A 43,173-nucleotide genomic window follows, 5' to 3' on the forward strand; every position below is an offset into this window, starting at 1 on the left:
GGTTGGCCTCATTGCCTTTGGTGGCCTGTATTACTACAGCAGCCAAGTCGAAGAGCAGTACGGCGAGCCCGCGCGCAGTTATTTAGACACGGCACTTAGCAGTATTTCGAGCTGGCAGCCCGCAGCGCTGCGCGCCCAGCTCAGCCGTGAAACACTGGCGCAAGTCAATGATAAGCAACTGGCTGCACTCAGCGCGCAATACCAGCATTTAGGGCAATATCAGCGCATGGACGAACTGCGCTTTTCTCGCCTGAGTGGCGCCCTATCTCTCTTTGCAGACTCGCCGCGACTCAGTTACAGCAGCAAGCTTTATTTCGAAAACGGCAGCGCGATCATGACCGCAACACTGACCCTGCAAGATCAACGCTTCAAACTGTATAACTTCAATTTGGCTACGCCCTGACACGGCAAAAGCGCTAGCTTTCGATCAGCGACCGCGCCAGTACCGCCCTGGCAGCAGCAGAAATAGCCTCCGGCCGGTGATCCTCATTCACATGCACCAGGGTGGCATCGCCCTCTGCCACCAGCTGCTCACCATCGTCACTAAATAGCGCTTGCCGCAAACTAAAGCTACTGTTCCCCACTCGCGTAACCCAGGCGCGCGCCCGCAGCGATCGGCCGTGCCGCCACTCCTGCCGGTAATTCAAAGCGATGGCCGCAATCACAAGCCGAAAGCCGCCCAGGGCTAGCATTTCCTCGGAGCGCAGCCAGTGCACTCGCGCCTCTTCAAGATAAGAGAAGTACTGCACGTGATTGATATGCCCCAGGCTGTCTTGATCGGCCCAGCGAGGTGCTATCTCGACATCAAATAACGGCGGTTGTGTGTAGATAGTCATGAGGGGCGATACACCTTGATGTTGTCATAACCCTGCTCAAGCAGGTGTGCAGCATGCAGACGACTCATCACCCCCTTGTCGCAATACAGCTGGTAGACCGTGTCGCGATCGAGCTCAACGCAGCGCTTATGCAATTCATAAAAGGGCATGCACGCCACGCGATTGCGCTCCAACCTGAGCGGCTTGCGGTCAACTTCATCGGGATGGCGCACATCCAGCACCACGGCTTCAGCCAAGGGAATCGGCAGCACCTCGACCTCGGTATGGCTGACTTCTTCATCTGCCAATTTGTCGATGTTGATATATCTGGCACTGGCAACCGCGCGCTCAAGCACTGAAAAATCGAACTTCTCTTCCTCCGCAGCAATCCGCTCCGGGCGCGCACGCGTGGTGGGTTTCACAGAAATCACACCGCAGTATTCAGGCATATTCGCGGCAAATTGCTCGGTGCCAATTCTGGACGCGGTATTGATAATGTCCAGCTTGTCGGTGGTGATCAGCGGGCGCAATACCAGGGTATCGGTTACCTGATCGATCACAGAGAGGTTGGTTAGCGTCTGACTACTCACCTGAGACACCGCTTCTCCGGTCACCAGCGCTGGCGCCTCCAGCTCGGCCGCCACCTGTTCGGCAGCGCGCAACATCATGCGCTTGAGAATCACCCCCATCTGTGAGTTCTCAACATTCTTCAAAATTTCGGCGACAACATCTTCAAATGGCACACTGATAAATTTTACTCGATGCGAAGCACCGAACTTCTGCCAGAGATACAGCGCGACTTCTTTCACCCCCACCTCGTGCTCACGGCCACCGAGATTGAAAAAGCAAAAATGCGTGCGCATGCCCCGCTTCATTGTCATGTAACTGGACACCGTGGAATCAAAGCCACCGGAAATCAGGCTGACGACGGAGTCGACGGTGCCAATGGGGTAGCCCCCCAAGCCTTCGTGTCGCTGCTTAACGACAAAGAACTGATTCTTGCGCACTTCAACGCGCACGACTTCATCCGGGTCCTTGAGCCTCACCCCCCCAGTTTCTGAATACTGGTTCAGGCCGCCACCGACGTAGCGCTCCACCTCATTGGAGTTGAAGTCGTGATCACCCGTGCGCTTACAGCGCACTGCGAAGGTTTTGCCACGCAAGCTATCACCAACAGCATCCCGGACCTTTTCATAGATATCGTGCACATCTACCAAGGGGTACTCCGCCACCTCGATGACATGAGCAATGCCCGGGGTATTGCTCAATACCGCCAATATCGCCGCAATATCGGCGTCGGCACGACACTGGGTTTCAATAGTGATACGGTCCCATTCACGAACGATATGGAGTTCAGGGTCAATCGGGATCAGCAGCTTGCGCAGGTTATCGCGCAACTGCTTGATGAACTTTTTGCGAACAGGCTTGCTCTTGATGATAATTTCAGGGAAGAGCTTTACGATGAACTTCATTGTGGCACCACGGAGATAGCTGGGCGGGCATTATAGCGGTTCACTTAAAACGCTTCAGCTCCGCAGAAACCCCGACTACGCACCAAGATGAAACACCAAAGCACTATATTGGTGCGCATTTTTTGGCAAAACGCACAGTTTTCAGGCAAAGTGGGTTTTTCGCTCGGATTTTGAACAAAAAACCAGCACAAAAATATGGCACGCATATTGCTCTATAAATTTCGAACAGAAACAGCGGCGCCACGGCCCGCAGCGCATATGCGTGTTTACTTTCGGTTCTATGCAGATGCCGCTATGCGGCACGCGGCAATGAACCTATAATCGCCACTGCTTTCGGCCACGCCGAATCGACTACAAGACTCTATATTGGAGGATGTTAAGAATGTCAGAGAACACTCTGAAGTTAATCGCCGATAATGACGTGAAGTGGGCGGACCTGCGCTTCACCGACACTAAAGGTAAAGAACAACACGTCACCATGCCGGTGAGCGAAATCGACGCGGGCTTCTTCGAAGAAGGCAAAATGTTCGACGGCTCATCGATCTCAGGCTGGAAAGGCATTAACGAGTCAGACATGATCCTCATGCCAGACGACGAGGCCTCTGTTCTCGACCCCTTCACCGACGAGCCCACTATCATCATTCGCTGCGGCATTGTTGAGCCTTCTACTATGCAGGGCTACAACCGTGACCCACGCTCTATCGCTCAGCGCGCCGAAGACTACATGCGCTCTGCCGGCATCGCCGACAGCGCTCTGTTTGGCCCCGAGCCCGAGTTCTTCGTGTTTGACGACGTGAAGTGGAAAGTGGCAATGGAAGGCGCGAGCTACGCGATTTCTTCTGACGAAGCCGCCTGGGTTTCTGGCAACAGCTTCGAAGAAGGCAACACCGGTCACCGTCCTGGCGTTAAAGGCGGTTACTTCCCCGTACCACCCGTCGACAGCCTGCACGACCTGCGCGCAGCAATGTGTAACGCAATGACCGACATGGGTCTGGAAGTTGAAGTACACCACCACGAAGTAGGTACTGCTGGTCAGTGTGAAATCGGTGTTGGCCCTAACTCTGCTGTGAAAAAAGCTGACGAAGTACAGGTACTTAAGTACTGCGTACACAACGTCGCTCACGCCTACGGCAAGACCGCTACTTTCATGCCCAAGCCAGTTGTCGGCGACAACGGTAGCGGTATGCACGTGCACATGTCACTGAGCAAAGACGGCCAAAACCTGTTTACTGGCGACGCTTACGGCGGCCTGTCTGAAACAGCACTGTACTACATTGGTGGTATCATCAAGCACGCTCGCGCGATCAACGCCTTTGCCAACGCGTCTACTAACTCGTACAAGCGCCTGGTTCCCGGCTTTGAAGCACCGGTTATGCTGGCTTACTCAGCACGTAACCGCTCAGCGTCTATCCGTATTCCATTCATCACTAACCCGAAAGCACGCCGCGTAGAAGTTCGCTTCCCAGATCCCTCTGCGAACCCCTACCTGGCATTCGCGGCCCTGCTGATGGCTGGCCTTGACGGTATCCAGAACAAGATCCACCCTGGCGATGCGGCAGACAAAGATCTGTACGACCTGCCTGCAGAAGAAGCGGCTGAAATCCCGACTGTTGCGTCTAGCCTTGAGCAAGCGCTGCAAGCACTGGATGCAGACCGCGCCTTCTTGACCGCTGGCGGCGTATTCGACGACGACATGATCGATGCTTACATCCAGCTGAAGTCTGAGGAAATCGAGCGCCTGAACATGACAACTCACCCTGTTGAGTTCGACATGTACTACAGCGTTTAATACGCCTTGTGCGAAAAAGCCCGCTTCGGCGGGCTTTTTTTTGCCTGTCATTTTTTAAACCTTGCCGCGCCTATCAACTCGTCGCACACTACAGAAAAGTGATAGCGAGGGCTTTTTATGTATCGTCTGCTGAGCCTTATTTGCGTAGCGAGCGTACTCTGCAGCCCACTGCATGCAGAAATCTATCGTCATACCGACGAACAGGGTCGCACCGTTTACAGTGACTCTCCCCGCGACGGCGGCAGCCCGGTCGATCTACCCCCGGTAAACACCACGCCGGCTGTGTCGCCGCCACCACCGACCAAGCTGGACCGCCATGCCACCCCCGTACCGGCCTCAATCAAGGTACAAATCATCCAGCCGCGCGACGGCCAGGTATTCCCCAATGGCCGCATTCCCACCACCGTTAATGTAAAGCTCCAGCGCCCCCTGCGCGGCGACGAAAGCCTGCGCATCGCCGTCAATGGCAAAACCCTTAGCCGGGGAAGCGCCACCTCTGCACGCATTGAGCGCCTGAACCGCGGCCGGCACCAAATCAGCGCAGAAGTCCTCGGCCCAAACGGGGAAAAGCTGAGTCGAGACACTGTTTCAGTCGTGGCCCACTGGCCAAACAACTGACCCTCCAGCCAAGCTATACACCAAGCACCATATTGGTGCACACTAAGACAATAGCGGCGGCCTTGCGCGCCATCGCGGGGCCAGCCCCAGCGACGCACCACCGCGCCACGCCATATACAACGCCCAATTGGCGCTCACTCAATAACAACGCCCCCATTCCGGGGCACTGGCCTAATTATTGCTTTGCAATGAACCATAATGAAGACAGTGGCGAGCCCATGCCCCCAGCGAATTTGCACCACCACATACTCGACAACCTGAAAACGGCGATCCTACTGGTCGAGCCCAACCTCACCGTGAGTTATATCAACCCGGCGGCAGAGTCACTGCTGGCGGTGTCCGACCAGCGCATCCACGGCGAGGCCATCACCCACCTTTTTCACGAAGACGAAGACACCGTTGTGAAACTGTTGGACGCCATCAACAACCGCGAGGCGTTCACTAAACGGGAAACAGTATTAACCCTGCGCTCCGGCGACGAAATCACGGTGGACTACGCGGTAACGCCGATTGTGGAACACCCGCGAACGTCTCTTATCATCGAGCTGCAGCCGCTGGATCGACTACTTCGCATCAGTCGCGAAGAAGGCCTGCTATCTTCCCAGCAAAACAGCAAAGCGCTGCTGCGCGGCATCGCCCACGAAGTGAAAAATCCGCTTGGCGGCTTGCGCGGTGCGGCACAGCTGTTGGCACGCGAACTCGACGACCCGCGCCTGCACGATTACACCAACATCATTATCGAAGAGGCCGACCGCCTGCGAAACCTGGTCGACAATATGCTGGGGCCCAATAAGATGCCCAACCAGCTGCCCACCAATATCCATGAAGTGCTGGAGCGCGTGCGCCAGCTAGTGGAAGTTGAGGGAGGCGACGAGTTAAGCATCATCCGCGATTACGACCCCAGCATCCCGGACATCATTGGCGATCGCGAGCAATTAATTCAGGCGGTACTCAACATCGTCCGCAACGCCCTTCAGGCGCTGAAACAATCCCCTCCTGAAGGCGGCGCACAAATTACCCTGCGCAGCAGAACGCTGCGCCAATTTACCATTGGCTCTCACCGCCACCGACTGGTGTGCCGCGTGGACATTATCGATAACGGTCCGGGCATACCCGAAGACCTGGCTCCGTCGATATTCCTGCCAATGATCAGCGGCCGCGCCGACGGCTCTGGGCTTGGGCTGTCGATCTCACAGTCCATTCTCAACCATCACCAAGGCCTTATTGAATGCCACAGCGAACCCGGTCGCACGGAGTTTTCGCTGTTTATACCCGTGGAGCAAAACCGATGAGCTATAGCAACACCGTATGGATTGCCGACGACGACAAATCGATTCGCTGGGTACTCGAAAAAGCCCTCAACCAGGCCGGCATTGAAACCCGCAGCTTCGAAAATGGCGATGCCCTGCTTGCTCAGCTGGAGTCGGGGGTGCCCGACGCGGTGATCAGCGACATCCGCATGCCGGGTATCGATGGCCTAAAACTGCTGTCGCGCATCAGCGACATCCACCCCGGTTTGCCGGTGATTATTACCACCGCCCATTCAGATTTGGATAGCGCCGTTGCCTCCTATCAAGGCGGCGCCTTTGAATATCTGCCCAAACCCTTTGACGTCGACGAGGTATTGGCAACAACCCAGCGCGCCCTGCAACACGCCAATAAAAACCGCCCGGCACTGCCCGAGGAAGTGCCGCTGGAGAGCACCGAAATTATCGGCGAAGCACCCGCGATGCAGGAGGTGTTTCGCGCCATTGGCCGCTTGTCCCAGTCCAATATCACGGTACTGATTAACGGCGAATCCGGTACCGGTAAAGAGCTTGTCGCCCAGGCCCTCCACCGCCACAGCCCGAGGGCCAGCAAACCTTTTATCGCGCTGAATATGGCTGCGATCCCCAAGGACCTGATGGAATCGGAACTCTTTGGCCACGAAAAAGGGGCCTTCACCGGTGCCACTGCCCAGCGTCGCGGACGCTTTGAGCAGGCCGATGGCGGTACGCTTTTTCTGGACGAAATAGGCGATATGCCCGCCGAAACCCAAACCCGCCTGTTGCGGGTACTCGCCGACAGTGAGTTCTACCGCGTGGGGGGGCATACCCCGGTGAAAGTCGATGTTCGCATTATCGCGGCCACCCACCAAAATCTTGAAAAGCTGGTGCAAGACAACAGCTTTCGCGAGGATTTATTTCATCGCCTAAACGTTATCCGCATCCACCTCCCCAAACTTGCCGAGCGCCGGGAAGACATTCCCAAACTGATGCAGCACTTCTTTACCATTGCCGGCAATGAACTCAATGTCGAGCCCAAGCGCCTGCTGCCCGACACCGAGGAATACCTCAGCCAACTCGATTGGCCCGGCAACGTTCGGCAATTGGAGAACACCTGCCGCTGGCTAACGGTGATGGCATCGGGACGGGAGATTCACCTTAATGACCTGCCCCCCGAATTGCTGGAGCACAGCGACAGCGAAGCGGCCCCCGCGGCAAACTGGCAGGAGAATTTACGCCGCTGGGCCGACCAAGAATTACTACTGGGCAGGGATAAGCTGCTGGATCGCGCGGTACCGGAGTTTGAGCGAATCATGATCGAAACGGCGCTCAAGCACACCCACGGCCGACGTCGCGATGCCGCCAACTTACTCGGCTGGGGGCGCAACACCCTCACCCGCAAAATCAAAGAACTGGATATGGGTGGCGATGAAGACGAGTAGTCCTGGCTAGCGCAATACCGCTACCGAAGCGCGCCGGCAAACCCCTGCTGGCGCCATGCTTCATAGCTGACCAGAGCCACCGTATTTGACAAATTTAAGCTGCGCGCGCCCTCCATCATGGGCACCCGCAGGCAGTGATCCGGACCGAGTTCATCGCGAATCTCAGCGGGCAAGCCCGCTGTTTCAGAACCGAACAGCAACACATCGCCGGGCTGGAATGCCACCTCGGCATAGTTGCGCTGCCCCTTGGTCGTCAGCGCAAAAATGCGTTGCCCCGCCACCGCCTCGCAAAACGCGGCATAGTCGGCGTGGCGGCTAACCCGCGCCATGTCGCTGTAATCCAATCCCGCACGCCGCAGTTTTTTCTCTTCCAAGTCAAAGCCCATGGGCTCGATCAAATGCAGATGGCAGCCGTTGTTCGCCACCAAGCGAATGATATTGCCGGTATTCGGCGCGATCTTGGGTTCGTGCAAAGCAATATGGAACATGGCGCATTCACCACAGCAGCAGGAAAGAAACAGGCCGAGACAGACATCCCGGCCTCGCCGCGCAGGGAGCGCAGCTGATATGCCGAGAGTTTAGTGAGTGGTCTCTTCAGCGGCAGCTTTTTCATCCGCCTGCGCTTTGGCCTGGCGGTAAAGCGCCTCAAAATTCACCGGCTGCAGTGCCAGCGCCGGGAAACCGCCTTTTACTGCCAGTGCGTCAACAGACTCACGCACATAGGGGAACAGCATATTCGGACAGGCTATGCCCAGCAGCTGGCGCAGCGCCTCACCTTCAATGCCCTCTGCGACAAACAGGCCCGCCTGCTGCACTTCAACCAAAAACGCGGTCTCGTCGTCTTCCAGCTTGGCAGTCACTGTCACCGTCAGCGTCACTTCATAGCTGTTTTCACCCACGGGCTGGCTGCGCGTGTTTAGATCCACGTGCATTTTCGGCTTCCAGCTTTTGGTGAACACCACAGGGCTGGACGGCGACTCAAAGGAAGCATCTTTTATGTAAATGCGCTGCAATGCGAACTTGGGCGTATTGTCTTGTGCTTGGGCGTTTTCTTGTTCAGCCATTGTCGGGTCTCGACTCCTGATAGGTAAATTTTCGTTATTTAACTGGCTGCCAACAGGCGATCCAGCTTGCCGCCACGCTCCAGCGCAAACAGCTCGTCACAACCGCCAACATGGGTTTCACCCACCCATATCTGCGGCACTGTGCGCTGCCCCGTACGGGACAACAATTCTTGGCGCAAGTCGCTGCGGCCGTCTACCGGCACTTCGTCGTATGCAACCTGTTTGTGCTCAAGCAAGTGCTTGGCGCGCACACAGAAAGGGCAAAAGCGAGTGGTATAGATAGTGACCTTCGCCATAAGCCCTTAGCCTTTCACCAGCGGCATCTGCAGTGCCTGCCATTCGCTAACACCACCTTTTAAACGGTGCACATTGCTGTAGCCCAGTGCCGCCAGCTTTTTACCCGCCGCACTGGAGTGCTGACCCAATTTGCAGATCAACACCAAGGGCTGCTCCTTGTCACCCGCGACGCGGTCAATCTCCTTGTCCAACTTGGCAAAGGGCAGGCTCACCGCATCTAAAATGTGGCCCTTGTTGTACTCTGCCTTGTCGCGCAGGTCGATCATCAAGGCCTTTTCTTGATTAACGAGGTTCACCACCTGCTGTGGCGTCAACGCGCGACCTGCTCGGCGTGACTCGTGAAAGCTCAATAGCATAAGGCACGACAGCAGAGCAGCTACCAGCAGCCACTGTTCAGCGATAAATAAAATCAGTTTTTCCATGAATTCTCTCGAATCACTCGTGTGAACATCGTCAAAAAAGCCGTAGGCCGGCGCGCGAAAAGGCCAGAGTATACACCGCTAAACGGGAATTCTCACCACGCCAAGCGTGGCCGCCTCCCAAAGGAAAAGTTACAATGCCTTATTTCGTTTTCACCGCGCTACACGCGAGCGGCGATGAGACCTCAACGACTTAAGAATGGATTTTCTACGCATGGCTGACCCACAGGTAAAACAACCCGTCGTTCTGATTATTCTGGATGGCTTCGGCTACCGGGAAGCACCGCAGGACAACGCCATTTACCACGCCAATACGCCCAATTGGGACGCACTGTGGAAAAACCAGCCGCACACCCTGATCTCAGGCTCCGGGCTGGATGTTGGTTTGCCAGACGGCCAAATGGGCAATTCGGAAGTCGGCCACATGAGCCTGGGGGCGGGCCGCATCATCTACCAAAATATTACCCGCATTGACAAAGAAATTGCCGATGGCAGTTTCTTCGACAACGACGTTTACAAAGCCAATATCGACAAAGCGGTCGCCGCTGATAAAGCCGTGCACATTTTCGGCCTGCTATCCCCGGGCGGCGTCCACAGCCACGAAAACCATATACTGGCAATGATCGATATGGCCGCTCAGCGCGGCGCCAAAAAAGTGTATGTACACGCCTTTCTCGACGGCCGCGACACACCGCCACGCAGCGCCCAGGCCTCGCTGGAAAAAGTCGACGCCAAATTTGCCGAACTCGGCTGTGGCAGGCTGGCGTCAATGATCGGCCGCTACTACGCCATGGATCGCGACAACCGCTGGGACCGCGTTGAAAAAGCCTATCGCCTGCTGACCGAAGCAGAGGCCGAGCACCGCTACAGCACTAGCCAAGACGCCCTGAGCGCCGCCTATGCTCGCGACGAAAACGATGAATTTGTCGCCGCCAGCGTTATTCAAGCCGAGGGCCAGGACAGCGCCGCCATTGCCGATGGCGATACCGTCATCTTTATGAACTTCCGTGCCGACCGCGCTCGTGAAATTACTCGCGCATTTGTGGAAAACGATTTCGATGGCTTTGAGCGCCGTGTTCGCCCGGCGCTTGCCGGCTTTGTCATGACCACCGAATACGCCGACAGCATCGACGCGCCCGTGGCTTACCCGCCGGAGAATATCCAAAACAGCCTCGGCGAACTGCTGGAGAAACACGGCAAGACACAGCTGCGTATCGCCGAAACTGAAAAATATGCCCACGTTACGTTTTTCTTCAGTGGCGGCCGCGAAGCACTCTATCAGGGTGAGGAGCGCAAGCTAATCAACTCCCCCGACGTTGCCACCTACGACTTAAAGCCGGAGATGAGCGCCCCGGAAGTCACTGAAGAGCTGGTCGCGGCCATACGCAGCGGCAGCTACGACGCGATTATCTGCAACTATGCCAACGGCGATATGGTGGGCCATACCGGCGTTTTCGACGCCGCCGTAAAAGCCGTGGAAGCACTGGACGACTGCATTAAACAGGTTACCGATGCCGTTCGTGAGGTCGGTGGCCACTGCTTGATTACCGCGGACCACGGCAACTGTGAGCAAATGCTCGACTACGACGCCGACCAACCACACACTCAGCACACCACCGAGTTGGTGCCGCTGGTGTACGTGGGCGACGACACCGCAACCCTGACAGCCGAAGGCGGGCGCCTCGCTGATATCGCACCGACGATGGTCGCGCTGCTGGGCATTGCTCAGCCGGAAGAAATGACCGGCAAGAACCTGATCAGCCACTGAGGAATTGCGAATTAGCAGCAAACTGGCACATCTAGGGATGCCGTTCATCGTCCTGCTGTTCGCTGGCCTGCTGGCCAGTGCCAGCCTTGCTGAGGATGAAGCCGCCACCCGCCAACAGCTGAAAGACCTCAGCCAGCAGCTTCATTCGCTGAAAAAACAGCTTGGCAGTACCCAGAAAGAACGCAGTCGTGCCGCGCGGGAGCTTCGCGAGGTTGAGGTCGAGATCGGCAAAATCGCGGCTAAACTGCACAGCACTCGCGCAGAGCGCGACCGCCGCCAGAGCAAATTGACCGCCCTTCAGGGCGAACAACAAACCCTGCGCCAGCGCCAAAGCCAGCAAAAAGCACTGATTGCAGAGCAAATTCGCAGTGCGTACACCTTGGGGCAAGAGCGGCAGATCAAAATGCTGCTCAATCAGGAAGACCCTCAATCGCTCAGTCGGCTGATCACCTACTACGACTATTTCAATGCCGCCCGCAGCCAACAGCTCGACAGCTATCGCGAAACACTCACTGCCCTCAACGCGCTGATCCCCGAGATCAGCGCGCAAACCGAGGCACTTAGCGCCACAGAACGCCAGCTGGCCCAGCAGCGCCAGCAACTGGAAGTTCAGCAGCAACGCCGCCAGCGCAGTGTCGCGAAACTCGACCAGGAGCTGAAACAGCAACAGAGCAGCATTGGCTCGCTGGACAAGCAACGCAAGAGCCTGGAGAGCATCCTCTCGGCAATTGAGCGCGAAATTACCGATATCGCCATTCCATCGAGCTACCGCCCCTTCAAACAAATGCGCGGTGCCATGCCCTGGCCTGTTGCCGGTAAGCGGCTGAATCGTTACGGCGCGCCGCGCCAAGGCAGCGCGGTACGGTGGCAGGGAGTGCAAATTGCCGGTGAAGAGGGCAGCCCGGTGCGCACCATCCACAATGGCCGCGTTGTCTACGCCGACTGGCTGCGTGGGGCCGGCCTACTGATTATTGTCGACCACGGCAATGATTATATGAGCCTCTATGCTCACAACCAGAGTCTGCTCCGCCAGGAAGGCGACTGGGTGCGCGGTGGCGAGGCGATTGCCACGCTCGGCAACAGTGGCGGTCAGCGGCGCAGCGGACTGTATTTTGAGATTCGCCACAAGGGCCGCCCTACTGACCCCGCCCGCTGGTGCCGCTGAACGCGGCAGCCCACATTTAGAGGTAGCGACAAATCCCGACAAAGCTGGCTACAATGGGTGCTTTGTTTCTGTCGGCGGGCGCAGGACGCCCCGCCGCATGTTGTATCGGGAAGCTGATAATGCTGCGTCATCTTAGTCGAGCCGCCGTGCTCAACCTTGCTCTGCTCTCTCCCTTTTGTCTGGCCGAGGCACCCGCCTCGCCACACAGCGCGCAAGGCGAGTTGCCCCTTCAGGCGCTGCGAAATTTTGCCGACGTTTTCAACCAAATTCGCCGTAGCTATGTCGAAGAGGTGGACGACGAAACGCTATTGGAAAATGCCATTCGCGGCATGCTCAGCGGCCTGGACCCGCACTCCGACTACCTGGACTCCGACTCCTTCGATAACCTTCAAACCCACACCACCGGCGAGTTCGGCGGCCTGGGTATCGAAGTGGGTATGGAAAATGGCTTTGTCAAAGTTGTTAGCCCCATCGATAACACGCCAGCACAACGGGCGGGTATTCAGCCCGGCGATCTGATTATCCAGATCGACCAACAGCCCATCAAAGGCCTTAGCCTGCAAGAGGCCATCGAACTGATGCGCGGCCCCAAGGGCAGCCCCATCACCCTCACTATTCTGCGCGAAGGGGTAAAAGCGCCGATAGAACTGGAACTGAAGCGCGACATTATCACCGTCGCCAGTGTGCGCGGCCGCATGCTCCAGCCCGGCTATGGCTATCTGCGTATTTCGCAGTTCCAAAGCCGCACCGGCGAAGACCTGCGCAGCGAGTTGGCAAAACTTAAGGCCAACCGCAGTGGCTTGCGCGGAGTGGTACTCGACCTTCGCAACAACCCCGGTGGCCTGCTGCAGGCTTCGGTACAAGTGGTCGACACCTTTTTAAACGACGGGCTTATTGTCTACACCGAAGGGCGCCTACCCAACGCCTTTAGTCGCTATATGGCCAGCGACACCAACAACGCCGACGACACCCCTCTGGTGGTGTTGATAAACGGCGGCTCGGCCTCCGCCTCAGAAATTGTTGCCGGCGCACTGCAAGACCACCGCCGCGCGATTATTCTGGGCACCCAGAGCTTTGGCAAAGGCTCGGTCCAAACCGTGCTGCCACTGGCTGAGGACAGCGCCATAAAACTGACAACTGCCCGCTACTACACCCCCAGCGGCCGCTCGATACAAGCGCAGGGCATCGTGCCGGACATTATTGTCGAGCGTGCTCGCATTGAATCTCTGGGTGCAGAAAAAATGGTTACCGAAGCTGACCTGGCGGGGCACCTGGGCAACGAGAGCGGAAAAGAAAACAATGGCAGCAACCGCATTGTCGACAGTGCTGCCAACGAACTTGCTGCCACTGATAACCAGCTTTACGAGGCACTCAACCTGCTAAAAGGCCTGCATATTATGTCGGCCAATAGTCAGCGTTTGGCCAGGCAAAAACTGGAGGCGCCAAACGCTCAGTGAGCGCTTTCCGCTTCAACACGCAGGGACTCTGCCAGGGCCTTAATCACGCCCTGGCCAAGAGGCAGCAAAAAAATATCGCCGTCGCTGACGCCGTCCACCGACACTCCTAGTACATAGCGCTCACTCACGATGTACTCACGCAGCGCATTGTAGTTAACAGAGGTGTGCCAGAAGCGCTCTCCCTGACCATTCACCCCCTCGACTTCCAGCGACAGCTTTGGCGACACCCTCACCACCAGCCCTTCCACAATCCCGATGCCGGCTCGGGTAATATCACTGGAGGGATAGGACAAATAGCCGCGCAAATTCATATAGGCTCGGCCGGCGTCCACAGGGTACTCAAAGCGGATGGCCGACAGCTCATTGTGATCACCGTACACCATTACCATTTCCGACTCCCCAGCCTGCACCACGGGCACACCTGACACCTCACGCACGCCATCAACAATCAGGCGCTCAAAGCGGCGCAACTGCGCATCCAGCTGAGCACTGGCGGCCGGGTCGAGAGCGCGCTCCACAGCTTGAAAAACGCGCTGCCAAGAGTTGATGCGCCGCTGATCCTTGCCCTCTGGCTCCGTCAATGCGCTGAGCGATTCAAAGTCTACCGTCAGGCTACGTATCTGCACGTCACCCTGATAGTTGTGGGTCAAAGGCTGATTGGCACAGGCGGCCAGCAGCACTATAGAAATAGCGAGTATCGCTCGCAGCATGATGGATTCCTCAAAGCTCGCACCCGCCGGATGGCGCGCACATTGCCGCAGATAATAGCGCAATACTCGAAGTTGGGAAGTAGCCGCAGCGCCGCGAGTCGCAAACTAACAGCAGCGCTCTCCCAGCACGGGCGCATTTGCCCGCGCGGATGCGTTATGCTGCGATTTTCCTTCTCGGATATTTAGGATAATGATTCGCTGCGAGCTGCACGATTACATAGAAATTGCCTGCACCTTTCGCTACCCCGTGCGCTTAACCATGCGAACCGGAGAGGTACTAGACGGTGTGGCGGTAGACACCAGGCGCGACGCACAGGGCGAGGAGTGTATCGCCATCCGCGTGGATGGCGCTGAATGCTTGGTGGTACTGGATAAACTGGCGAGCATGAAAGCGGGCGTACAAAACCCGCATTTCGACACAGTTTCCTTTGACTAAGCGGCCCTCATTGCACTCAGCAAGACCGTGAAACAAAGGCCTGGGGGCCTTGGCAATGCCTTACAGCCGAACCTCAACACCTTTGTCGGCCATATACGCCTTGGCTTCGGGCACTGTGTGCTCGCCAAAGTGGAAGATGCTGGCCGCCAACACCGCGTCGGCTTTACCGGCGGTTACCCCTTCGACCAGGTGGTCCAGGGTACCGACACCACCCGAGGCAATAACAGGCACCGAAACCGCGTCGGCCACCGCGCTGGTGAGCGCCAGGTCGTAACCGGCCTTGGTGCCGTCGCCATCCATACTGGTCAGCAAGATTTCGCCAGCGCCCAGCTCAACCATTTTTGCCGCCCACTCCACCGCATTGATGCCGGTAGGCTTGCGGCCACCGTGGGTAAATATCTCCCAGCGCGGGCTGCCATCGGCCTCATCGTCGACGCGCTTGGCATCGATCGCCACCACAATACACTGCGAGCCAAAACGCTCGGCGGCGTCACGCACAAAGTCGGGGTTGTGAATAGCTGCAGAGTTGATCGCCACCTTATCCGCCCCCGCATTCAACATGGTGCGAATGTCTTTGATCTCGCGAATACCGCCGCCCACGGTGAGGGGGATAAACACCTCGGCAGCAATCTGCTCAACCGTGTGCACGGTCGTCTCACGTCCCTCGTGGGTGGCCGTGATGTCGAGAAAGGTGATTTCGTCGGCGCCCTGTTCGTTGTAGCGCTTGGCGACCTCAACCGGGTCGCCCGCGTCGCGAATACCGACAAAGTTCACGCCTTTTACCACGCGTCCTTTATCAACGTCCAAACAGGGAATAATGCGTTTTGCCAGAGCCATTGCTGTGCTTACCTTGTTGTTAAGGGGCTTATTCGCCGTCGCAGTAGCGCTGCGCTTCTGCCAGATCCAGCTCGCCTTCATAAATCGCGCGACCGGTAATCGCACCGAGAATCCCGGCATCGGCCACGGCCTTCAGCGCGCGAATATCATCCATATTCGTCACCCCGCCAGAGGCAATAACTTTCAGACCAGAGGCCTGGGCCATGGCAACCGTGGCATCGATATTCACGCCCTGCATCATGCCGTCGCGGGCAATATCGGTATAAACGATGGACGACACACCGTCTTGCTCGTAGCGCTTGGCCAGCTCTGTTGCCTGAATATCAGACACTTCCGCCCAGCCGTCGGTGGCCACCAGGCCATTTTTCGCATCCAGACCAACAATTACCGCACCGGGGAAGGCTTTGCAGGCCTCGGTAACGAAGGCGGGCTCTTTCACCGCCTTGGTACCAATAATCACGTAGTTCACACCGGCATCCAGGTATTGCTCAATGGTATCGAGCGAGCGGATGCCACCGCCAATTTGTATTGGCAGATCCGGGTAGGCCTTGGCGATCGCCATCACCGCCTCGCCATTTACAGGCTTGCCGTCAAACGCGCCATTCAGGTCAACCAAATGCAGGCGGCGAGCGCCCTGCTCTACCCAGCGGGCAGCCATTTCTACCGGATCGCTGCCATAAACGGTGGCGTCGCCCATTTCACCTTGGCGAAGGCGCACGCACTGGCCGTCTTTCAAATCAATTGCGGGAATCATTAACATAATTACAAAACCTGATAACGCTTAGGATACGGGCCGGAAGGTCGGTTGCCCGCCATCCCAGCGCAGAAAATTACTGAGCAGACGCAGACCGGTCTCGCCGCTCTTTTCCGGGTGAAACTGCACGGCAAACACATTCTCGCAACTCATTGCGGCATGTATCTCTACCCCGTAGTGAGCCGTGGCGGCAACAAATTCAGGCGCGTCGATATAGTAGCTGTGCACAAAGTAGAAACGGCTATTATCGGCAATACCTTCCCACAGCGGGTGGTCGATGGTTTGGCTAACCGTGTTCCAGCCCATGTGCGGCACTTTCAGGCGCTCGCCGTTTGCCTCGCGCAGGTCTTTACCGAAAAACTTTACCTGGCCCGGTAGCACGTCCAGGCACTCGACGCCGCCGTTCTCCTCACTGCTTTCCATCAGCGCCTGCATACCCACGCAAATACCCAGCAGGGGTTTAGTGGCCGCCACTTCCTGAACAATTTCATCCAGACCGCGGTTTTTCAGCTCGGCCATGCAGTCGCGAATCGCGCCCACACCGGGAAAAATCACCCGGTCGGCGGCAAAGATGGTATCCGGGCAATCGGTAACCTGTACCTCAACGTCGTCGCCACCGACCTTGTGCAGTGCACTGGCCACCGAGTGCAAATTACCCATGCCGTAGTCGATAACGGCAACGGTTGATTTAGTCATATCGCAGAAATCCTAGAGACACCCTTTAGTCGACGGGGTAATGCCCGCCATACGCTCATCCACCGACAAGGCCATACGCAGGGCACGACCGAAGGCTTTAAACACCGTCTCGGCCTGGTGGTGAGTATTGGTGCCGCGCAAATTATCGATATGCAGGGTGACCTTGGCGTGGTTGATAAAGCCGTGGAAGAACTCTGAGAACAGGTCTACATCGAAACCACCCACGCTGGCACGGGTATAGGGCACGTGGTATTCCAAGCCGGGACGCCCAGAGAAGTCGATAACGACACGCGACAGGGCTTCATCCAGCGGCACATAGGCGTGGCCGTAACGGGTGATGCCTTTTTTATCGCCCACCGCCTCGGCAAAGGCCTGGCCCATGGTAATACCGATATCTTCCACGGTGTGGTGGTCGTCGATATGTAAATCGCCCTTGGCCTGCACAGCCAGGTCAATCATGCCGTGGCGGGCAATCTGATCCATCATGTGATCGAGAAAGGGAACTCCGGTCTCAAAGCTGGACTGGCCGGTGCCATCCAGATTTACACTGACCGTGATTTGGGTTTCCAGGGTGTTGCGGCTGATACTCGCCTTGCGCTCTGTCATCGACGTCTCTACTGAAGATTGCGTACAATACGCCATTATAAAAAATCCCGACCCGTATTACAGCCAGCAGAGTGCGGATAAATGCCCGTATATTCAGAATACATTCGCGATCCTGCCCCAGAGGACCGTGTAGACCTAGAACGTCTCTATGCCGACGACGCCGAAAAACTGATCAGCGCCGCGCAAAGTGAGCAACTCTTGCTGATTGGTGGACGCTTTAATGACCGCCTGATTGCCGCGATGACCTTAACCCCGATCCACAATGGCGACTACCAGTTGGCCAGGCTCACCGTTCGCGATATCACCCGTCGACGCGGTGCAGCGCGCCAGCTATTGATCCAGGCGATGAAAGCATTGCCTGAGGACCTGCTCAGTATGTCGGCCGACATCTCCAGCGCGCCGGAACTCAGCCCGCTGCTGACCGAGCTGGGGTTTCAAAATCAAGGATCGACGTGGCAGTGGCAGCGCCCCAGCGGTGAGTGACAGCGACTTCAGCCGCCGCCTGCTGAACTGGTTCGACCAGCACGGCCGCAAAGACCTGCCCTGGCAGCAAGACATCAACCCTTATCGGGTGTGGGTGTCTGAAATTATGCTCCAGCAAACCCAGGTCACCACGGTCATCCCCTACTATCAGCGCTTTATGGCCCGCTTCCCCAGCGCAGAGGCGCTGGCGCAGGCAAATATCGACGATGTTCTCGCCCTCTGGACGGGGCTGGGCTACTACGCCCGGGCCCGTAACCTGCACAAAGCGGCGCAAACCATTGTGAACGAGCACAACGGCGAGTTCCCGCAAACACCGGAGACTATCGCGTCACTGCCGGGTATTGGTCGCTCCACGGCTGCCGCAATATTCAGCATTGCCTGCGGCGGCAGCGCCGCCATTCTCGATGGCAACGTCAAACGCGTGCTCAGCCGCCACAGCGCCATCGATGGTTGGCCGGGCAAGCGCGAGATTGAACAACAGCTTTGGCAGCTCGCCGAGGCTTACACCCCACAACAACGGGCCGCCGACTACACCCAGGCCATCATGGACCTCGGCGCCACCCTTTGCCGGCGCAGCAAACCCGAGTGTGATCGCTGCCCCGTCAGTGACGATTGCAAGGCCAAGGCCATGGGCCGCCAGAGTGATTACCCCGGTAAAAAGCCACGCAAAGCCCTGCCGGTAAAAACCACCCATATGCTGTTGATTGAAAACCCTCAAGGGGAGATCCTGCTGGAAAAGCGCCCCAGCAGCGGCATTTGGGGCGGCCTGTGGAGCCTGCCGGAGCTGGACAGCGACGGTGATATCGACGACTACCTCGACGCGACGGTTGGCCACAGTGGCGTTGCCGAAGCACTGAGCCCCATGCGCCACACCTTTAGTCACTACCACCTGGACATTCAACCGCAGCACATCCGCCTGCAGCGAGAGCCGACGCGGATCATGGAAGGCACTCGCCAGCTTTGGTATAAGGGTGGGCAACAACAGCTCGGCCTCGCGGCGCCCGTCAAAAAACTGCTCGACAGCCTGCTGCAAAACGACTTATTTACGGAATCCCAGCCATGACACGCACCGTTTTCTGCAAGAAATACCAACAAGAACTCGAAGGACTGGCAAAGCCGCCCTACCCCGGCGCGAAAGGTCAGGAAATTTACGAAACCGTTTCCAAAAAAGCCTGGGAAGAGTGGCAGGCCCACCAAACCATGCTCATCAACGAGAAACAGCTGAGCATGATGGACCCCAGCTCGCGAAAATTCCTCCAGGCGGAAATGGAAAAATTCTTTGCCGGCGAAGACTTTGAGCAAGCCGAGGGCTACGTGCCGCCCAGCGAGTAAGCGCTACATTCAGCCCGCCGCCCCGCGACGCCCATCGAGCAGTGCCATCACCGTCGCGGTATAGGCGGGCTCATGGCCCAGTGCGCGACAGCGCTCCACCACCGCGCCGCAAATCGCCGCCACCTCAAGTGGTCGCTGCTTTTCAGCATCCACTAACATCGAGGTTTTAATCGCATTAAACTGGCTGATCACCTCGAACATGTCATCGAGGTCAGTCGCGGTCAGCGCGACGTGATCCGCTGCCGCTGCCACGACAACCTCATTCATCATTCCCAAAACAATGCGCTTGTAGTCCGGCTGGTGGGTTAGCGTGCGCGTGTCCAAGCCGGTCAGGGCCGACAGCGGATTGACGCCATTGTTGATAATTAACTTTCGCCACAGCGAGTACTGAATATCACCGCTTATCTCGGCGGGGATATTCACAGCATCGAACACCCGCTTCATCTTTTTCAGCAGGGCAAGGCGGCGTTCCGTTGCCCCCTTTGCGCTGGGCCAGCAGCCCATCACCACACGCGCCTCACCCTCAGCCTGAATAACACCCGGCGAAACGATGTGGCCGCCAATTTTTATCGCCAACCCACCCAGCGTTCGCTCGTTACCCAGGTGGCGGGCGATGATCGGCTCATTGTCGACGCCATTTTGCAAAGACAGCACCGGCACCTCTGCCGCGCTCAGCCAGTGGTTCAGCGTCGTCATTACCGATGCGGTTGCTCCGGCTTTAACCGCAAGCACCACAACATCAAAATCGTCGGCAGCATAGCCTTCAACAAGCGACTGCTGGTCGACCGCCACCACGGGCGGGTGTAGCTCTCCCCACTCCCAGCGCACAATCAACCCCGCCCGCTGAATGGCCTGCAGGTGCTCGCCGCGTGCGCTCACCGTGACGTCTTCGCCTGCCTCGGCAAGGCGGGCCGCATAGTAGCCACCAATGCCGCCTGCCCCGATAATCAACCAACGCATTGCTTCGCCCTCGTCACTTTAGGCCCAGGCGCAACCGCTCAGGACCGCGCGCCCCGACTCAGAGCGACTGTCAAATATTCGGGAAGGCGCCTGACTTCCGGCCAACCCAACCGCCGCGCAAATCAGTGCCCGAGACTCGGCAACCCCCGCCGCACTGCGAACACTCTCACTCTGCAATTGCCTTATCGCTGCCAGCATTTCTTGCTGACTTGCGGGGCTGGCTCTGCCGGCCTGGCGGTCAAAACACATCACTGCCAAGCCAGGTGCCAGGCCCTCAGCAAGCTGTGCACCGAACTGCTGATAATCAACCGCTGGATAATCTGTCGGCACGTGCAGCTCCATCACCGACACCGAGCGATGCGGTAGCAACAAGCCCGCCAGCAACGTTAAGCGCGAGGACACATGCCGCTGAACATCCACCTTCAAAACGGCAGCGCACTTCGCCTTTAACTTCGAGGCGTAAGCGGCGCTAGCCACGCTGTGGCAAATTCGCAGCGCGCGCCGCTCGGGACTGCGGCTAATCACCAGCAAGGCATCGATATCCGGCAGCGCAGCAAACCACTGGCTCACCGGCGAGCAGGCGGTAATCCTTAGCAGCGCCTCCATGCTGGACGAGAGGTAGATAACTGGCACTCTTTGCATCGCCAACGCCCCTTTACCTCTGATAGCCGCGAGCTGATTCAGCGCCCCAGCTTTTTCGCCGACTGCCCCGCAATACCAAAGTGCTGCTTTGGCATCTCAGTGATCAATACTCTGATGCGCTCCATCGGCGCATCCAATGACCGCGACATCGCCTCGGTGACTTCGCGAATCAACGTTTCCTTTTGTTCGTCGCTACGGCCTTCAATAATATAAAGTTGTGCTATCGGCATGGTGGCCTCCTTTATTCAAAACGCGCCGAAACAGAGCCAAGCCCCTGGTAACGCACACAGATATTGTCTCCCGCCTCAACCGCGATCGCAGCGGTAATACCACCGGTCATAATGAAGGTGCCGGCGGGAATGTGCTCGCCGCGCTCCGCCAGCAGGTTGGCCAACATCGCCACGCTCGAAGCGGGGTGACCAAGCACCGCTGCGCCAGCGCCCACTTCAACGATTTCACCGTTTTTCTCAACGACAACGCCCAGTGTTTTCAGGTCCACATCAGAGACATCAGCCATCTGCCCGCCGGTAATAAAACGGGTCGAGGACGCGTTGTCGGCAACCACGCTAATGAGGTCAAATTTGAAATTCTCATAGCGCGAATCGATCACTTCCACAGCGGGAATCACAAAGTCGGTAGCGGCCAACACATCGCCAATATGGCAACCGGGGCCTTTGAGTGGCGCCTTGGTTACAAAGGCAATTTCCGCTTCAATCTTGGGGTGAACCAGTTCTTTGGTATTTACCACGCCGCCGTCGGCGACGCTAAAGTAGTCGGCAAGAAAGCCGTAAATCGGCGTTTCCACACCCATCTGCGCCATTTTTGCCCAGGAGGTTAGGCCCATTTTCAAACCGACGATTTTATTGCCCCGCGCCTCTTTGCGGCGGCGGATTTCCCACTGCACGTCATAGGCATCCTCGAAGCTCATATCCGGGTACTGATTCGTCACCTTGGTAATATCGTGAGCTTGGAGTTCAGCATTTTCGATATGCTCAGCAAGCGCCAATACTTGGTCGTTAGTTAGTGTTTTTGTCATCGCTTATCCCTCTTGTGCGGCGAGCAAGTCCAGCGCCACATCCACAATCATGTCTTCTTGACCACCCACCATCCGGCGACGGCCCAGCTCTACTAAAATATCCACGGTTTTCAGGCCGTATTTCTTCGCCGCCACTTCTGAGTGACGCAGGAAGCTCGAGTAAACCCCCGCATAACCCAGTGCCAGCGTTTCGCGGTCGACCCGCACCGGGCGGTCCTGCAGGGGCCGCACAATATCGTCGGCCGCATCCATCAGCGCATACACATCTGTGCCGTGCTGCCAGCCCATCTTGTCGAAGGCGGCAATGCATACCTCCAGTGGCGCATTACCCGCACCCGCGCCCATACCGGCCAGCGAGGCATCAACCCGGTCGCAGCCCTCTTCCACGGCGACGATAGAATTCGCTACCCCCAAGGCCAGATTGTGGTGGGCGTGAATACCGGTTTGTGTGTCGGACTTGAGCACGTCCTTCAGGGCACGGAAGCGATCGCGGATGTCGTTCATATTCATCGCACCGCCCGAATCCACCACGTACAGGCAAGTGGCACCGTAGTCTTCCATCAGCTTGGCCTGCTCCGCCAAGCCCTGCGGCGTTTGCATATGACTCATCATGAGAAAGCCAACTGTGTCCATGCCCAGCTTGCGGGCGTGTTCAATGTGCTGGCGGGAAACGTCCGCTTCGGTGCAGTGGGTCGCGACCCGCACAATGCGGGCGCCGGCATTGTAGGCAGCGTCGAGATCGTGAACCGTGCCGATGCCGGGCAGTAGCAAGGTGGCGATTTGCGCGTGCTCAATTACTTCAGCGACCGCTTCAATCCACTCCAGGTCGGTGTGGGCACCAAAGCCGTAGTTAAAACTCGAGCCCTGCAAACCATCGCCGTGGGCCACTTCGATACTGTCTACCTTTGCCCGGTCTAACGCCCTGGCAATGTCCTGTACATTTTTGATCGAGTATTGGTGGCGAATGGCATGGCTGCCGTCTCGCAGGGTCACGTCGGAGATATACAGCTTTTTGTCTGAGTTACTTGTCATTGAATTCTTCCCCTAGTTAACCAGCGACTCGGCAATGCGCTCGGCGGTGCCCAGTGCGGCAGAGGTCATGATGTCGAGATTTCCCGCATAGGCGGGCAGATAGTGCGCGGCGCCCTCCACTTCGAGAAAGATCGAGGTTTTAAGCCCGCTGAAATGCCCGAGGCCGGGAACATTCATCGGCTGGTCGTCGGGAATATCGTCGAACTGCACTTTTTGCTTGAGGCGGTAACCGGGCACATAGCTGTTCACCGCAGCAACCATCGCCTCCACCGACGCCTCGACCTCGGCCTTGTCGGCGCTCTCTGACAGCACATAGACCGTGTCGCGCATCAGTAGCGGCGGCTCGGCGGGGTTAAGAATGATGATCGCCTTACCCTTGCTTGCATTGCCGACCACTTCGATGGCGCGCGATGTGGTTTCCGTAAATTCGTCGATATTGGCGCGCGTTCCCGGCCCGGCAGATTTACTGGAAATGGAGGCCACAATCTCGGCGTAGTGCACCTTCGCCACCTTCGATACCGCCGCCACCATGGGGATTGTTGCCTGGCCACCACAGGTGACCATGTTCACATTGCCCTCTCCCAGGTGCTGCTCCAGATTCACCACCGGCACGCAGTAGGGCCCGATCGCTGCGGGCGTGAGGTCGACAATTTTCAGGCCTTCCTTGTGGCCGCGCAGAAATACTTCATTGTGCATATGGGCCTTGGCGGAGGTCGCATCAAACACGATGTCGATATCGGCAAACTCCGGCATCTTCACCAGTCCGTCCACCCCCTCGTGGGTGGTGGCCACCCCCATGCGGGCGGCGCGGGCCAAACCGTCGGAAGCGGGATCGATGCCGACCATCGCGCCCATTTCCAGGTATTGCCCTTTGCGCAGTACTTTAATCATTAAGTCCGTGCCGATATTGCCCGAGCCAATAATCGCCACTTTGAGTTTCTTGCTCATATTTTTCCCCAACGAGTTAGCGTTATGGCTTAGACAAAGCGCACCGAAGCACTGCCAATGCCGCCGATGTCGACGCGCAAACTGTCGCCTGCCTGAACCGGCTCCAATGGCACTAACGAGCCCGACAAAATCACCTCGCCAGCCTTCAGCGAAATACCGAATTCGCCCAGGGTATTGGCGAGCCACGCGACGCAATTTACCGGTGAGCCCAAGGCGGCTGCCCCGGCGCCGGTACTGATAATGGCGCCGTTCTTTTCCACGACCATGCCACAGGTCACCAGATCGACCTTGCGCGGAGAAACCGCTTCTTCGCCCAACACGAACAGACCGCAAGACGCGTTGTCAGCCACGGTGTCTTGTATGGCGATATTCCAGTCTTTAATTCGCGAGTCGACGATTTCAAAACAGGGCATCACACACTCGGTCGCCGCCAACACATCGGCGTTGGTGACACTGGGGCCCATCAGATCTTTTTTCAGAATGAAGGCGATCTCGCCCTCCGCCCGCGGCGCTATCAAGCGCTCGCTAATTGGCATAACCTCGCCGCTGTTAAACACCATGTCGTCGGTCAAATAACCAAAGTCCGGTTGATGGACGTTCAACATGCTCTGCACCGCTTTACTGGTTACCCCTATTTTCTTGCCAATAACCCGCGCACCCGCTGCCTGGCGACGCTCCAGCATCCGCAGAGAGATGTGATAGGCATCATCAATGCTGATGTCTTCGCCACGCGCGGTAAGTGGTGATACCGCTTGTCGCGCTATCATCGCTTCGTAGAGTTCATCACCTAAAAGTTGAATTTTTGACGGCTCCATTAAGCCCCTCCTGTTGCCGCGTTACCGGCCTCATCTAGAAAATCATTGACCAGCCGCGCAAAGCGGCCAGCGTGTTCAATTTGTGTCCAGTGACCGCAGCGACCAAAAACATGGAGCTGCGCTCTGTCGATTAGCTCAGCCAGGCGTTGCGATGCCCGCAAGGGAATCACCTCGTCTTCGCGGCCGTGGATAATTAAGGTCTCGTGGGGTAAACGCTGAATGTCTTGCTCTTCACTCGCCAGGTTATCCACCCAACGCTGTCGCGGTGGCGGAAACATCGCCGCAAAAGACTCATGGAAACCCGGTCGAACGCTGGCCTGATAACGCAATTCAGCCAGCTCATCGGTGACCAAACTGCGGTCGAAGGCAAATACATCCAGCAGGCGACGCATTGCCTGTAACGACGGCTCATACCCCCACGCGGCCTCCAGGCCCGACGTAATAGGAAAGCGAACGCCGACAGAGCCCATTAGCACCAGCCGCCTTACGCGCTCGGGATGGGCGATAGCCAGTGCCAGCGCCAAACCACCGCCAAAGGAATTGCCCACCAGATCAACCTGATCAAGCGCCAAGGCATCCATTACGCCAAGTGCGTGATCAAGCCAACGCTGGCGAGAGTATTCGCCGTCAGCTGGCCTTTCGCTGTACCCAAAGCCGAGCATATCCGGCGCGATCACCCGCCGGGTCTTCGCCAGCTCCGGCATGACCAAGCGCCAGTTTGCCCACGCGGTCACCCCGGGGCCGGAGCCGTGAATGAGCAGGACGGGGAAGCCCTGACCGAGGTCGTGCACATTGGTGTGATACCCCGCGGCAACGATCTCACGCCCCAGCTCAGGCGTGGTCCTTGAGTCCGTCATAGCAGCCTCACAACTTGATGCACACATTTTTCATTTCGGTGTAAAACTCCAGAGAGTGAACCCCACCCTCTCTGCCGATTCCCGACTGTTTGCTACCGCCAAACGGCGTGCGCAAATCACGCAGGAACCAGCTATTCACCCAAACGATACCGGCCTCGATTTGGCCCGCGACGCGGTGCGCTCGACTGACATTTTCAGTCCACACCGCAGAGGCCAGGCCATAGGGCAGACTATTGGCCAGGGCCACTGCCTCTTCTTCAGTGTCGAAGGGGCGGATATGGCAGCAAGGCCCGAAGATTTCCTCGGTAACCACGCTGGAGTCATCACTGAGCCCGGTCCATATGGTGGGTTGCACCCAGGCACCGCCTGAGAGTTCACCGGCCATCTCGGGCACGCCGCCGCCAGTCACCACAGTGGCACCCTGCTCAGCAGCTTGACGGTAATAAGAGAGCACTTTTTCGCGATGCTTGTGGCTAACCAGTGGGCCGAGGTTTGCCAACTCGTCTTCCGGTGGGCCGATATGCAGGCTCTCGGCCGCCGCTTTCAAACGCGAGACAAACTCATCGAAGATGGCGCGCTCAACATAGACGCGCTCCGTGCCCAGACAGACTTGGCCACAGTTGGCAAACGCCGAGCGCATCGTGCCTTCAATCGCTTTGTCCATGTCGCAGTCAGCGAATACCAAGCCCGCGTTTTTACCGCCCAACTCCAGGGAGATATCGCGCACGCCCTTGGCCGCTGAACGCATGATGGTCTCACCGGTCGCGGTCTCGCCCGTGAAGGTAAAGCCATCCACGTCTGGGTGCTCGGTAAGAAACGCGCCCGCAGAATCGCCACCAAAGCCGTGAACAACGTTGTATACCCCGTCTGGCACACCGGCTTCTTTCATTACCTCACCCAGCAGGGCGGTGGTCGTTGGCGTTTCTTCCGAGGGCTTAACCACCACCGTATTGCCGCAGGCCAGGGCCGGGCCGACCTTCCAGGTCATCAGTAACAGCGGCAAGTTCCAGGGGCTGATTACCCCGATCACGCCTTTGGGCCGGCGCACCGCATAATTCAATGCGCCTGTGCCATCGGGTGTGGCCATTTCGAAGGATTCCGCAGACACGTTTTTCACCATGTCGGCAAATACCTTGAAATTCGCGGCACCGCGAGGAATGTCTATATGGCTGGCCAGCGATTTGGGCTTGCCCGTGTCGCGGCATTCGGCGTCCAAAAATTCATCGAACCGCGCGTTTATACCGTCGGCCACTTTGTGAAGAATCCGGGTGCGCTCGTCGAGCGTCATGCGCCCCCAAGGACCTTGCAGTGCCGCCTTTGCCGCCTGCACCGCGGCGTCGACTTCGCCTCGCCCCGCTTCGTGAACGCGGCTTATCAGCTGCCCATTGGCCGGATTGATATTGTCGAAGAGCTGGCCGTTTGCCGAGCCGACGTACTGGCCGTTAATAAAATGTTTTACTTCATTCATTGCTGCGTAATCCCGTTACATGCGTTGATCAGGTGAGCGCGGTCAGGAAACGTTCATTCAACTGACGGTCGTGATAGAAAATCGCCTTACCCAATTGCTCGGCCTGCCATGTGACGGGCTCGTGGTCCGGGTAGGTGTAGTCGCCGCCGCAGAACACTTCGTTGCGGTTGCCCGATGAGTCAAAAAAGTAAATGGTTTTGCCGTGCGTTAAGCCGTGTCGGGTGGGGCCGATATCTATCGAGGTATCGGTCATTGAAATCAGATCCGCAGCGCGCAGGATGTCTTCCCATGTCTCCAGGAAGAAGGACGCGTGGTGAAATTTGCCCTTCTCTTCGTGCTGGATAAACGCCACGTCGTGAGCCTTGGTCGACAAGGTCAGGAACTGGGCAATACGGTTGCCATCGGGTTCCAATACCTGCTCAGCGAGGTAGAAACCGAGCACATCGACGAATAGGTCATAGGTCGCTTTCAGCTCGGGGCCATACAGCAGGCAGTGGTCAAAGCGCACCGCCTTCATGCCTTTCAAACCGCGTGGCCACGCCTCTGGATTGACCTCACTCAGGCCCCATTTACCGAGGTATTTTTTCTCGGCGTACAGTTCAAAACTATGACCCGAGGGCGACACAAACCGTATCCGCCGGCCACAGTCTTTTAACTCTCCTGCCGGCAGGTGTTCCACCTCTACGCCATAGTCGTTGAGGTCGCGCTCCAACTGTTGAAGGCTGGCCTCGTCGACGACTTTAAATGCCATAAAATCCATGCCGGGCTCCTCGGCAGGGCGCAGTACCACAGAAAACTTATCCACTTCGGTCCAGGCCTTTAGGTACACCCTGCCCTGATCGTCGCGATCGGTTTCAATCAAGCCCAATAATTCTGTGTAGTGTTTAACGGCCGCATCCATATCGAGAACACGGATCTGAACATGCCCTGGGCGCATTACACCTTTTTTCATATCTGTTACCTCAACGCTGTTATTGTTTTTTCTGTGTTAATGAGCGACAGCCCTTATTGCTGACACTCGATGATCAAATCTGAGAGCGGGAACACCCGGCAGGCCAGCACCTCGCCGTTTGCTACCGCTTCGGGCGGTGCATGAAGCCGGCTCATCTTTCCGCACTCGTAGTCGCCTTTGAGCACTTTGACCTTGCAGAAGCCGCAGCCACCGCCACGACACCCCACCGGCACGCAGCGCAGACCACTTTGCTCCATCGCCTTGAGCACACTCTGCTGTGCATGGCAGCCAAAAGACTGGCCGCTTTGCTGCATCACCACCCGGTACACATTGCTCATCGCGCTGCACTCAGATCTTTTTAAATAACGCGGATCGCTGGGTTTCTCCGGCGCCATCAGCTGCCGTTAGGAAGCGTTCCATAAAGATGTCTCGCTCAAACAACCGGCCTTGCATCAGCGCGGTAATTGCCGCATCAATCATCGGTGGCGGGCCGCACAAATAAGCTTTATGGCCAGCAAAGCGCCCATCGAAATGCGCCTTGGCAGCTTCGTGAACAAAGCCCTTAAAGCCCTGCCATTCACTCCCCTCGTCGACATCGCTTAACGCCGGTACATAGCTAAAGTTTTCATGCTCGCGTTGCAGCGCCTCGAACAACTCGCGGTTGTAGAGTTCGTCGAGGTTGCGCGCCCCCTGGAATAACGTGATCTGACGGGAATCATTGCTCTCGAGTAATTCAAGAATCATCGACTGCGGGCTGGATAGCCCCGAGCCACCGGCAATGAAAATCAGGTCGCCGTCCTGGGAATTACGCACAAAGAACTGTCCGTAGGGGCCCGACAGATTTACCTCGTCGCCGACCTTTAATTGATTGTGCAGGTAACCCGTTGCCGCGCCGCCTTCAACAAGACGTATATGCAGCTCCACTTCGTCGGCCTTGCTAGGCGGGTTTGCAAGGGAAAAGGCTCTGGGTCCATCGACACCCGGTAGTTCGAGGTTGATGTACTGCCCGGCCTGAAACGTCATGCCACGATCCAGCTTTAGGTGAATGCCTTTTATCGTTGGCGACAGGTCGACAATGCGGCTAACCGTTGCGCAATAATCCTCAACGGCGTAGCCCTCAAAATCCGGATCGACATCGATATCCGCTTCGATCACCACATCACTTTCTACGGTGGCGCAGCACGCTAATACCTTGCCTTCGTCTCGCTCTACATCCATTAGCGCGAAGGGCGAGGCGTCACCCACTTCGACATCGCCCTCCAGCACCTGCACCTTGCACGTTGCACAGGTGCCGTGGCCGCAGGCGAAGGGCAGCCAGACACCCTGGCGCAACGCGGCTTGAAGAATGGTCTGGCCTTCTTCGACATCAATCTGTTCACCAATAGGTTCGATGGTTACGGTATGCGTCATGACAATTTCCTCACGAAGCCGAGCCATCGATGCCATTAAGGCCGTCGGTGCGCACAGTCAAAATACTTTTGTGATCAATGCCACTTTCACTCAACGATGCCGACATATCCGGAGAAAACGGCGCATCATTCAGCGTCCACTGCGCATTCGCAAAATCTGCTTTTGCAGCGTCGGGGTGCGCGGCGACCGCAGGTGAAAGAATCGTTTCGACAAAGTCACCGAACGGCATCTCCGGTGGCACCAGAAAGGCAAAAGGTGCGCAAAACAGTAAGTGATTGGGCCAACAAACATAGAGCAACTGCATACCATGAAAGTTGTCGACCTTGTCCTTGGGTTCAAACGTGTAGTCGTATTTAGCTTTTACGCTCATAGGGGTCACCATTTTTATTGTTTCAAAAGGCGATTGCCCGGCATCGCTCCATACCGGGCAGCTGCCAAATCAGGCCGCGTCCTGGCCGGATGAATCCGCGTTATTGTTACCGGGAGCTTGTCCCTTGATAGAGAGCCAGCGACGATAGTCCGGCGAGTCGAGGTACTCGAAATTATCGGCACCCGGTTTGATGTGGTAGTACTCAGAGACCACCGTCTCCACATCGGCCCCACCGCAGTTGCCCTGATAGATTTGATGAACGGGGAGCCAGGCCTGAATATATTTCTCAGGCTCGTTGTTGAAGATGTCGCAGCAGCCATCTGAACAGAAGTGGTATCTCTCACCTTTATATTCTGTCTGGCGGATGCTGAATTTTGTCGGCTCGTCTTTCTCGGTAAAGATGGTGGGTATCTGACAAACCTGACAAAGCTGAGGCAGCGTGGCGTTATAGAAGCGACGCCCCTCTGATTGCTCCTTATTCAGATACTCGAAACGCGGGCGGTAATACTTGTCGAAGGTATCGGGGTATTTCTCCGACAGCCACGCCATTTCGTTTTCATCGGGCATCCACGTGTGGAAGTTTGTCGCCTGGCTGTACTGGTAGAACGTCGACCACGTTTGGTGGCTAACATGGTGTTTGGCAGCGTTGGCGATGTCCTGGTATTTCGGCGGACGAATACCGTAGCGCTCAAGATCCTTAAATAGCGCGCCACCGTTTTGCTCGTAGTACACCTCCCAGGCTTCAGCCCAAGACATCACTTTGTTAGGCAACATGTAGTCCATCATCATGCCGACCAGGCTCAGCAGGCGGAAACCGCGCCAGAACCATTTATCGATCCACTGCTGAATGATCGGCACGTTATCTTCGTGCTGCTCCAGTATGAATTTGATGACCTCCAGCCCCAGCGTCATATGACGGGCTTCATCCGACTGCGCAGAAAAGCCGAAGGTTACGGTCGCCATATCACCGTTGTAGGCCGCGCCCGACATGAAGGGTACGAACAAGAGGTTGGTCAGCACGTATTCAAACGAGAATGAGATTGCGGTTAAAAACTCAAACGGGCCCGCAGAGCGCGCATCGTCGAAGAATGACTTGGGCACTGACAAGAACCAAACGCGGTCATGCATATGCGCGGCGTCGTGCAAGCCATTAAAGTGTTTATTGTAGTGACTCATGGCGTGTTGCTGAGTCTGGGAGTGGCGCAATTCGTCAATGGCTTGCATCTGACAGGCAACGCGGGCACCGGCACCACTGAATTGACGGCCTACTTTTGCATAGCCTTGGAACGCCGCATGTTCAAGCGGCGACACACCACTTAGGAATAACTTAAGGGCATTAACATAACGCGCATCAGAAATATTTTGATGGCCATTGTTCTGCGCAAAGGCGTCAAAAATGGCGTACAGTTTTTTCTCTTTTTCCGCCTGGTATTTCCAGTAAGCGTCCATCGTCAGGCGGAACGGATCTTCCCACTGCGACCAGTCGGTGATCTTAATTCCCTCAAACTGCTCATCGGGGAAAATATCTTCCTTCTTCTGATACGAAGGCTCCCACGCCATATCGCGAGTGAGGTATTGATACTTATCTTTAAGGTTTAGCTTTTTATTTTTCGCTGCCATGATTCTTCTCCCGATTAATTCCACTGCAAGATAAAGTGGTCGTCATCTTCATCCACGCTGCCGCCGATACTGATCACATCCACCAGCATTTCCTGAACGTCCCAGTCGCGACCGATCTTCTCTTCCACGGTTTCGCGATTTATCACCAGGCGCTTTTCTGCCTGAATACGGATCATTGCAGGCTGGTGCTGCACCTCTGCATGTGGGTTGTCTTCAACAATGGCGTCGACCAGATAACGGGCGTTGTCATTGTCTTGAAAGGCGATAAATACCAACTGGCTCATGCGGAAACTCCCTGACTTTGCAGCCCAAATTTTTTAAGTCGTGCGGCGAGTTGCGCACGGGTTTCATCCAGGGCAGCGGTGCCCGACGTAGCCTCAGCCAATGGCAGTAGCGCCTGATAAGCGCGCGGCTCCCAACGATCAACCCAGCTTTGCAGTAGCTCAGTGTTTTGCTCATTTTCTGCGGTAACGGTCTTCATCATCGCGTTCGTCCATCGTTGCGAATCCTTGAACCAGTCGCGCATAAATTCCGTTAGCATCGACACATCTTCGGCGCCGTGTTCGCCCAGCCATTGATCCATCTTGTCGTACACCAATGGGTACAGCAGTCCGTCGAGCAACACGTTCTGAACCAGCGTCAGCTCAAACCAGTCACTGATTACCAGCGTGTCTTCCACCAACTGACGCATCGGCTGCCACAGCGCATCGTCCATCCAGTAGGATTTGGATTCATCCAGGCCACGGCCGGTACTGCCGTCCATCAGCAGGGCAATACGCGACAGGTATTGGCCAATACCCAGGCGGTCCATCGCTTGATACATATGTAATTGCGCAACCGTGGTCGCCGTGGCATCGCCGGCGATCATGCTGTTATTCATATTGGCGCCAAGCTCAACGTGGCGAAGGGGAACGAGCAGACGAAGAATCTGCTTCTGGGTTGCTTCGGGAAGGCGTGCAAGCAAATCGCGCTTGTCACAGAAAGCGAAAGAGCTCTCCGCGGCCTCCTGCATTTTTGCGCGATTGCCCACATAGGCGCCGTAGTAAAACTGGCGGGGGTCAGACACCGCGGACCAGTCGGCCATGCTTAGCGCCGTCCGCGCTGGATCGTTAAGCGTATTTTTATCGTCCCACAATGGGCGGTAGTGGAAGTTGGTTTTCGCCTCGATATCGTAACTGGCTTCCTGATATCGCGTTGCGGGTTTATCGCCAAAACGGCGGGCGATATGGGCATATGTCTGGCGAATCGGTTCCACCGAATGCGTCTTGATTTCTATACTCATGTTTAGTCCCGTTATTGGTTTTATGGTGTTAAGTCGGTTACAGGAAATCTGGCGTCGCCACTTAGTAGCGCTTGCCCTTTTCTCCGAAACGCCACTTGATCATGTCTTCATCAATCTGGCGGATCGTGTCGGAATCCATATGGACAACGTTGTTGCAGCGACAGAATTCGTCGAAAGCCGCGCGCGGCAAAATTAATTCCACGAACAACTCGGGATGACCGATTGCAAAATCAAACTCAATGAATTTGTCAGAGGGATCACTTCTTACCCGGATATAGCGGGTCAGCTGATCGAAAGTAGGTTGACTGTTTGTGCTCATCGTCTGCCTCGTTGTATTTATTGGCGGCTGACGGGGTAAGAGCAACGGCTGTGCCACAAGCCTGACAAGTGGTTAAAAAAACTTTAAGTGGTTGTTTTTAATAAAATTAATAAAAGCCAAGCACGGTATTAGCAACCGCCAGGGAAGGGATCACTGAGCAGCGATTTTTATCAAATGATAAATTTTCATGAGGGGAATGAGCATTTGCTCACTTGCCTGTTCTCCCCCACAAAAACAAGGAAATTTAATCATATGGTTGAATTTCTCTTAACATTCAGTGTTAGATTGCCCGCAAGAGCGGTTTGTTAACGCAACAGCCAACCCTCCCCCAAAATTACAATAACGGGGTTCACGCATGACCATCAGTTACAAACCTCAGCTACGCGTTGAGGACTTTAAAGATCTCACTGAACAAATCCGCTTCCAAAGTGCGGAGGGCAAAATATGGCTGAGCGAACAGCGCATGCTGCTGATGGACCTCAGCGCCCTGGCAGCCTTTCGCCGCGAGCTGGTCAACACAATGGGGATCGAGCGCGCCAAGGGTTTCTTTCTGCGCCTCGGCTATCAGTCGGGCCTGAGAGACTCTGAACTCGCACGCAAGCTGCGCCCCACCAGCAGCGAACTGGATATATTTCTGGCCGGCCCGCAGCTGCACAGCATCAAGGGCATGGTAAAAGCCATTCCGCTACAGATAGAAATTGACCAGGAAAACGGCGACTTCTACGGCGAGGTTGAGTGGGTGGACTCCTTCGAAGTGGAGATATGCCAAACCGAACTTGGCCAAATGGACGAACCTGCGTGCTGGGCCTTGTTGGGCTATGCCTGTGCCTATACCTCATCGTTTATGGGGCGCGAAGTGATATTTCGCGAGGTCAGTTGTCGCGGCTGCGGCGACGAACGCTGCGTCATTGTCGGCAAACCCGCTGAGCAGTGGGACGATGCCGAAGAGTTTGCCGCCTACTTTAAAGCCGACCCCATTGTTGAAGAACTTTACAACCTGCAGGCACAGGTAAGTTCGCTGCGCAGCAGTTTGGAAAAGCAGCAGGGACAGTATTACGGCATCGGCCAAAGTCCGTCGTACAACAAAGTCTGCAAGATGATCGACAAGGCCGCCCAGGGTCGCGTATCGGTGCTGTTATTGGGAGAAACCGGTGTCGGCAAAGAAGTGATCGCCCGCAGTGTTCACCTGCGCAGCGAGCGCGCGGAAAAGCCGTTCGTTGCCGTCAACTGCGCCGCCATCCCACCGGACTTGATAGAAGCCGAACTCTTTGGCGTGGAAAAAGGTGCGTATACCGGCGCAAATCAATCGCGAGCCGGCCGCTTTGAGCGCGCCAACGGCGGCACCATATTCCTGGATGAAGTGGTCGAGCTCACCTCCCGCGCACAGGCCACCCTGCTGCGGGTGTTGCAAGAGGGCGAACTGGAACGCGTCGGTGATTCGCAAACCCGAAAGGTCGACGTACGCATTATTGCGGCAACCAACGAAAGCCTTGAACAGGCGGTTAGCGAGGGCCGTTTCCGCGCCGACCTGTTTTATCGACTCAATGTCTTTCCTGTAAAGATTCCGCCGCTGCGCGACCGCCTGGAAGACCTCCCCCTGTTGGTCGAGCATTTCCTAAACAAATTCCACTCGGAATACGACAAGCGCACCATGGGCTTGTCAGACAAAGCGCTGGAACTCTGCAAGCGCTACCCCTGGCCCGGCAATATCCGCGAGCTGGAAAACGTCATTGAGCGCGGCGTTATTCTCACCGATAACAACGACACCATCAGCCAGGATTTCTTATTTGCTGCGCCCCCGCCGGATACCGGTGACGCCTCCAGCCATTGCCTGGACGACGGCGGCAATATCACCCAGTCGTCGGCCGTCACCGGTGACTGGTCAGACGACATCCTCACCCGGCAAATCAGCCTGGACGAGGTCGAATCAACGCTTATTCAGAAAGCCATGAAGCAAGCCAATAACAACGTCTCTGGCGCAGCCCGCCTGCTGGGACTCACTCGCCCCGCCCTCGCCTACCGCCTGAAAAAGCTGGGCCTGGACGGCTAAAACAACCACCTCTCTCGCCGCGCTAGCGGCGTGAGCGGGAACAATTAAGCATTTCAGCAATCGCTGGTTTTTCTTTCACCATATCGTTAAAAATCCCCCGCCCAGTACCCTGCCAGCGGCGGCAAAAACCCCCACTAAAAAACCATAAATATCCATATATATCATAACGTTAATAGATATTTTCGCGTCATGGCATAGCCATTGCTGATACCGCCTTGCCGATACTTTCAAATAACAACGACGGTAATCATTCATGACGCAGAATTGTGCGCGAGCTGTAAGCCCGCGATCTATCGTACCCACCTGTCTCGCACTAAGCGCCGCACTCCTTGCCGCCTGTGAGGCACCGCTGGAACTGGACGCTGTGAACGAGCATGCGCAGCAAGCCATACAGCGCACCGACTTTTACCAGGCCATGGCCGCCAACAGCGAGCGGACCCTGCTGGTGGGAAACCGCGGCACCTTGCTCGCCAGCGAGGATCACGGCCAACACTGGCAGCGCGAAGCGGTGAACACCAACGCCAGTTTCATCGACATTGCCAGCTGTCCGGACGATAGCTTTGTGGCGCTGACCTTTGACAACCACGTCTGGCACGGCACCGACCAAGGCTGGCAACAACACGCCCTGCCCAGCAGCGAGCAGATGATGACCATCACCTGCAGTAGCGATAATCACTGGTGGGTTGCCGGCAGCTTTACAACCTTCCAGCACTCGAGCGACCAGGGTTTAACATGGCAGACATCCAGTCTGGATGAAGACGCCATCGTCACCAACCTGCAATTTCTCGGTTCCGAACACGCTGTTGCCACCGCCGAATACGGCATGATCCTCACCACTGCAGACAACGGAAAAAACTGGCAGGTATCGGGGTATTTACCTGATGAGTTCTACCCCCATGCCAGCTACTTCCGCTCGCCAGACGAAGGCTGGGTGGGCGGCCTAAACGGCTTCATCTACCACACCCGCGACGGCGGCGACTCCTGGCAGCGCCAGAGCACAGACACTCAAGCCCCGATTTTTAATTTTATACACCGTCCGCAGGGACTGTTTGCAGTCGGGGATAACGCCACCGTACTCGCGCTCAACGGTCAGCAATGGTCATCACTGGAAACCCCGAGCATTCCTCTTTACTTGCGCGCTGTTGCCGCCGACGGGGACACGCTGGTGGCCGCCGGCGGCCGGGGCCTATTGCTTCGCATCGCGACATCACCATCCGCAACTAGCGCTACCAATAATAAGTAATCAAGGAACACTATCATGGCACTGCACCGATTTACGCACGCCCTGCACCTGCTGGAGCTGTGGATTTTCAATAACCCGCGCAAAGTGCTCGCGCTGATCGCATTGCTCACGGTGTTTTTTGCCCTGCGCATTCCCGGGCTAAAAATCTACACCGACTTTGCTGACCTGCTGCCGCAACAGCACCCTTACATACAACTGCACAACAGTATTAAGGACGATTTTGGCGGGGCGAATGTGCTTGTGGTTGGCATCGAATTCGACGACGGCGACCTCTTTACCAATGAGCGGCTCGCGCTGATCGACCGCGTCACCCAGGCGGTGGACAACCTGCCCGGCGTGAACCACAACCTGGTATCCAGCGTGACTCACCGCAACTCGCGCAAAATCTGGCTCACAGAAGTCGGCAGCATTAACTCCCAGCCGTATTTCGACGCCACAAAAGGCCCTTACAGCAGCGACCAATTAGCCAGCATGAGAGCCGATGTGAGCGCTAACCCACGCGTATTTGGTCCGCTGGTTGCGCCCGATTTAAAGATGGCGCTGGTAAAAGCGCAGCTCATTGAAGGGCAACTCGACTACGAAAACACCTTCAAACAATTGCGGGAATTACGCGATGAGGTGGCGGCACAGGGCGTCACCCTATACGCCACAGGCCAACCAGTACTTGTGGGCTGGGCCTACACCTACATGGACCAGATCCTGCAAATTTTTGCCTTCACGGTACTCACCATGCTGGCGCTGCTGATTTTTCACTTCCGCAAAGCCTATGGCGTGTTGATCCCGCTGGGTGGCGTGCTGATCTCGACGATCTGGGGTCTGGGCATTATCAGTCTGCTCGGCTACAACCTTGATCCGCTCGGCCTGGTGATCCCGTTTCTCATCGCCGCGCGGGCAATGAGCCACGGTGTGCAGCTTGTCGAACGCTACTACGCCGAGGCGGCAACGCTGGGCAACGGCTCGGCGGCAGCCAAAGCCACCTTCGACAGCTTGTTCCGCCCCGGCTCACTGGGTGTGGTCTCAGATGCCATCGGTCTGCTGTTAATTTCCGTGGGATCGATCCCCCTGAACACCCACCTTGGCATCTACGCCTCACTCTGGGCGATTACCGTGGTATTCAGTGTGTTGGTGGGCGTGCCCCTGCTGCTATCGATTCTACCCACACCGCGCGAACCGCGCCTGAAAGAAACCGTTTTACGCCATATCGGTGCGAGCAGCTCACGCATTGTGAGCCAGCCGGGAAATGCGACGAAGCTGCTATTTGTCGCCGCGGTCGCTGTTGTACTGGGCATGGCCGCCGCGTCCCAGGTTCAAATTGGCGACTCCGAACCGGGCTCGCCGATTCTCTACCCCGACCACGACTACAACGTTTCCTCTCGCGTGGTGAACGAGCGCTTCCCCGGTTCGGAAGAACTCTATGTCATCGCCGAGACAGATAAAAAAGGCGGATTAAAACGCCCCGATGTTCTGAAGGCACTGGCTGACTTTCAAGCCCATATGCTCACCGACCCGGGCGTCGGCGGCGCGAAAGGCTTGCCCGATCTGATCAAGCAGGTGAATCGCCTGATGCATAACAACGACCCCCGTTGGTATCAGATCCCCCACGATGAACGCTACGTCGGCGGCTTGATGTTCACCTATATGGCCTCCAGCCCCATCCCCGGCGCACTGGACGAATTTAACAACACCGACGACCAAGTGGCGAACCTGGTCTTCTATTACAAGGACCGCCAGGGCGAAACCATACGTCGCGCCATTCATATGGCCAAGGAGTGGATCGCCCAGCACGGCAATGACGTCGAGGGCCTTACCATCAAGCTCGCCGGGGGCACCCTGGGCGTTGCCGCGGCCATGAATGAGTCGGCCTACCAGACCAACCTGATCGTACTGCCGCTGGTGTTCTTACTCATCTTTGCCTTCGTCACGCTGTTTTATACCTCCTGGCACGCCGGTGTGATGATGCTGCTGGCAATGTTATTTGCCACCACCCTCACCTACGCCTACATGGGATTGTCCGGGCTGAATATCGACATCAACACCGTGCCGGTAATCGCGGTGGGTATCGGCGTGGGCATCGACTACTCCATCTACATGATGGATAGAATTCGCGAGGAAATGGCCAAGTGCCAGAACCTGGCCCAGTCCGTACAGCGAGCAATCTCCACCACCGGCATGGCTATTAGCTTTACTGCATTAACGCTAATGGCAGGCATTGTCATGTGGGTGATCTTCTCCGACCTGCGTTTTCAATCGGACTCCGCGCTGCTGCTTTGCGTGATGATCGTCATTAACGGCATTACCGCCATGCTGCTTGTTCCTTCCTGGGTGCTGCGCTTCAAACCCCGCTTTATTACCGCCGTGTATGCCGACGAAGACGGTGTGCTCCACGCGGATTCAACAACCGCAAATTCTGTGGAAAACGCCCTCGGCGTTTCTCAAACCTAGTGGGTACCGGGTGGTCGACACCCGGCACCTCTTTCGCTCTACAACGAGGATCTGCTATGAAAAAAACAATAAAAGGCCTGCGATTCTGGTGTGCTGCTCTCAGTGGCGCCGCTGGCATATCAATGGTGGGAGGCACTGTGCAAGCCGACGATAGTACGCATATCGCCGGCTTCTACGAGAACGCGACCTTTGTTCGCGACGGTGTGGGACTGTCGAAGTTTCGCAATACCGTACAACTGGAAGCAGAGAAGCTGTTTGGTGATGTTGGCAGCTTCAGCAATGTCAGCATCAACGCCACATTTCGCGGCAGCTATGACGGCGTCTACGACCTGAATGACGACGAATACGGCAAAAATGCGGGTGGCCCAATTCGTCTTCAGGATGCCGTGCGCGGCTACGTTGATCATGGCGACGGTCTCTCCACCTCGAATACGCCGCTTCCGCCGGGGGCAACGCTGGAGTTCGACAATAACCGCAACCCCAACGACGGCATGGTGGTACTCGGCGAGCACTTGCACAAGCAAAATGGGGGCGTCGCCTTTGGCGTTCCTGTTCGCCCCTGCGATGTAGACAGTCGCGGCTGTATTGATGACTACCTGGACAAAGACCGCGACGAGCTGCGCTACCAGGAATTCAACGATCGCTATGACTTTATTCGCGAACTCTACGTCGACTTTGACTTGAGCTTCGACAATGGCGACATCCTCAGCACCCGCCTTGGTAAGCAGCAAGTCATCTGGGGAAGAACAGACTTATTTCGCGTGCTAGATGTTATCAACCCCGTTGATTACTCGCGCAATAATATCTACGACGAGCTGGAAGATATTCGCATCCCCATGTGGATATTAAAAACCGACTACCGCATGGGCCCAACCGAAATGTTCGACGGTTTCGCCTTTGACGACCTAAACGTTCAGTTGGTTTGGAACTTCGATAAGTTCCGCCCACACGATATTGGTCAGTGCGGCCAGCCCAACGTTATTCTCGATGCGGGCTGTTTCTTCCGCGGCATGAACAACCTTTGGGAAAATGGCGGCACCGTTGCCAACTTCGCTGGCGCCGACCCCAACGGCGGTGTTGCCACCGACTTCGGCCCTGGCCAGATCGGTATTCGCAAAGCCCACATGCCCAGCTGGAGCTTGTCCAACACCCAAGTCGGCCTGAAATTCGAAGGGGTGTACGGCGATTTGGGCTTCTCACTCAACGCCCTTAACTTCCGCTCACAGCTTCCCTCCCTGCGCGGCGGCATCCCCGCCGAAAACGGTTTCACCGGGCAGGTTGGCGTATGGCCATCATTGATCGCCTTCGATATTCACTTCCCCCGCGTCACGCTGTTGGGCGGCTCGCTGGACTATTACGCCCAGAGCATAGACACCGTAATTCGCGCCGAAGTGGCCCACACCAGCGGTGAAGAATTTGCCAATACGCTACGCAGCGAACTGTACTCAGAGTCAGATGTGCTGCGCTACGTACTGGGTGCGGATAAAAATATCTTCATTCCCTTCCTCAACGAGCGCCGAGCATTTCTGTTCTCAGGACAGATCTTTGGTCAGCACATCCTCGACCACGAGAGCGAGCACCGCTTGTATGGTGAAGCAGGTATTCCCGACTGGGAGCAAAACTGGACCGCAACACTGCTGATTAAAGGCTGGTGGATGAACGACCGCCTCAGCCCACAGATCATTGCGGCGCACGATATTCGCGCAGGCTCTTCCACCATTGCCCCCAGCATTGAGTGGTTGGTGAATGACCAACTCCGCCTCACTGCTGGCTTCAACGTCAAAGTTGGCGAAGGCGCTCAGAAGTTTGACGACTGCCGAACCTGTAACCCCTGGGCACCATTTACAGAAGCCTACCCCGGCCAACCTGCGGGCGAGACGGCAGGCCTGGGTGGCTACGAGCCACTGGGGCGCTTCCGCGCTGGCCCAATCGGCATGGCCCAAGAAGAAGATGAATTCCAACTGACTGTTCGCTACAGCTTCTAATAATAGAGAGGACACACCATGTTTAACTATCAACGTTTAAAACGCACCGTGCTTACCAGCTGCGCGGCCTGCCTGCTGGCGGGCAACGCAATGGCCAATGATGCGCTGATCAACAACTCCTTCCACCCTTACAAGGAGTCACTGCCCAGCCACCCAGGCCTTAGCGCTGGCACTGTCATTAACAAGGACAATGTTGCCCAGTTTAAAGACCTGCTCGACCCCGCTTTTCTCCATTTTGTCGAGCAAGGCTGGACAACCATAACCGTAGGCGAGACCACCTCCTTCGACCTGCATAGCAGCTATATTGACGCCACCCGCGCGTCACTCGGCAAGGTAACGCTCGGCGAGAAAGTGGGTGAAATCAGCGGCTGGCACGCCGGCCGCCCCTTCCCGGAGGAGCCCAAGGCCGACGACCCACGCGCGGGTGAAAAGCTGGCGTGGAACTACAAATACGGCTACAACTGGGGCGACAGCGCCGCGATCTACCCCTTCTACTGGAAGTACCGCGACATGAATACCGCAGCGGTGGAGCGCACCATTAAATTCAATTTCCATTTCTTGAACTTTAAAGGTCGCGTTAACCAGCAACCCACCCCCGAAATTACGCCGAACCCGTCAGACCTGTTCCGCGCAATCTATGTGCAGGTGCTAGACCCCTATGATGTGCGCAACACGCAGTTGTTGATCCATCGCGCTGCCGACGACCTCAAGCGTGATAACTCGTGGTTGTACCTCGGCTTTCAGAGACGCGTTCGCCGCCTCGCTACCGGCCAGGTTACCGATGCCTTCCTCGGCTCCGACCTAATGATCGAAGACTTCGAAGGCTATAACGGGCGCATCTCCGACATGAACTGGAAGTACAAAGGCACCCGCTACATGTTAATGCCGTTCTACAACCACAATGCCCTGCAGCTGGACAGCGAAACCCATAGCGATGATGACGGCTACCAAGTGGTCGCCTTCAGCGGCAAGGGCGGCTGCTTCCCAAACATCACCTGGCAGCTGCGCAAAGTGTACGAAGTGGAAGCCACCCCGGTCGACGAGGGGCACCCTCTTTCGAAGCGTATTCACTTTATGGATGCACAAACCTTCACGATTCCGCGCACCGTGTCCTACGACCGCAAGGGCAGCCTGTGGAAGACCTTCACCATCGGCCAGGCCCACCCCGACCATCACCTGCCGCAAAACAAAGGCAGTGGCGTTTCGATCGACGACAGCTTCAGCATGATCGACGTGCAAGCCAGTCACTGCACCACCGGGCAATTCAAAGGCCAAGTGGATCCCTCGCTCTCACCCGCCAGCATGTTTAGCGTTCAACACCTGCGCGCTACCGGCAGCTAATGGCGTCCCTGTCGCTGCGCTTCGGGACGTTGCGCAGCGGCATTAGCGGGTCTGTCGTCGATAAGCCCTCTTATCGACCCCGCTGAGAGTCACCATGCTCTCGCTCCTTGGGGCTGCATTGCGCAGCCCCCTTTTTTTCGACAACAACGAGGCCGTCAGAATGCCGCAAGAAACAACGACCGACCAAAGTCAGGCACTCACCGTGGTGATCTCCCGCCGCGTTAAACACGGCAAAGAACAGGAATTTGAAGCCCTCAGCAACGAAATGACCAGTCGCGCCAGCCACTTCCCCGGCTACCTTGGCGCCACCATGTTTCGCCCCGCTTCCGCCGACGATCCGGAATACCGCATCGTCTTCAAATTCAGCGACCCAGCCACTCTCTCCCACTGGGAGCAGTCCCCACGCAGGCTGGACCTGCTGCAGGAAATTGAACAGCTCCTCGTCACGCCGAGCGAACGGGAAATCACCGAGGGCATTGTCACCTGGTTTACCCTGCCGGGGCACAACCCCGTGCTGCCGCCACCGCGTTACAAGATGACCTTCGTCAGCTGGCTGGCACTCTACCCGGCCGTCACCGCCATCTTCTTCCTGCTGGGCGACTGGCTCGCCACCCTGCCGCTCCCCCTGCGCACACTCATTGTCACCGCCACCGTAATGCTACTGATGAGCTACGTGCTAATGCCCCGCATGACGCGCTGGTTCTCGCGCTGGCTTTACCCAAAATCGAACACCAATACCCGATGAAAGCGCGCACTCAACCCCGACAAGGCATGAAAAAGGCCGACCAACACCCCTCCACACCAATACAAGCTAACTTACTGTTTTCAAGGACTTGACTCACCGAATCGGAACAGGTTTAATACGCGCCTCTTGCGAAGTACATCAGTGACCTCGCCTACGCCCAGATAGCTCAGTCGGTAGAGCAGTGGATTGAAAATCCTCGTGTCGGTGGTTCGATTCCGCCTCTGGGCACCA

At 56.6% G+C, this 43,173-nt stretch carries 46 protein-coding genes and 1 tRNA gene (1 of these 47 cut by a window edge); 19 read left to right on the forward strand and 28 right to left on the reverse strand.

Features of this window, described 5'->3' with window-relative positions; genetic code table 11:
* On the forward strand, nucleotides 1–403 hold the 3' portion of the coding sequence (locus B3K78_RS16085; RefSeq protein WP_204997362.1) for a hypothetical protein. Its footprint begins 32 nt before the window's first position; only the last 403 of its 435 coding nucleotides appear in the window; the start codon falls outside the window, past its left edge; the stop codon is at nucleotides 401–403.
* Nucleotides 404–416: 13 nt separating this feature from the next.
* On the opposite strand, the gene B3K78_RS16090 is transcribed toward B3K78_RS16085, so the two are convergent.
* Together B3K78_RS16090 and thiI are read right to left on the reverse strand one after the other, a co-directional pair.
* Entirely contained in the window at nucleotides 417–836 is a 420-nt protein-coding gene (locus B3K78_RS16090; RefSeq protein WP_286696243.1) for an acyl-CoA thioesterase, read from the reverse strand.
* On the reverse strand, nucleotides 833–2,287 hold the full coding sequence (gene thiI / locus B3K78_RS16095) for a tRNA uracil 4-sulfurtransferase ThiI (RefSeq protein ID WP_286696244.1): 1,455 nt from the start codon (nucleotides 2,285–2,287) through the stop codon (nucleotides 833–835). Before thiI ends, B3K78_RS16090 begins: the two co-directional genes overlap by 4 nt.
* 382 nt (nucleotides 2,288–2,669) lie before the next feature.
* On the opposite strand from thiI, the gene glnA reads away from it, so the two are divergent.
* From glnA to ntrC, 4 genes are all read left to right on the forward strand, one after another.
* The gene (glnA, locus tag B3K78_RS16100; protein WP_286696245.1) at nucleotides 2,670–4,076 is read left to right on the forward strand and encodes a glutamate--ammonia ligase; all 1,407 of its coding nucleotides are present in this window, start codon (nucleotides 2,670–2,672) and stop codon (nucleotides 4,074–4,076) included.
* A gap of 117 nt (nucleotides 4,077–4,193) precedes the next feature.
* Nucleotides 4,194–4,694: a DUF4124 domain-containing protein gene (locus tag B3K78_RS16105; protein ID WP_286696246.1), complete on the forward strand. Its 501-nt coding sequence runs from the start codon at nucleotides 4,194–4,196 to the stop codon at nucleotides 4,692–4,694.
* Nucleotides 4,695–4,912: 218 nt separating this feature from the next.
* Entirely contained in the window at nucleotides 4,913–5,986 is a 1,074-nt protein-coding gene (gene glnL / locus B3K78_RS16110) for a nitrogen regulation protein NR(II) (RefSeq protein ID WP_286696247.1), read from the forward strand.
* Nucleotides 5,983–7,401, forward strand: coding sequence for a nitrogen regulation protein NR(I) (gene ntrC / locus B3K78_RS16115; RefSeq protein WP_286696248.1), 1,419 nt, complete (start codon nucleotides 5,983–5,985; stop codon nucleotides 7,399–7,401). The genes glnL and ntrC overlap by 4 nt, the downstream gene beginning before the upstream one ends.
* 20 nt (nucleotides 7,402–7,421) lie before the next feature.
* On the opposite strand, the gene B3K78_RS16120 is transcribed toward ntrC, so the two are convergent.
* The 4 genes from B3K78_RS16120 to B3K78_RS16135 form a co-directional block, all read right to left on the reverse strand.
* The gene (locus B3K78_RS16120; RefSeq protein ID WP_286696249.1) at nucleotides 7,422–7,889 is read right to left on the reverse strand and encodes a tRNA (cytidine(34)-2'-O)-methyltransferase; all 468 of its coding nucleotides are present in this window, start codon (nucleotides 7,887–7,889) and stop codon (nucleotides 7,422–7,424) included.
* A 90-nt stretch (nucleotides 7,890–7,979) separates the two neighbouring features.
* Complete coding sequence (secB, locus tag B3K78_RS16125; RefSeq protein WP_286696250.1) at nucleotides 7,980–8,465, reverse strand: protein-export chaperone SecB; 486 nt, start codon at nucleotides 8,463–8,465, stop codon at nucleotides 7,980–7,982.
* 38 nt (nucleotides 8,466–8,503) lie between these two features.
* Nucleotides 8,504–8,761 carry a glutaredoxin 3 gene (grxC, locus tag B3K78_RS16130; RefSeq protein WP_027873077.1) on the reverse strand — a complete coding sequence of 86 codons (258 nt, stop codon included), beginning with the start codon at nucleotides 8,759–8,761 and terminating at the stop codon, nucleotides 8,504–8,506.
* Between the two features lie 6 nt (nucleotides 8,762–8,767).
* Nucleotides 8,768–9,184, reverse strand: coding sequence for a rhodanese-like domain-containing protein (locus tag B3K78_RS16135; protein ID WP_204997355.1), 417 nt, complete (start codon nucleotides 9,182–9,184; stop codon nucleotides 8,768–8,770).
* 196 nt (nucleotides 9,185–9,380) lie between these two features.
* Here B3K78_RS16135 and gpmM point away from each other — a divergent pair, with 196 nt between their 5' ends.
* The 3 genes from gpmM (at nucleotide 9,381) to B3K78_RS16150 (ending at nucleotide 13,571) form a co-directional block, all read left to right on the forward strand.
* Complete coding sequence (gpmM, locus tag B3K78_RS16140) at nucleotides 9,381–10,949, forward strand: 2,3-bisphosphoglycerate-independent phosphoglycerate mutase (protein ID WP_286696251.1); 1,569 nt, start codon at nucleotides 9,381–9,383, stop codon at nucleotides 10,947–10,949.
* A gap of 37 nt (nucleotides 10,950–10,986) precedes the next feature.
* Complete coding sequence (locus B3K78_RS16145) at nucleotides 10,987–12,114, forward strand: murein hydrolase activator EnvC family protein (RefSeq protein ID WP_286696252.1); 1,128 nt, start codon at nucleotides 10,987–10,989, stop codon at nucleotides 12,112–12,114.
* A gap of 119 nt (nucleotides 12,115–12,233) precedes the next feature.
* Nucleotides 12,234–13,571: a S41 family peptidase gene (locus B3K78_RS16150; protein ID WP_204997352.1), complete on the forward strand. Its 1,338-nt coding sequence runs from the start codon at nucleotides 12,234–12,236 to the stop codon at nucleotides 13,569–13,571.
* Here B3K78_RS16150 and B3K78_RS16155 read toward each other — a convergent pair.
* Nucleotides 13,565–14,281: a hypothetical protein gene (locus tag B3K78_RS16155; protein ID WP_286696253.1), complete on the reverse strand. Its 717-nt coding sequence runs from the start codon at nucleotides 14,279–14,281 to the stop codon at nucleotides 13,565–13,567. The two genes, B3K78_RS16150 and B3K78_RS16155, sit on opposite strands and share 7 nt — an antisense overlap.
* A gap of 190 nt (nucleotides 14,282–14,471) precedes the next feature.
* Here B3K78_RS16155 and B3K78_RS16160 point away from each other — a divergent pair, with 190 nt between their 5' ends.
* Entirely contained in the window at nucleotides 14,472–14,717 is a 246-nt protein-coding gene (locus B3K78_RS16160) for a Rho-binding antiterminator (protein ID WP_286696254.1), read from the forward strand.
* 60 nt (nucleotides 14,718–14,777) lie between these two features.
* Here the strand turns inward: B3K78_RS16160 and hisF are convergent, their stop codons facing one another.
* Genes hisF through hisB form a run of 4 tightly spaced genes read right to left on the reverse strand, consistent with a single transcriptional unit; the run spans nucleotide 14,778 to nucleotide 17,610 of the window.
* On the reverse strand, nucleotides 14,778–15,554 hold the full coding sequence (hisF, locus tag B3K78_RS16165; RefSeq protein WP_204997404.1) for an imidazole glycerol phosphate synthase subunit HisF: 777 nt from the start codon (nucleotides 15,552–15,554) through the stop codon (nucleotides 14,778–14,780).
* Nucleotides 15,555–15,582: 28 nt separating this feature from the next.
* Nucleotides 15,583–16,314, reverse strand: coding sequence for a 1-(5-phosphoribosyl)-5-[(5-phosphoribosylamino)methylideneamino]imidazole-4-carboxamide isomerase (hisA, locus tag B3K78_RS16170; RefSeq protein WP_286696255.1), 732 nt, complete (start codon nucleotides 16,312–16,314; stop codon nucleotides 15,583–15,585).
* Between the two features lie 21 nt (nucleotides 16,315–16,335).
* Nucleotides 16,336–17,004, reverse strand: a complete 669-nt coding sequence (hisH, locus tag B3K78_RS16175; RefSeq protein ID WP_204997348.1) for an imidazole glycerol phosphate synthase subunit HisH — start codon at nucleotides 17,002–17,004, stop codon at nucleotides 16,336–16,338.
* Nucleotides 17,005–17,016: 12 nt separating this feature from the next.
* The gene (gene hisB / locus B3K78_RS16180) at nucleotides 17,017–17,610 is read right to left on the reverse strand and encodes an imidazoleglycerol-phosphate dehydratase HisB (RefSeq protein ID WP_027873086.1); all 594 of its coding nucleotides are present in this window, start codon (nucleotides 17,608–17,610) and stop codon (nucleotides 17,017–17,019) included.
* 81 nt (nucleotides 17,611–17,691) lie between these two features.
* Between hisB and B3K78_RS16185 the strand changes: the two genes are divergently transcribed.
* Genes B3K78_RS16185 through B3K78_RS16195 form a run of 3 tightly spaced genes read left to right on the forward strand, consistent with a single transcriptional unit; the run spans nucleotide 17,692 to nucleotide 19,425 of the window.
* A complete protein-coding gene (locus B3K78_RS16185) occupies nucleotides 17,692–18,093 on the forward strand; it encodes an acetyl-CoA sensor PanZ family protein (protein WP_286696256.1) in 402 nt (133 codons plus the stop codon).
* Nucleotides 18,086–19,156 carry an A/G-specific adenine glycosylase gene (mutY, locus tag B3K78_RS16190; RefSeq protein ID WP_286696257.1) on the forward strand — a complete coding sequence of 357 codons (1,071 nt, stop codon included), beginning with the start codon at nucleotides 18,086–18,088 and terminating at the stop codon, nucleotides 19,154–19,156. The genes B3K78_RS16185 and mutY overlap by 8 nt, the downstream gene beginning before the upstream one ends.
* Complete coding sequence (locus tag B3K78_RS16195; protein WP_286696258.1) at nucleotides 19,153–19,425, forward strand: oxidative damage protection protein; 273 nt, start codon at nucleotides 19,153–19,155, stop codon at nucleotides 19,423–19,425. Before mutY ends, B3K78_RS16195 begins: the two co-directional genes overlap by 4 nt.
* Nucleotides 19,426–19,434: 9 nt before the next feature.
* Here the strand turns inward: B3K78_RS16195 and B3K78_RS16200 are convergent, their stop codons facing one another.
* The 17 genes from B3K78_RS16200 to B3K78_RS16280 form a co-directional block, all read right to left on the reverse strand.
* A complete protein-coding gene (locus B3K78_RS16200; protein WP_286696259.1) occupies nucleotides 19,435–20,385 on the reverse strand; it encodes a ketopantoate reductase family protein in 951 nt (316 codons plus the stop codon).
* Between the two features lie 18 nt (nucleotides 20,386–20,403).
* Nucleotides 20,404–21,027: a hypothetical protein gene (locus B3K78_RS16205; RefSeq protein ID WP_286696260.1), complete on the reverse strand. Its 624-nt coding sequence runs from the start codon at nucleotides 21,025–21,027 to the stop codon at nucleotides 20,404–20,406.
* A 38-nt stretch (nucleotides 21,028–21,065) separates the two neighbouring features.
* Entirely contained in the window at nucleotides 21,066–21,257 is a 192-nt protein-coding gene (gene thmT / locus B3K78_RS16210) for a 2-hydroxymuconate tautomerase (RefSeq protein WP_286696261.1), read from the reverse strand.
* A gap of 11 nt (nucleotides 21,258–21,268) precedes the next feature.
* Complete coding sequence (gene dmpH / locus B3K78_RS16215) at nucleotides 21,269–22,063, reverse strand: 2-oxo-3-hexenedioate decarboxylase (protein ID WP_286696262.1); 795 nt, start codon at nucleotides 22,061–22,063, stop codon at nucleotides 21,269–21,271.
* 3 nt (nucleotides 22,064–22,066) lie between these two features.
* Nucleotides 22,067–23,095, reverse strand: coding sequence for a 4-hydroxy-2-oxovalerate aldolase (gene dmpG, locus B3K78_RS16220; protein ID WP_286696263.1), 1,029 nt, complete (start codon nucleotides 23,093–23,095; stop codon nucleotides 22,067–22,069).
* Nucleotides 23,096–23,107: 12 nt separating this feature from the next.
* Nucleotides 23,108–24,043, reverse strand: coding sequence for an acetaldehyde dehydrogenase (acetylating) (locus B3K78_RS16225; RefSeq protein ID WP_286696264.1), 936 nt, complete (start codon nucleotides 24,041–24,043; stop codon nucleotides 23,108–23,110).
* 29 nt (nucleotides 24,044–24,072) lie between these two features.
* On the reverse strand, nucleotides 24,073–24,858 hold the full coding sequence (dmpE, locus tag B3K78_RS16230) for a 2-oxopent-4-enoate hydratase (protein WP_286696265.1): 786 nt from the start codon (nucleotides 24,856–24,858) through the stop codon (nucleotides 24,073–24,075).
* Nucleotides 24,858–25,715, reverse strand: a complete 858-nt coding sequence (locus tag B3K78_RS16235) for an alpha/beta fold hydrolase (RefSeq protein ID WP_286696266.1) — start codon at nucleotides 25,713–25,715, stop codon at nucleotides 24,858–24,860. The genes dmpE and B3K78_RS16235 overlap by 1 nt, the downstream gene beginning before the upstream one ends.
* Before the next feature lie 7 nt (nucleotides 25,716–25,722).
* A complete protein-coding gene (locus B3K78_RS16240; protein WP_286696267.1) occupies nucleotides 25,723–27,183 on the reverse strand; it encodes a 2-hydroxymuconic semialdehyde dehydrogenase in 1,461 nt (486 codons plus the stop codon).
* Nucleotides 27,184–27,211: 28 nt separating this feature from the next.
* Entirely contained in the window at nucleotides 27,212–28,135 is a 924-nt protein-coding gene (locus B3K78_RS16245) for a catechol 2,3-dioxygenase (RefSeq protein WP_286696268.1), read from the reverse strand.
* 53 nt (nucleotides 28,136–28,188) lie between these two features.
* The gene (locus tag B3K78_RS16250; RefSeq protein ID WP_286696269.1) at nucleotides 28,189–28,473 is read right to left on the reverse strand and encodes a 2Fe-2S iron-sulfur cluster-binding protein; all 285 of its coding nucleotides are present in this window, start codon (nucleotides 28,471–28,473) and stop codon (nucleotides 28,189–28,191) included.
* 10 nt (nucleotides 28,474–28,483) lie between these two features.
* Nucleotides 28,484–29,545 (reverse strand): NADH:ubiquinone reductase (Na(+)-transporting) subunit F, encoded by a 1,062-nt coding sequence (locus B3K78_RS16255; protein WP_286696270.1) that lies wholly within the window; start codon nucleotides 29,543–29,545, stop codon nucleotides 28,484–28,486.
* Between the two features lie 10 nt (nucleotides 29,546–29,555).
* On the reverse strand, nucleotides 29,556–29,915 hold the full coding sequence (locus tag B3K78_RS16260; protein WP_286696271.1) for a phenol hydroxylase subunit P4: 360 nt from the start codon (nucleotides 29,913–29,915) through the stop codon (nucleotides 29,556–29,558).
* A gap of 69 nt (nucleotides 29,916–29,984) precedes the next feature.
* Nucleotides 29,985–31,535, reverse strand: coding sequence for an aromatic/alkene/methane monooxygenase hydroxylase/oxygenase subunit alpha (locus B3K78_RS16265; protein WP_286696272.1), 1,551 nt, complete (start codon nucleotides 31,533–31,535; stop codon nucleotides 29,985–29,987).
* Nucleotides 31,536–31,549: 14 nt separating this feature from the next.
* Nucleotides 31,550–31,819, reverse strand: a complete 270-nt coding sequence (locus tag B3K78_RS16270; protein ID WP_286696273.1) for an MmoB/DmpM family protein — start codon at nucleotides 31,817–31,819, stop codon at nucleotides 31,550–31,552.
* Nucleotides 31,816–32,817, reverse strand: coding sequence for an aromatic/alkene monooxygenase hydroxylase subunit beta (locus B3K78_RS16275; RefSeq protein ID WP_286696274.1), 1,002 nt, complete (start codon nucleotides 32,815–32,817; stop codon nucleotides 31,816–31,818). The genes B3K78_RS16270 and B3K78_RS16275 overlap by 4 nt, the downstream gene beginning before the upstream one ends.
* Nucleotides 32,818–32,878: 61 nt before the next feature.
* Entirely contained in the window at nucleotides 32,879–33,136 is a 258-nt protein-coding gene (locus tag B3K78_RS16280; protein WP_286696275.1) for a phenol hydroxylase subunit, read from the reverse strand.
* A 355-nt stretch (nucleotides 33,137–33,491) separates the two neighbouring features.
* Between B3K78_RS16280 and B3K78_RS16285 the strand changes: the two genes are divergently transcribed.
* The 7 genes from B3K78_RS16285 (at nucleotide 33,492) to B3K78_RS16315 (ending at nucleotide 43,173) form a co-directional block, all read left to right on the forward strand.
* Nucleotides 33,492–35,186 (forward strand): sigma-54-dependent Fis family transcriptional regulator, encoded by a 1,695-nt coding sequence (locus B3K78_RS16285; RefSeq protein ID WP_286696276.1) that lies wholly within the window; start codon nucleotides 33,492–33,494, stop codon nucleotides 35,184–35,186.
* A 253-nt stretch (nucleotides 35,187–35,439) separates the two neighbouring features.
* On the forward strand, nucleotides 35,440–36,429 hold the full coding sequence (locus B3K78_RS16290; protein ID WP_286696277.1) for a WD40/YVTN/BNR-like repeat-containing protein: 990 nt from the start codon (nucleotides 35,440–35,442) through the stop codon (nucleotides 36,427–36,429).
* 15 nt (nucleotides 36,430–36,444) lie between these two features.
* The gene (locus B3K78_RS16295; RefSeq protein WP_286696278.1) at nucleotides 36,445–38,871 is read left to right on the forward strand and encodes an efflux RND transporter permease subunit; all 2,427 of its coding nucleotides are present in this window, start codon (nucleotides 36,445–36,447) and stop codon (nucleotides 38,869–38,871) included.
* Nucleotides 38,872–38,927: 56 nt separating this feature from the next.
* Entirely contained in the window at nucleotides 38,928–40,856 is a 1,929-nt protein-coding gene (locus B3K78_RS16300) for a DUF1302 family protein (RefSeq protein ID WP_286696279.1), read from the forward strand.
* 18 nt (nucleotides 40,857–40,874) lie between these two features.
* On the forward strand, nucleotides 40,875–42,197 hold the full coding sequence (locus B3K78_RS16305) for a DUF1329 domain-containing protein (protein WP_286696280.1): 1,323 nt from the start codon (nucleotides 40,875–40,877) through the stop codon (nucleotides 42,195–42,197).
* A gap of 94 nt (nucleotides 42,198–42,291) precedes the next feature.
* Nucleotides 42,292–42,942 (forward strand): antibiotic biosynthesis monooxygenase, encoded by a 651-nt coding sequence (locus B3K78_RS16310; protein WP_286696281.1) that lies wholly within the window; start codon nucleotides 42,292–42,294, stop codon nucleotides 42,940–42,942.
* Between the two features lie 155 nt (nucleotides 42,943–43,097).
* A tRNA-Phe gene (locus tag B3K78_RS16315) sits at nucleotides 43,098–43,173 on the forward strand.

The sequence above is a fragment of the Spongiibacter sp. UBA1325 genome (genome assembly GCF_002306875.1).
GTDB lineage: Bacteria > Pseudomonadota > Gammaproteobacteria > Pseudomonadales > Spongiibacteraceae > Spongiibacter > Spongiibacter marinus.

Bases quoted from the DNA above. Each gene is read 5' to 3' on its own strand.
- B3K78_RS16240 (WP_286696267.1), bottom strand. From the start codon at position 27,183: ATGAATGAAGTAAAACATTTTATTAACGGCCAGTACGTCGGCTCGGCA.
- glnA (WP_286696245.1), top strand. From the start codon at position 2,670: ATGTCAGAGAACACTCTGAAGTTAATCGCCGATAATGACGTGAAGTGG.
- B3K78_RS16135 (WP_204997355.1), bottom strand. From the start codon at position 9,184: ATGGAAAAACTGATTTTATTTATCGCTGAACAGTGGCTGCTGGTAGCT.
- B3K78_RS16155 (WP_286696253.1), bottom strand. From the start codon at position 14,281: ATGCTGCGAGCGATACTCGCTATTTCTATAGTGCTGCTGGCCGCCTGT.
- B3K78_RS16255 (WP_286696270.1), bottom strand. From the start codon at position 29,545: ATGACGCATACCGTAACCATCGAACCTATTGGTGAACAGATTGATGTC.
- B3K78_RS16260 (WP_286696271.1), bottom strand. From the start codon at position 29,915: ATGAGCGTAAAAGCTAAATACGACTACACGTTTGAACCCAAGGACAAG.
- dmpG (WP_286696263.1), bottom strand. From the start codon at position 23,095: ATGACAAGTAACTCAGACAAAAAGCTGTATATCTCCGACGTGACCCTG.
- thiI (WP_286696244.1), bottom strand. From the start codon at position 2,287: ATGAAGTTCATCGTAAAGCTCTTCCCTGAAATTATCATCAAGAGCAAG.
- B3K78_RS16150 (WP_204997352.1), top strand. From the start codon at position 12,234: ATGCTGCGTCATCTTAGTCGAGCCGCCGTGCTCAACCTTGCTCTGCTC.
- B3K78_RS16235 (WP_286696266.1), bottom strand. From the start codon at position 25,715: ATGACGGACTCAAGGACCACGCCTGAGCTGGGGCGTGAGATCGTTGCC.
- B3K78_RS16195 (WP_286696258.1), top strand. From the start codon at position 19,153: ATGACACGCACCGTTTTCTGCAAGAAATACCAACAAGAACTCGAAGGA.
- B3K78_RS16290 (WP_286696277.1), top strand. From the start codon at position 35,440: ATGACGCAGAATTGTGCGCGAGCTGTAAGCCCGCGATCTATCGTACCC.
- hisA (WP_286696255.1), bottom strand. From the start codon at position 16,314: ATGTTAATGATTCCCGCAATTGATTTGAAAGACGGCCAGTGCGTGCGC.
- B3K78_RS16120 (WP_286696249.1), bottom strand. From the start codon at position 7,889: ATGTTCCATATTGCTTTGCACGAACCCAAGATCGCGCCGAATACCGGC.
- B3K78_RS16105 (WP_286696246.1), top strand. From the start codon at position 4,194: ATGTATCGTCTGCTGAGCCTTATTTGCGTAGCGAGCGTACTCTGCAGC.
- secB (WP_286696250.1), bottom strand. From the start codon at position 8,465: ATGGCTGAACAAGAAAACGCCCAAGCACAAGACAATACGCCCAAGTTC.
- B3K78_RS16305 (WP_286696280.1), top strand. From the start codon at position 40,875: ATGTTTAACTATCAACGTTTAAAACGCACCGTGCTTACCAGCTGCGCG.
- B3K78_RS16160 (WP_286696254.1), top strand. From the start codon at position 14,472: ATGATTCGCTGCGAGCTGCACGATTACATAGAAATTGCCTGCACCTTT.
- B3K78_RS16310 (WP_286696281.1), top strand. From the start codon at position 42,292: ATGCTCTCGCTCCTTGGGGCTGCATTGCGCAGCCCCCTTTTTTTCGAC.
- B3K78_RS16090 (WP_286696243.1), bottom strand. From the start codon at position 836: ATGACTATCTACACACAACCGCCGTTATTTGATGTCGAGATAGCACCT.
- B3K78_RS16280 (WP_286696275.1), bottom strand. From the start codon at position 33,136: ATGAGCACAAACAGTCAACCTACTTTCGATCAGCTGACCCGCTATATC.
- B3K78_RS16265 (WP_286696272.1), bottom strand. From the start codon at position 31,535: ATGGCAGCGAAAAATAAAAAGCTAAACCTTAAAGATAAGTATCAATAC.
- B3K78_RS16225 (WP_286696264.1), bottom strand. From the start codon at position 24,043: ATGAGCAAGAAACTCAAAGTGGCGATTATTGGCTCGGGCAATATCGGC.
- glnL (WP_286696247.1), top strand. From the start codon at position 4,913: ATGCCCCCAGCGAATTTGCACCACCACATACTCGACAACCTGAAAACG.
- B3K78_RS16300 (WP_286696279.1), top strand. From the start codon at position 38,928: ATGAAAAAAACAATAAAAGGCCTGCGATTCTGGTGTGCTGCTCTCAGT.
- thmT (WP_286696261.1), bottom strand. From the start codon at position 21,257: ATGCCGATAGCACAACTTTATATTATTGAAGGCCGTAGCGACGAACAA.
- hisB (WP_027873086.1), bottom strand. From the start codon at position 17,610: ATGACAGAGCGCAAGGCGAGTATCAGCCGCAACACCCTGGAAACCCAA.
- B3K78_RS16185 (WP_286696256.1), top strand. From the start codon at position 17,692: ATGCCCGTATATTCAGAATACATTCGCGATCCTGCCCCAGAGGACCGT.
- B3K78_RS16270 (WP_286696273.1), bottom strand. From the start codon at position 31,819: ATGAGCCAGTTGGTATTTATCGCCTTTCAAGACAATGACAACGCCCGT.
- ntrC (WP_286696248.1), top strand. From the start codon at position 5,983: ATGAGCTATAGCAACACCGTATGGATTGCCGACGACGACAAATCGATT.
- dmpE (WP_286696265.1), bottom strand. From the start codon at position 24,858: ATGGAGCCGTCAAAAATTCAACTTTTAGGTGATGAACTCTACGAAGCG.
- B3K78_RS16145 (WP_286696252.1), top strand. From the start codon at position 10,987: ATGCCGTTCATCGTCCTGCTGTTCGCTGGCCTGCTGGCCAGTGCCAGC.
- B3K78_RS16205 (WP_286696260.1), bottom strand. From the start codon at position 21,027: ATGCAAAGAGTGCCAGTTATCTACCTCTCGTCCAGCATGGAGGCGCTG.
- hisH (WP_204997348.1), bottom strand. From the start codon at position 17,004: ATGACTAAATCAACCGTTGCCGTTATCGACTACGGCATGGGTAATTTG.
- hisF (WP_204997404.1), bottom strand. From the start codon at position 15,554: ATGGCTCTGGCAAAACGCATTATTCCCTGTTTGGACGTTGATAAAGGA.
- B3K78_RS16285 (WP_286696276.1), top strand. From the start codon at position 33,492: ATGACCATCAGTTACAAACCTCAGCTACGCGTTGAGGACTTTAAAGAT.
- grxC (WP_027873077.1), bottom strand. From the start codon at position 8,761: ATGGCGAAGGTCACTATCTATACCACTCGCTTTTGCCCTTTCTGTGTG.
- B3K78_RS16275 (WP_286696274.1), bottom strand. From the start codon at position 32,817: ATGAGTATAGAAATCAAGACGCATTCGGTGGAACCGATTCGCCAGACA.
- B3K78_RS16295 (WP_286696278.1), top strand. From the start codon at position 36,445: ATGGCACTGCACCGATTTACGCACGCCCTGCACCTGCTGGAGCTGTGG.
- B3K78_RS16245 (WP_286696268.1), bottom strand. From the start codon at position 28,135: ATGAAAAAAGGTGTAATGCGCCCAGGGCATGTTCAGATCCGTGTTCTC.
- dmpH (WP_286696262.1), bottom strand. From the start codon at position 22,063: ATGACAAAAACACTAACTAACGACCAAGTATTGGCGCTTGCTGAGCAT.
- B3K78_RS16200 (WP_286696259.1), bottom strand. From the start codon at position 20,385: ATGCGTTGGTTGATTATCGGGGCAGGCGGCATTGGTGGCTACTATGCG.
- B3K78_RS16250 (WP_286696269.1), bottom strand. From the start codon at position 28,473: ATGAGCAATGTGTACCGGGTGGTGATGCAGCAAAGCGGCCAGTCTTTT.
- gpmM (WP_286696251.1), top strand. From the start codon at position 9,381: ATGGATTTTCTACGCATGGCTGACCCACAGGTAAAACAACCCGTCGTT.